General features: G+C 47.7%; 50 protein-coding genes and 1 tRNA gene (1 of these 51 running past the window's edge). 29 read left to right on the top strand and 22 right to left on the bottom strand.

All coding sequences use genetic code 11. The features are described 5' to 3' along the window. Positions 1 to 318, bottom strand: partial view of a DUF2237 domain-containing protein gene (locus NDI48_25785; protein MEP0834578.1) — the 5' portion only. Its footprint begins 54 nt before the window's first position; only the first 318 of its 372 coding nucleotides appear in the window; it begins with the start codon at positions 316 to 318; the stop codon falls past the left edge of the window. 44 nt (positions 319 to 362) lie between these two features. Beyond that, on the bottom strand, positions 363 to 728 hold the full coding sequence (locus NDI48_25780; protein ID MEP0834577.1) for a Spx/MgsR family RNA polymerase-binding regulatory protein: 366 nt from the start codon (positions 726 to 728) through the stop codon (positions 363 to 365). 109 nt (positions 729 to 837) lie between these two features. Between NDI48_25780 and NDI48_25775 the strand changes: the two genes are divergently transcribed. Next, on the top strand, positions 838 to 1863 hold the full coding sequence (locus NDI48_25775; GenBank protein ID MEP0834576.1) for an ABC transporter permease: 1026 nt from the start codon (positions 838 to 840) through the stop codon (positions 1861 to 1863). A 14-nt stretch (positions 1864 to 1877) separates the two neighbouring features. Here the strand turns inward: NDI48_25775 and NDI48_25770 are convergent, their stop codons facing one another. Beyond that, on the bottom strand, positions 1878 to 2639 hold the full coding sequence (locus NDI48_25770) for an SIMPL domain-containing protein (GenBank protein MEP0834575.1): 762 nt from the start codon (positions 2637 to 2639) through the stop codon (positions 1878 to 1880). Between the two features lie 233 nt (positions 2640 to 2872). On the opposite strand from NDI48_25770, the gene selD reads away from it, so the two are divergent. Both selD and NDI48_25760 read left to right on the top strand, forming a co-directional pair. Beyond that, positions 2873 to 5200 (top strand): selenide, water dikinase SelD, encoded by a 2328-nt coding sequence (gene selD, locus NDI48_25765; GenBank protein ID MEP0834574.1) that lies wholly within the window; start codon positions 2873 to 2875, stop codon positions 5198 to 5200. Further along, a complete protein-coding gene (locus NDI48_25760) occupies positions 5166 to 5342 on the top strand; it encodes a hypothetical protein (GenBank protein MEP0834573.1) in 177 nt (58 codons plus the stop codon). The genes selD and NDI48_25760 overlap by 35 nt, the downstream gene beginning before the upstream one ends. Before the next feature lie 51 nt (positions 5343 to 5393). Here the strand turns inward: NDI48_25760 and NDI48_25755 are convergent, their stop codons facing one another. Beyond that, positions 5394 to 5843 (bottom strand): pentapeptide repeat-containing protein, encoded by a 450-nt coding sequence (locus NDI48_25755; GenBank protein ID MEP0834572.1) that lies wholly within the window; start codon positions 5841 to 5843, stop codon positions 5394 to 5396. Between the two features lie 1475 nt (positions 5844 to 7318). On the opposite strand from NDI48_25755, the gene NDI48_25750 reads away from it, so the two are divergent. The 6 genes from NDI48_25750 (at position 7319) to NDI48_25725 (ending at position 18571) form a co-directional block, all read left to right on the top strand. After that, entirely contained in the window at positions 7319 to 8593 is a 1275-nt protein-coding gene (locus tag NDI48_25750) for a response regulator (protein MEP0834571.1), read from the top strand. Positions 8594 to 8685: 92 nt separating this feature from the next. Then, positions 8686 to 9054, top strand: a complete 369-nt coding sequence (locus tag NDI48_25745) for a response regulator (protein ID MEP0834570.1) — start codon at positions 8686 to 8688, stop codon at positions 9052 to 9054. 20 nt (positions 9055 to 9074) lie between these two features. Then, positions 9075 to 9623 carry a chemotaxis protein CheW gene (locus NDI48_25740; GenBank protein MEP0834569.1) on the top strand — a complete coding sequence of 183 codons (549 nt, stop codon included), beginning with the start codon at positions 9075 to 9077 and terminating at the stop codon, positions 9621 to 9623. Positions 9624 to 10092: 469 nt separating this feature from the next. Further along, positions 10093 to 14310, top strand: a complete 4218-nt coding sequence (locus tag NDI48_25735; protein MEP0834568.1) for a GAF domain-containing protein — start codon at positions 10093 to 10095, stop codon at positions 14308 to 14310. A 357-nt stretch (positions 14311 to 14667) separates the two neighbouring features. Then, positions 14668 to 18066, top strand: a complete 3399-nt coding sequence (locus tag NDI48_25730) for a hybrid sensor histidine kinase/response regulator (GenBank protein ID MEP0834567.1) — start codon at positions 14668 to 14670, stop codon at positions 18064 to 18066. 16 nt (positions 18067 to 18082) lie between these two features. Further along, the gene (locus tag NDI48_25725; protein ID MEP0834566.1) at positions 18083 to 18571 is read left to right on the top strand and encodes a chemotaxis protein CheW; all 489 of its coding nucleotides are present in this window, start codon (positions 18083 to 18085) and stop codon (positions 18569 to 18571) included. A gap of 152 nt (positions 18572 to 18723) precedes the next feature. Here the strand turns inward: NDI48_25725 and hemJ are convergent, their stop codons facing one another. Together hemJ and NDI48_25715 are read right to left on the bottom strand one after the other, a co-directional pair. After that, positions 18724 to 19323: a protoporphyrinogen oxidase HemJ gene (hemJ, locus tag NDI48_25720; protein MEP0834565.1), complete on the bottom strand. Its 600-nt coding sequence runs from the start codon at positions 19321 to 19323 to the stop codon at positions 18724 to 18726. A gap of 212 nt (positions 19324 to 19535) precedes the next feature. Then, complete coding sequence (locus tag NDI48_25715; GenBank protein MEP0834564.1) at positions 19536 to 20507, bottom strand: PleD family two-component system response regulator; 972 nt, start codon at positions 20505 to 20507, stop codon at positions 19536 to 19538. Positions 20508 to 21532: 1025 nt separating this feature from the next. On the opposite strand from NDI48_25715, the gene NDI48_25710 reads away from it, so the two are divergent. After that, positions 21533 to 22624 carry a class I SAM-dependent methyltransferase gene (locus tag NDI48_25710; GenBank protein MEP0834563.1) on the top strand — a complete coding sequence of 364 codons (1092 nt, stop codon included), beginning with the start codon at positions 21533 to 21535 and terminating at the stop codon, positions 22622 to 22624. Between the two features lie 884 nt (positions 22625 to 23508). Here NDI48_25710 and NDI48_25705 read toward each other — a convergent pair. Next, the gene (locus tag NDI48_25705) at positions 23509 to 24954 is read right to left on the bottom strand and encodes a glycosyltransferase family 1 protein (GenBank protein ID MEP0834562.1); all 1446 of its coding nucleotides are present in this window, start codon (positions 24952 to 24954) and stop codon (positions 23509 to 23511) included. A 751-nt stretch (positions 24955 to 25705) separates the two neighbouring features. Between NDI48_25705 and NDI48_25700 the strand changes: the two genes are divergently transcribed. Continuing rightward, positions 25706 to 26224 (top strand): cyclase, encoded by a 519-nt coding sequence (locus NDI48_25700; GenBank protein ID MEP0834561.1) that lies wholly within the window; start codon positions 25706 to 25708, stop codon positions 26222 to 26224. 129 nt (positions 26225 to 26353) lie between these two features. On the opposite strand, the gene NDI48_25695 is transcribed toward NDI48_25700, so the two are convergent. The 3 genes from NDI48_25695 to NDI48_25685 all read right to left on the bottom strand — a co-directional run bounded on the left by NDI48_25695 (position 26354) and on the right by NDI48_25685 (position 30643). Continuing rightward, positions 26354 to 27352, bottom strand: coding sequence for an AEC family transporter (locus tag NDI48_25695; protein ID MEP0834560.1), 999 nt, complete (start codon positions 27350 to 27352; stop codon positions 26354 to 26356). Positions 27353 to 27859: 507 nt separating this feature from the next. Then, positions 27860 to 30073, bottom strand: coding sequence for a pentapeptide repeat-containing protein (locus tag NDI48_25690; protein ID MEP0834559.1), 2214 nt, complete (start codon positions 30071 to 30073; stop codon positions 27860 to 27862). 228 nt (positions 30074 to 30301) lie between these two features. Then, the gene (locus NDI48_25685) at positions 30302 to 30643 is read right to left on the bottom strand and encodes a DUF760 domain-containing protein (GenBank protein MEP0834558.1); all 342 of its coding nucleotides are present in this window, start codon (positions 30641 to 30643) and stop codon (positions 30302 to 30304) included. Between NDI48_25685 and NDI48_25680 the strand changes: the two genes are divergently transcribed. The 3 genes from NDI48_25680 to NDI48_25670 all read left to right on the top strand — a co-directional run bounded on the left by NDI48_25680 (position 30635) and on the right by NDI48_25670 (position 31876). Continuing rightward, positions 30635 to 30844 carry a hypothetical protein gene (locus NDI48_25680; GenBank protein ID MEP0834557.1) on the top strand — a complete coding sequence of 70 codons (210 nt, stop codon included), beginning with the start codon at positions 30635 to 30637 and terminating at the stop codon, positions 30842 to 30844. The two genes, NDI48_25685 and NDI48_25680, sit on opposite strands and share 9 nt — an antisense overlap. Positions 30845 to 30928: 84 nt before the next feature. After that, entirely contained in the window at positions 30929 to 31708 is a 780-nt protein-coding gene (locus tag NDI48_25675) for a pentapeptide repeat-containing protein (GenBank protein ID MEP0834556.1), read from the top strand. Between the two features lie 24 nt (positions 31709 to 31732). Continuing rightward, a complete protein-coding gene (locus tag NDI48_25670) occupies positions 31733 to 31876 on the top strand; it encodes a hypothetical protein (protein ID MEP0834555.1) in 144 nt (47 codons plus the stop codon). A gap of 68 nt (positions 31877 to 31944) precedes the next feature. Here NDI48_25670 and cpdA read toward each other — a convergent pair whose 3' ends face one another. Further along, positions 31945 to 32742, bottom strand: coding sequence for a 3',5'-cyclic-AMP phosphodiesterase (gene cpdA / locus NDI48_25665; GenBank protein ID MEP0834554.1), 798 nt, complete (start codon positions 32740 to 32742; stop codon positions 31945 to 31947). Between the two features lie 489 nt (positions 32743 to 33231). On the opposite strand from cpdA, the gene NDI48_25660 reads away from it, so the two are divergent. The 5 genes from NDI48_25660 to NDI48_25640 all read left to right on the top strand — a co-directional run bounded on the left by NDI48_25660 (position 33232) and on the right by NDI48_25640 (position 39005). Beyond that, positions 33232 to 33303: transfer RNA gene (locus NDI48_25660), tRNA-Cys, on the top strand. A 633-nt stretch (positions 33304 to 33936) separates the two neighbouring features. Beyond that, the gene (locus NDI48_25655) at positions 33937 to 36513 is read left to right on the top strand and encodes an ATP-binding protein (protein MEP0834553.1); all 2577 of its coding nucleotides are present in this window, start codon (positions 33937 to 33939) and stop codon (positions 36511 to 36513) included. A 4-nt stretch (positions 36514 to 36517) separates the two neighbouring features. Continuing rightward, positions 36518 to 36811: a hypothetical protein gene (locus NDI48_25650; protein MEP0834552.1), complete on the top strand. Its 294-nt coding sequence runs from the start codon at positions 36518 to 36520 to the stop codon at positions 36809 to 36811. A 168-nt stretch (positions 36812 to 36979) separates the two neighbouring features. Next, positions 36980 to 38218 (top strand): argininosuccinate synthase, encoded by a 1239-nt coding sequence (argG, locus tag NDI48_25645; GenBank protein ID MEP0834551.1) that lies wholly within the window; start codon positions 36980 to 36982, stop codon positions 38216 to 38218. A 169-nt stretch (positions 38219 to 38387) separates the two neighbouring features. Next, positions 38388 to 39005 (top strand): hypothetical protein, encoded by a 618-nt coding sequence (locus NDI48_25640; GenBank protein MEP0834550.1) that lies wholly within the window; start codon positions 38388 to 38390, stop codon positions 39003 to 39005. Between the two features lie 119 nt (positions 39006 to 39124). Here the strand turns inward: NDI48_25640 and NDI48_25635 are convergent, their stop codons facing one another. After that, on the bottom strand, positions 39125 to 39643 hold the full coding sequence (locus tag NDI48_25635) for a hypothetical protein (protein ID MEP0834549.1): 519 nt from the start codon (positions 39641 to 39643) through the stop codon (positions 39125 to 39127). A gap of 92 nt (positions 39644 to 39735) precedes the next feature. Then, entirely contained in the window at positions 39736 to 40071 is a 336-nt protein-coding gene (locus NDI48_25630; protein MEP0834548.1) for a XisI protein, read from the bottom strand. A 202-nt stretch (positions 40072 to 40273) separates the two neighbouring features. Between NDI48_25630 and NDI48_25625 the strand changes: the two genes are divergently transcribed. Further along, positions 40274 to 40897 (top strand): Uma2 family endonuclease, encoded by a 624-nt coding sequence (locus NDI48_25625; protein MEP0834547.1) that lies wholly within the window; start codon positions 40274 to 40276, stop codon positions 40895 to 40897. A gap of 119 nt (positions 40898 to 41016) precedes the next feature. On the opposite strand, the gene NDI48_25620 is transcribed toward NDI48_25625, so the two are convergent. After that, entirely contained in the window at positions 41017 to 41619 is a 603-nt protein-coding gene (locus tag NDI48_25620) for a hypothetical protein (protein ID MEP0834546.1), read from the bottom strand. A gap of 31 nt (positions 41620 to 41650) precedes the next feature. On the opposite strand from NDI48_25620, the gene NDI48_25615 reads away from it, so the two are divergent. Beyond that, positions 41651 to 41800 carry a hypothetical protein gene (locus NDI48_25615; protein ID MEP0834545.1) on the top strand — a complete coding sequence of 50 codons (150 nt, stop codon included), beginning with the start codon at positions 41651 to 41653 and terminating at the stop codon, positions 41798 to 41800. A gap of 27 nt (positions 41801 to 41827) precedes the next feature. On the opposite strand, the gene NDI48_25610 is transcribed toward NDI48_25615, so the two are convergent. The 3 genes from NDI48_25610 to NDI48_25600 form a co-directional block, all read right to left on the bottom strand. After that, on the bottom strand, positions 41828 to 42481 hold the full coding sequence (locus NDI48_25610) for a DedA family protein (GenBank protein MEP0834544.1): 654 nt from the start codon (positions 42479 to 42481) through the stop codon (positions 41828 to 41830). 161 nt (positions 42482 to 42642) lie between these two features. After that, positions 42643 to 42891 carry a Ycf34 family protein gene (locus NDI48_25605; GenBank protein MEP0834543.1) on the bottom strand — a complete coding sequence of 83 codons (249 nt, stop codon included), beginning with the start codon at positions 42889 to 42891 and terminating at the stop codon, positions 42643 to 42645. 136 nt (positions 42892 to 43027) lie between these two features. Then, positions 43028 to 43486 (bottom strand): hypothetical protein, encoded by a 459-nt coding sequence (locus tag NDI48_25600; protein MEP0834542.1) that lies wholly within the window; start codon positions 43484 to 43486, stop codon positions 43028 to 43030. A 226-nt stretch (positions 43487 to 43712) separates the two neighbouring features. Between NDI48_25600 and NDI48_25595 the strand changes: the two genes are divergently transcribed. Then, positions 43713 to 44978 (top strand): CCA tRNA nucleotidyltransferase, encoded by a 1266-nt coding sequence (locus NDI48_25595; GenBank protein ID MEP0834541.1) that lies wholly within the window; start codon positions 43713 to 43715, stop codon positions 44976 to 44978. A gap of 163 nt (positions 44979 to 45141) precedes the next feature. Next, positions 45142 to 45501: a hypothetical protein gene (locus NDI48_25590; protein ID MEP0834540.1), complete on the top strand. Its 360-nt coding sequence runs from the start codon at positions 45142 to 45144 to the stop codon at positions 45499 to 45501. A gap of 73 nt (positions 45502 to 45574) precedes the next feature. Here NDI48_25590 and NDI48_25585 read toward each other — a convergent pair whose 3' ends face one another. After that, the gene (locus tag NDI48_25585) at positions 45575 to 46651 is read right to left on the bottom strand and encodes an FAD-dependent oxidoreductase (GenBank protein ID MEP0834539.1); all 1077 of its coding nucleotides are present in this window, start codon (positions 46649 to 46651) and stop codon (positions 45575 to 45577) included. Between the two features lie 73 nt (positions 46652 to 46724). On the opposite strand from NDI48_25585, the gene NDI48_25580 reads away from it, so the two are divergent. Continuing rightward, positions 46725 to 47567 carry a YaaW family protein gene (locus NDI48_25580; protein ID MEP0834538.1) on the top strand — a complete coding sequence of 281 codons (843 nt, stop codon included), beginning with the start codon at positions 46725 to 46727 and terminating at the stop codon, positions 47565 to 47567. A gap of 175 nt (positions 47568 to 47742) precedes the next feature. Next, complete coding sequence (locus NDI48_25575; GenBank protein ID MEP0834537.1) at positions 47743 to 49050, top strand: O-antigen ligase family protein; 1308 nt, start codon at positions 47743 to 47745, stop codon at positions 49048 to 49050. Between the two features lie 36 nt (positions 49051 to 49086). Here NDI48_25575 and NDI48_25570 read toward each other — a convergent pair whose 3' ends face one another. Next, the gene (locus NDI48_25570; GenBank protein ID MEP0834536.1) at positions 49087 to 49224 is read right to left on the bottom strand and encodes a hypothetical protein; all 138 of its coding nucleotides are present in this window, start codon (positions 49222 to 49224) and stop codon (positions 49087 to 49089) included. Positions 49225 to 49280: 56 nt separating this feature from the next. On the opposite strand from NDI48_25570, the gene NDI48_25565 reads away from it, so the two are divergent. Then, complete coding sequence (locus NDI48_25565; GenBank protein ID MEP0834535.1) at positions 49281 to 49919, top strand: J domain-containing protein; 639 nt, start codon at positions 49281 to 49283, stop codon at positions 49917 to 49919. Positions 49920 to 49995: 76 nt separating this feature from the next. Beyond that, positions 49996 to 50268 carry a DUF3143 domain-containing protein gene (locus NDI48_25560; protein ID MEP0834534.1) on the top strand — a complete coding sequence of 91 codons (273 nt, stop codon included), beginning with the start codon at positions 49996 to 49998 and terminating at the stop codon, positions 50266 to 50268. A gap of 76 nt (positions 50269 to 50344) precedes the next feature. On the opposite strand, the gene NDI48_25555 is transcribed toward NDI48_25560, so the two are convergent. From NDI48_25555 to lysA, 3 genes are all read right to left on the bottom strand, one after another. Continuing rightward, the gene (locus tag NDI48_25555) at positions 50345 to 51094 is read right to left on the bottom strand and encodes an isoprenyl transferase (GenBank protein ID MEP0834533.1); all 750 of its coding nucleotides are present in this window, start codon (positions 51092 to 51094) and stop codon (positions 50345 to 50347) included. Continuing rightward, positions 51091 to 52014 carry a diadenylate cyclase CdaA gene (gene cdaA / locus NDI48_25550; protein MEP0834532.1) on the bottom strand — a complete coding sequence of 308 codons (924 nt, stop codon included), beginning with the start codon at positions 52012 to 52014 and terminating at the stop codon, positions 51091 to 51093. The genes NDI48_25555 and cdaA overlap by 4 nt, the downstream gene beginning before the upstream one ends. 201 nt (positions 52015 to 52215) lie before the next feature. Continuing rightward, positions 52216 to 53670, bottom strand: coding sequence for a diaminopimelate decarboxylase (lysA, locus tag NDI48_25545; GenBank protein MEP0834531.1), 1455 nt, complete (start codon positions 53668 to 53670; stop codon positions 52216 to 52218). Between the two features lie 74 nt (positions 53671 to 53744). Between lysA and rimI the strand changes: the two genes are divergently transcribed. After that, positions 53745 to 54464 (top strand): ribosomal protein S18-alanine N-acetyltransferase, encoded by a 720-nt coding sequence (gene rimI / locus NDI48_25540; protein MEP0834530.1) that lies wholly within the window; start codon positions 53745 to 53747, stop codon positions 54462 to 54464. Positions 54465 to 54797: 333 nt separating this feature from the next. Further along, entirely contained in the window at positions 54798 to 57266 is a 2469-nt protein-coding gene (locus NDI48_25535) for an ATP-dependent Clp protease ATP-binding subunit (GenBank protein MEP0834529.1), read from the top strand. The last annotated feature ends 405 nt before the right edge of the window (positions 57267 to 57671 follow it).

Below are 57671 nucleotides of genomic sequence, written 5' to 3'. Positions count from 1 at the left end.
CGCTAATGCATGGGTGGCTGACAAAACGACGGGTGGAGCAACGCCAGCATCCAAAGCTTCCTTCCAGCGCGAGGCGCACAAACACCAGCGATCGCCGGGTTTCAATCCTGGGAAATTAAAGGCTGGCACTGGCGTACTCAAGTCATTCCCCCTCGATTGGGTAAAGGCTAGGAATTCTTGTGTCATTTGGGCACAGACGATGTGTGCGCCGATGTCACCCGCTCCAGTGCTACATTTTCCATCGCGGTAAAATCCGGTGATGGGCGATGTGCAGCAGGTTTCTAGTTCTCCCCCAAGGACGTTTCTAGCATTGGTCATGTCAACAATTTCTCTGCTAAAGGCTCTCAATCAAATGATGCCACCTAATATTGAGATAGCCCCAACTTTTCCCGGATCACGTCCTCCTTGGCCCTAAACCCAACCAACACCGCCGTTCCATCTTTAACAAAAAGCGGTCGCTTGAGCAGCATCGCATCCTGGGCAAACGCCTCAATCCACTGCTCATCTGTCCAATCCTGCTTTTTGTCACCTAATGCCCGGTAGGACTGTCCGGAGGTGTTCCGCATCGGTTTAGACCCCAAAACTTCCACCCAACGCTGAATCATCTCATGGGTTGGCGGATGTTCCTTCGTATTAATAAACTCATACGCAACAGAATTATCTTCGAGCCACGTAAACGCCTTCTTACAGGTTCCGCAGTTGGGTATTCCGTAGACTTGGATAGACATCAGGCTGGTTAATTAATCTCAACGGCTATGCTATGCACCAATATTTTCATACTATTTCACCATAATTTCTTATACTTCATACTTCAGACTTCACACTGCATCCTTGTTTATGTCTCGTGCCAAGGCCTTACAATATTACGTCCTGACGCGTCTACTCCTAGCTCCTTTGATGCTGTGGACGATTACAACCCTCGTGTTTCTCCTGCTTAGAGCTACGCCAGGAGACCCCGTTGATGCGATTCTTGGCGGTCGTGCTCCCGATGAGGAGAAGAACAAACTCCGACAACAGTTAGGGTTATCCGACCCCTTGTGGTTGCAATACCTTCGCTATCTGGGAAGCTTACTGCATTTCGACTTAGGCAGCTCCATATCCAGTCAGGGTCAAAAAGTTTGGGAAATTATTCAGCTCCATTTCCCAGCCACCATGGAATTGGCGGTATTTGGGATTATAGTGGCTTTTTTCGTGGGTGTTAGCATTGGGACTCTCGCCGCCTCCCGCAGCGGCACCCTTTTTGATATTGGAGGACGCCTATTTGGTATCATCACCTATTCCCTACCCCTCTTCTGGGTAGGGATGATTTTGCAGTTAATTTTTGCGGTGCAACTCAATTGGTTCCCTCTCGGAACACGCTTCCCGATTTCCATCCCGTCCCCTGTTGGCTTTACGGGTCTTTATACCATTGATAGCCTCCTGAGCGGCAACCTGAACCAGTTTTTTACCGCCCTCTATTATCTCGCGTTACCGAGTGTCACATTGGGAGTGCTGCTCAGTGGGATTTTTGAGCGGATTGTGCGGGTAAACCTGAAGCAAACCCTCAAAGCCGATTATGTGGAAGCTGCAAGAGCTAGGGGTATTCCCGAAGCTCGAATTGTCGTCGCTCACGCTCTGAAGAATGCAATGATTCCCGTGATTACCGTGTTGGGACTGACGCTGGCTTCTTTGCTGGGAGGAGCCGTGTTAACCGAAGTAACCTTCTCTTGGCCTGGTTTAGGCAATCGCTTGTATGCGGCTATTTCGGAACGAGATTACCCAACCGTGCAGGGAATTATGGTATTTTTTGGCTCAATCGTTGTCGTGGCTAGCATGGCGATCGATATTATCAATGCTTTGATTGACCCACGTATTCGGTATTAACGCGGACATAATATTTAGTAGCGAATTTGCAGCGTCACGGATTGTTGCACCTTCTGCTCACCCCCAACAACGGGTAAGTCAGCCCTTTGCTCTGCTGCGACTTTACCCTGATTGGCAACAGCGGGATAAATGATGGGTTGAGGTGGGTTGGCTCCATTAATTTGAATGCCCATCACTTCCCGTTGATCGAGATTGAGTGCTCTCAATGCCGCATCCGCTTGCTTTTTCGCATCGTCAGCCGCTTTCTGAATCGCTTGCTGTTGAGCTTGTGCGATCGCATTATCCGAAGCCACAAAACTCACACCATCAATCCGTGTTGCTCCGGCGTTGATCGCCTCATCTAACAGCCTCCCAGATTTATCGGTATCAATGCGAAAGCTGACGGTGTTAGTGCCAATATAACCATTAATGCTTTGCTTCCCATCTTTGTAGGTGTAGTTAGGCGTCAGGCTAATACCCGTAGTTTCCAGCTTTTCCACTTTGCGGGATTTCAGCAGTTCCACCACCATTTGCGATCGCTTGGCGATTTGCTGTTGTACGTCCTGAGCCGTTTTTCCCTGAATTTCAACACCCAAACGCACCTGAGTCAAGGTTGTGGGAATATTAACACTGCCGGTACCTGAAACTGTCAAGGTTCTAGCCGCAGAAGCCAAATTGGGCGTTTGGGCGTTACTCGAAACAGCTTGACAGGAGGTGAGAGTGAGCAAACTACCCACTAACAATAATGCCTTCAACCGATCCCAGGAATTCAACGGGGAGTAAAGGAAGCTGTTCATCTTTTGGCTGACTCAGTGGATTGGATGTCCCTAATCTGGCATCCAAATTGGTGTGAAGTCCGATGGGTTACAGTTTTAGAAACTAGGCTGCTGCTCCCATATTTGTGGTGGAAAACCCTATTTTTAGGCAATGGGTAATCGGTAATCGGTCATGGGAATTTATGACTCAGTAGGGAAAAATTAAGGACAATTATCATGGTGTCAGGGTTCTTTATTCCAGATACGGCGTCCCAATGCAGCCAGTAACCCATCCCATTGTGAAAGACTTAGTATTAATTGGTGGCGGTCATACCCATGCGATCGCACTTCGCATGTTGGGCATGAAGCCGTTGCCCGGATTACGCATTACTCTGATTACCGACACCTCCCACACCCCTTATTCTGGGATGTTGCCCGGTCATGTTGCGGGTTACTATGACTTTGACGAATGCCACATTGATCTGCGACACCTTGCTCAGTTTGCCCAAGCTCAACTTTATATTGATCGCGCAGTCGGTCTTGACTTAAAAAACAACAAAGTTCTCTGTGCCAATCATCCACCCGTCGCCTTCGATGTCTTATCCATCGATATTGGCAGCACTCCAGCCAAAGTGGATGTACCCGGTGCCGCCCAATATGCCATTCCCGCCAAGCCAGTTCCCCTATTTTTACAACACTGGAATCAGTTAATTGAGGAATTTACCCAAAATCCCCAACAACCCATGCATCTAGGTATTGTGGGGGGTGGTGCTGGCGGCGTGGAACTCGCGCTGACGATGCAACACCATCTGCATCAAATCCTTCAAGCCAAAGAACACCCACAACAACAGCAGCCACAAATTCATTTATTCCAGCGTGGTGCTGAATTAATGCCCAACCATAATGCTTGGGTACGCCGACACCTCTACCACCTGCTGATGAATCGGGGTGTTCAGGTACATTTAGAGGAAACCGTCAGTGAGGTTTTACCGGACAAAATTGACTGTGAGTCCGGTTTACAGGTAGAGTGCGATTATACATTCTGGGTGACAAACGCCTCAGCACCGGAATGGATTGAGGAATCTGGACTGAAAACCGATTCAGACGGCTTTATTTTGGTGGGAGACACCTTGCAATCCCTGTCTCATCCCCATATTTTTGCCGCTGGTGACATTGCCACGATGGTCAATCATCCCCGTCCCAAAGCTGGGGTTTTTGCCGTGCGTCAGGGAAAACCACTGTTTGAAAATTTGACGGCGTTCTTACGGGAAAAACCCTTAAAACCTTACAAACCGCAGCAGCAATTTTTAGGATTAATTGGTACAGGGGACGGAGAAGCGATCGCATCTTGGGGGGCTTTGTGCTGGCAATCGCCTTTACTGTGGCGCTGGAAAGATTACATCGATCGCAAATTCATGCAGCGCTTCAGTGACTTGTCACCCATGGGGAATGGGCAAGAGCCTAACATCCAAACTCCAAACTCCATCTTACCCTTACCCCCCAGTAGTCTTTTTAATAAAGAGGGAGTGAAGGGGGTTCAGGGAGGAAACCAAACTCCAGTAATGCGTTGTGCGGGTTGCGGGTCTAAAGTTGGCAGTTCTACCCTAGAACGAGTATTGCAACGGCTGCAACTGCAAACCCCAAATTGGATGCAACGAGAGGATATTCTCATCGGATTGGGAACGCCGGATGATGCAGCGGTAATACAAGTCCCCGCAGGTCAAGTGATCGTGCAGACTATTGATTATTTTCCCGCTTTGCTCAGTGACCCTTACATTTTTGGTCAAATTAGTACTCATCACTGCTTAAGTGATATTTTTGCCATGGGCGCAACCCCTCAGAGTGCCTTGGCAATGGTGAGTGTTCCTTATGCCAGCGAAGACAAAGTAGAAGAAACGCTCTATCAACTGCTATCAGGTGCGATGCATGTACTCTACCAAGCACAGGCGCAATTGATTGGGGGTCACACCACAGAAGGGGCAGCATTAGCTTTCGGACTGGCTTGCAATGGACTGGCAGCACCGGAGAAGTTGCTCAGGAAAGGGGGTATGCAGCCCGGTCAAGTGTTGATTGTCACGAAAGCGCTAGGCACGGGCACTTTATTTGCTGCTGATATGCGGTTGCAGGCGAAGGGGCGGTGGATTGATCAGGCGGTTCACTCCATGTTGCTATCCAATCAGGAAGCCGCTAAGGTATTTGTGCAACATGGGGCGACGGCCTGCACGGATATCACAGGGTTTGGTTTGTTGGGGCACCTGATGGAAATGGTGAAAGCTTCGGGTGTGGCTGTTGAGTTGGATTTAGAGGCCATTCCAGTTTTGGATGGGGCACTCGAAACAGTGGAAAAGGGAATTATGAGTTCTCTGCAACCCCAGAATCTAAGAGCCTCGTATTACATCAACAACTTATCTGAAGTCAGCACTTGTGCCAAATACCCACTTTTGTTTGACCCCCAAACCTCTGGTGGACTTCTGGCAGCGGTGCCGGCTGGGCAAGCCGATGTATGTTTAGCCACACTGCAAGCCAGAGGTTATGCCCAGAGTCGAATTGTGGGTTGTGTGATACCCCGTGTGGAAGGCATTAAGCCAGTTGCGATCGCGTAGCGCTGCTGCGATAGCGGAGCTAAGCCCTGTCTACCTTTCGGGAACGACTTCGTTGAACGAGCGTCAGCGCAGATCGCATCTACCGACGGGTTTTGACCACACCCCCAGTGTTTGGCGCTCGATGCTTCAGGTGTTTCACTGATGTTAATGAATGCAGCATCTCTCATTCCGCAGCGATCGCAACGATTGAATTTTACCGACAGCTTCGCAATGAGCGATAGCGTTCTGGTACAGTCGCACGACAAAAGTTGACTCCGTTGATTAAGGCACCTTCCAATGTCGCCCCCTGAAGGTTCGCCCCTTCCAGATTGGCACCACTCAAATTTGCCAACTCTAAGTTAGCTCCCTTGAGATTAGCCCCTCGGAGATCAGCATTCTCTAGATCCGCTCCTTTGAGATTGGCATCACTCAGGTTAGCATTCGCAAGTTGAGCCTTCTTCAGGGAAGCGGAACTGAGTTGAGTCCCTTTGAGATTGGCACCACTCAGGTTAGCCTGATTCAGGGGCGCACCTCTCAAATCACATTGAATACAATCGCCCGTCTGCTGCAATGTTTGAAAGTGTTCGTTGGATGCGGCGTAAACAACAGAGCTAAATCCAACGGTTGCCAGGAGAGTTATCGCTGTTATCCCTTGGAATTTCATATTAAATTGGAGAATTGCCGATACACTGGAATCACCTTACAATGGCTCAAAGCCAGTGCAATTCCTCTATTTAGGTGAACCGTTTGGGTGAAGCCAGACCCCGATAGTTGGTTTTATAATGCTACCTATTGCGGATAGAACAGCCCGTTGCGATCGCACTCATTCACCTCAATTAGCTACTATTCCCAAGCTTTCCACTTTCAGCATTAGTTGACTGTTTTTTTGTGATTTTTGATACAAAAAACGATTATTTCAACGTCGAGTAACACTTGATTCTGGCGTAGTGTAGATTTTGTCAAATCCACTTTGTGCCCCTTGTAAGATGCTACTCAGCCAAAAGAGGAGAGCTGAAGCGAAGATTCATTCATCGACACTTCATAAATTCTCCACTGGTTAATAGTTTCATGACTAGCCATTAATATTATAAATGCCTTGATTGCCAGTATCTCAAGATATATTTTATCGGTCTTTCATGTTCTGACCAGAGAAAAATCGAGTGGAATTCAAAAATTTAATTGCTGATTTACCTGATTTGATGCCGAGAGGAAGTAATAAATTGACAGAGCCTGTAATACAGGAGCGATCATGTCCTGTGTCAAGGTTCAACATAGATCGTCTAAAGACGGTCTGTGTAGCCAGACAAAGCCTATTTACATAAGTACATTCACAGGAATATAATGTTATACATGTAATACGGTGATCAATTTGTATTTTCAGACTTGCTCTCAAGCCGAACCCGGTTTCAACGTCTGAATTAAGGAACTTGGATGCTCCTAAGCTGAGTCAGGGTAAAGATCGAACAAGCGAGAAGAGAGTTCCAGGCGATTAAGGGTGTTCTTAAGTGTCAATAATCTCAGCCTAAGAATCCATAGAATTGGGTGCTGACCAGTCTGAGCAATCTACCAAGGCTTCATGGCCATCCAACTTACTCGCAACAGTGTTGCCTAAATATTGAATGAAAGCCAGATAAAGGGTGCTTTCAAGCCAAATTTCGCAATTTTAATCGTAAGTCATGGCTATTTTTACAGAAGAGTTAAAAGCCACGTATTTCACCTGAAATACACACGATGAACAGCTATTAAGAGAGTTCAACAACATGAGTGGGTTGCCTGGTACGAATATCTCTATTTTTCAATAAATGATGAAGTTAACCGATAAAATTTGACTTCAAATTTTAATAATGATGAGGTTCCCAAAGACCCGTCAAAGGTAGAAAACGCCTGTGTAATAGAGTTTTAACTCTTGACAAAAATCGAATAATGATTAGGCGATAGAACGCTGTATTAGAGCAAAATACCGTTTTCAGCACCTAGTATGGCTCGGAGGAGCGTCTTGTAACAGTAGACATTGAGCAGATAGTTCGTGTCTATGATTTGTTGAACCTTTTTTTAGTCTTTTAGACTTAGCCATTCTATCTAAGGTAGTGAGCAATGCTTACTTCTTCATTTGTTAGTTCATGTTTAAAGGAGTTTCCAATGGCAACTCAGGAGGTAGTTACCACCGCCGAACTGGCAAAGCAGATTCTGGTTTGCAGCGAACAGGGATTTACAGGTCAGTTGGATTTGGCGATTAAAGAACCCAAATCTCAGGGTTGGAGTCTGTATTTCCGCCAAGGTAGTTTGATTTGGGGTGCTGATGAAATACATCCCATTCGCCGATTGCTGCGGCAGTTATCTATGTACTGTCCGCAACTGGCGATCGATAGCAATGCCTTAGCCAGTCTATGTACACAGCGCAAGCTTCCCACGCGAGTGTCTACTATCTCTCAAAAAGCGGTTCAGCCTCAAGATGGAGACTACCGCTTTTTAGTCGAGTTGATGAAGCAGGGGAAACTTAGGCGATCGCAAATGTCGGCGATTGTTGAAGGTTACATTGCGGAGATACTCTTCGATATCCATCAACGATGGGATCGATTCCGCTATCGTTCAGCCTTGCAACTCACCTACCGCTCCATTCCTCCAGACACCTTAAATTCGAGCGATTCCACACTGGTTTCGATTCAAGTTGAGCCGATTTGGCAGCAAGCCTTGCAAACTTGGCAGGCTTGGCAGCAGGACGCCTTAGCCGAGGTTTCCCCCAACCTTGCTCCCGCCATCTCCAAAGCTGAGGAATTGCGTTGGCAAACTTCGCCCAAAGTCTACCAAAACCTGATCACCCTTGTGGATGGTCATCAGACATTCAGGGATTTAGCGGTCAAGTTAAAACAGAACCTGTTACCCCTAACCCTGTCCATCATGCCCTACATCCGTAAAGGATTGATTGAAGTACTCGAAGTTGGGGACTTGAACTATGCCATCAAGCCAACGACTCCTCCTCAGCCCCCAGCCTTCGGTTCACGGGTAAGGCCGGTTCAAGCCCAACAGACGAGTCCCTTGGTGGCTTATATCGATGACAGCCGACTTGATTGCCAGAGGATGAATCATATTCTCGCTCAGGTTGGCTATCGGTGCATCCTGATTCAAGACCCAGTGCAAGCACTGCCACTCTTGCTAGAGCATAAACCTCACCTAATCTTTTTGGATCTGATTATGCCCGTTACCAACGGGTATGAAATCTGCTCGCAAGTTCGCCGAATGTCAGTATTTCAAGATACGCCTGTGATTATTCTCACCAGTAATGACGGAATTGTAGACCGGGTACGAGCCAAGATGGTTGGCTCTACGGGCTTTTTAGCCAAGCCCATCGGGCGGGAAAAAGTGCTGAGTATTCTGCAAAAGTATCTAGTGCTAACAAAACCTGCTCCATCCTAGAGGTAGCAAAATTGGCAGGATGAGTCTCTTGCCCTTGGTTTAAAGCCCAAAGCCATGAATTTGACCCATTTTATCTGACAAAAGCTTGTTTTATGACTACAGTCCTGTTGGTTGAAGATAGTCTCACGGAAACCGAAGTGATTACCCGTCACCTCAGACAGGCGGGTTTAACCGTAATCAGTGTCACCAGTGGTGAAGAAGCCCGTGTTCAACTTCAGTCGCAAAAACCCGATTTGGTAATTCTCGATGTGATTTTGCCAGGGCAAAGCGGATTTGAACTGTGCCGCGAAATCAAGACCAATTCCCATACCCAAGCCATCCCAGTCGTGATTTGTTCAACCAAAGGAACCGAAGCCGATAAACTTTGGGGTTCGATGCTGGGAGCCGATGCCTACATCCCTAAGCCGATCGATCAAAAAGCACTCATGCAAACCATCCAGCAATTGACTTCCATTTATTAGGTGATGAGGAACAGGGATTCATGCTGAACTCGCTTGACTTTGGGCAAACAGTAAGCAGCCTTGACTTGCTGACATTAGACTTTCTGTCTGAAGCTGCCCTACCCCCAGAAACACGCCAACGCTTGCTTCGCTTTCCCTTGGGTGTTGAAGACAGTGCTCTGCTGCCCCTAGAACAAATTACAGAAATTTTTAGGCTGAATGTGGCAGAAATTCTCCCAGTACCTGAAATGCCCAGTCAGGTTTTAGGAATTTGCAATTGGCGAGGAGAAATGATTTGGCTGATAGACCTCAACCATCTGGTGGGATGTCCCCCCCTGTTTCGGCAACAATCCTTGTTGGTGCCTCCGACAGTAATGGTGGTTCAGGTTCAGGGTCAGTCCGTCGGTCTCGTGGTGCAACAAGTCAACGACATCGAGTTACACGACTTACAGCAACTCCAGCCCGTTGCCCCTGGTTTATTTCCGCCTAAACTCTTGCCTTTTGTCCTGGGGGCACTGCGCGGGGACAACGGTACGGTCTTAGATGTCATCGCCATTGCTCAGTATCCCTTGTGGCAGAGGCATTCCTGATATAGCAAAAGGCAGAAGGCAGAAGGCAGAAGGCAGACCGGAGCTTTAGTAAGGACAGAAGATAGAAAGCAGAGCGCTTTTTGGCTCCCACGTTTTTACTCCCTGCCCACTCGAAAATTACCTATCCCTTCCTCTGCGCTCTCTGCGCCTCTGTGGTTCGTTAATAGGTATTTTTGGGGCAGGACGGGAGTAAAACGTGGATGAAAAAGGCTCTTTTGATTCAAGACACGATAGTCGTCTGTTTTCCCAAACTTTTTTCTTTCAGGCGTGGGCAATAACACCCACAACTAAAGTTTTTCTTGCCTTCTGCCCTTCTGCCTTCTGCCTTCTGCCATCTGCCTTTCTTTGTAACAACCCACAGCTTTAACGTTGATATCCAAAAACAACAGCTAGCCGCAAAAAAACGCTGGGCTGCTGTTGGAGCTTGCTGTGCAAATTTCCACCCTTTGAATCCAGAAGCCAATAAACTATGACAGATCTCAGCCACAGCCACCCTTTTAATAGCAATAACCCGAACGGAATTCCTGGTAGCTCCGGTGCAGTTGACCCTTCAGAGGTTGCTAACCCTAGCGCCGATGTTTGTAATGTGGGGACTGAGCCGAATACCGCAGCTACGGGGCAGTCGAGATGGGTAATTGAGCCAGAGCTAACCCCAGAGCAGCTAGCGCTAATCTCGCCAGAACGCGATCGCTCCCTGGCGATGCCCCCTCTTGAATCCCAACTCGATTCCTCACCCACTCACCCTAAAAACGATCAAACACCTGTAGGATTCAAAGGCCATTTTGACGATCCACACCAAGCTCTCGCCTTAGTCAGTGCCATCAAAGCAGACCTGAAACACGCAGGATATCTCACCCAACCGGACGCTTATGAGAAAATTCTCCAGTTGGAAAAATTGGCTCAAAACTTGCCAACCGAATTGAAGCCTCACTTGAGTATGGCGACCGAGCAACAGTTAAAGCATGAACGGCAGTGGTTGTCAACCCTGGCGAATCAGATGCGCCAATCGACCGCTCAAGATGCTTTGCTCAGACTTACAGTGACTGAGGTTGGTCAACATTTACAGGTAGACCGAGCGTTAATCTACCAATTCCACACCGATACTCAGGGTACGGTGGTCGCCGAGTTGATGGCGGGTGGCTATACTCCGGCCTTGGGAGAAACTCTGCCGGCGATCGCATTTGGTGCCGACAACCGACAGGACTACCAACAACAGCAAGTCATCGTCCTAGAGCATGTCTACCAAAAAGCTCCAACGCCCTATCAACTCCAATTGCTGCAAAAGTTTCAAGTTAAAGCCAGCCTCAGTCTGCCCATTTTCATAGAAGGGCAAGTGTGGGGCTTACTCGTTGTGCAAGACTGCTCGACGCTTTCCCGACGCTGGCAGGAAGCCGAAATTCATCTGCTGTACCAAGTTGTCACCGAGCTGACGACATCCCTACAGCCCCTGGAATTTCAGGCTCAAATGCAAAAACAGGCTGAAGTCGGTGCTAAAGAGGCTCAAGCGGAGCGAGCCGTGAATCTGGTGATCGAAAAGATTCGCAAGAGCCTGGACATCAATACCATTTTGGCAACAACCGCGCAAGAAGTCCGCAAACTCTTAGATATCGAACGCATCACAATTTACAAATTCCGTCCCGACTATTTCGGCGATTTCCTGGTGGAGTCGGAGACAGGAGGCTGGCCTAAACTGGTCGGCAGCGGATGGGAAGACCCCTATTTACAAGAACACCAAGGGGGTCGCTTCCGCAACAACGAACCTCTGGTAGTCGATGATGTTTACAATGGCGGCCTCACGGATTGCCATGTGGAAGCGTTAGAAAACTTCGGCGTCAAATCCTGCATGGTGGTGTCCATCTTCCAAGGCAAGAAGTTGTGGGGATTGCTCAGTGCCTTTCAACACAGCGGCCCCAGGCATTGGCAAGACAGTGAAGTCAAATGGCTGTCTCAAATCGCAGCTCAACTGGGGTTAGCGCTACAGCAGGCGGAGTATTTAGAAAAACTGCAAGACCAAACCCAGCAAATGGGTAAAGAGGCAGAACGAGAGCGATCAATCGCCCGCGTAATTGATAAAATTCGCCAGTCATCGGATATGGATACCATTTTCCGAGTCGCGGCGCAAGAAGTCCGTCGGCTGCTCGATGTAGAGCGGATCACGATTTACAAATTCCGTCCCGACTATTTCGGCGATTTCCTGGTGGAGTCGGAGACGGGAGGCTGGCCCAAACTGGTGGGTAGTGGATGGGAAGACCCCTATTTGCAGGAAAACGAAGGCGGTCGCTTCCGCCACAACGAACCTCTGGTCGTCGATGATGTCTACAATGGCAGTCTCACGGATTGCCATGTGGAAGCCTTGGAATACTTTGGGGTGAAATCCTGCATGGTGGTGTCCATCTTCCAAGGCAAGAAGTTGTGGGGATTGCTCAGTGCCTTTCAACACAGCGGCCCCAGGCATTGGCAAGAAAGTGAAGTCAAGTTGCTGTTTCAAATTGCCGCTCAACTGGGCTTAGCAATCCAGCAGGCAGAATATGTAGCACAGCTCAAGGAGCAAGCCACCCAAATCGCCAAAGGCGCAGAACGGGAGAGAATTGTCGCTAGCATCCTGGAAAAGATTCTCAAATCCTCTGACCTTGACACCGTATTCAAGACGACGGTGCAGGAAGTGCGAAAAGTCCTGAATGTAGAGCGGGTGACGATTTACAAGTTTCGCCCGGACTATTTCGGCGATTTCCTGGTGGAGTCGGAGTCTGGAGGTTGGCCTAAACTCGTGGGCAGTGGTTGGGAAGACCCTTATTTACAAGAACACAAAGGGGGTCGCTTCCGCAACAATGAAGTCTTCGTCGTGGATGATATCTACAAAACGGACATGACGGATTGTCATGTGGAAGCCTTAGAATTCTTTGCAATCAAATCCTGCCTCGTGGCTCCTATCCTGCAAGGGCAAAAGCTTTGGGGATTAGTGTCGGCGTTTCAACACAGTGAATCTCGGCATTGGCAAGAGGGTGAGGTCAAGTTACTGGCTCAAATTGGGACTCAACTCGGCTTAGCTCTGCAACAGGCTGAGTATATTGAGGAACTGCGTGTGCAGTCCCAACAGTTAGCCAAGTCCGTGGATCGAGGAGCCGTTTATAGCCGACTGATTTACAGACTGGGAAGTGTTCTGATTCAGGAGAATTTTTCTCTGGATCATCTGTTACAACTGGCGCTGCTGGAATTACGCAAACAGTTGAAGTGCGATCGCGTCGGTATTTATCAATTTAATCCAGACTGGAGTGGTCAGTTTATCGTCGAGGATGTGGGCAGCAATTGGACGAAACTCGTAGGCACAGACCTAGCGATGGTTGAAGATACCCACCTCCAAGAGAACAAGGGGGGTCGCTATCGTCGGCGAGAAACGTTCAGCGTAGACGATATCTACACGATTGGGCATCAGGAATGCCACGTCCAATTGCTGGAACAATGGGACGCGAAAGCCTACATGATTGCCCCCATCTTCAAGGGTGACCAACTCTGGGGTCTATTAGGAGCCTATCAAAATGATGCACCCCGCCACTGGGAGCAGATGGACGTGAACTTGCTGGCTCAAGTGGGTGTGCAAATGGGTCTGGCTCTGCAACAAGCGGAATACTTAGAACAACTGAGAACGCAAGCGCAGCAATTGACCGAGTCAGCTGAACGGGAACGAGGGGCAAAAGAGCAACTGCAACGAGAGGTAATTCAATTACTGACGGCAGTGCGACCGGCACTCAAGGGTGACCTTACCGTTCGCGCCCCCGTGACGGAAGATGAAGTGGGTACGATCGCCGATGCTTACAACAATACTCTGCAAAGCCTGCGCGGTATCGTGAAGCAGGTGCAAGGCGCTTCCAGACAAGTGGCACAAACCTCCCAAGACAGTGAATCCTCGATCGCCGGTTTGGCGTCACAAGCTCAGCAGCAATTCCAGTTCCTAGAGCGCACCCTGGAGCAAATTCAGACGCTTGTCAATTCCACCAATGCTGTGAGTACCAACGCTCAACAGGTCAACTTTGCGGTGCAACAGGCGAACCAGACGGTTCGGGAAGGGGATGCAGCCATGAACCATACCGTGGATGGCATTCTAGCGATTCGCGAAACCGTGGCGGAAACAAGCAAACGCCTCAAGCGCTTGAGTGAATCGTCCCAGAAGGTGTCCAGGGTGGTGAACCTGATTAGCAATTTTACGACCCAAACCCAATTGTTAGCGCTGAACGCGGCAATTGAAGCCACCAGAGCGGGTCAATATGGACGGGGTTTTGTTGTGGTTGCGGATGAGGTGCGCTCTCTAGCACGTCAATCAGCTGAGGCGACGACTGAGATCGCGCAGCTAGTTCAGGAGATTCAGGAGGGTACGGCGGAGGTTTCCGTCGCGATGGAAACCGGCATTCAGCAGGTGGCTCAAGGGACTCATTTAGTTACCAATGCCCGCCAAAATCTGAATGCGATCGTTGAAGCCACCAGTCAAATTAGTCAGTTAGTGGAAGGTATTACCCAAGCAACCCAACTCCAAACCAATCAGTTTCAGTCAGTGACGCAAACCATGACCGATGTGGCGGCGATCGCTAACAAGACCTCAGAGGATTCTGTGGAGATTTCCACATCCTTTAAAGAACTGCTGGCAATGGCTCAAAACCTGCAAGCTAGTGCTGACCAGTTCAAGGTCGATTAAGGGTTGAAGGTTTTTTAGGGTTGAAGGTTGAAGGTTGGAAAGTTTAAAAGTTGGAATTTCTAAGCTTTTGTGCATTTAAGACAGGGAGTTAGGTTTCAACCTTTTTCTTCTGGGATGGGCATTCTGCCCATCCAAGCCATGCCAGGTTTTATGCAGATTGCTTAACCTGCAACTTGTAATCTCAAATCCGCCCTCAAAACCCCTTTTATCTATTGATTTCCTCTAATTCTCTCCTCAGCGAACTCTGCGCCTCTGTAGTTTGTTCCCATACAAGAGGAATTCATCTCGGATTTGGTAGAACCTGCAACCGGCTAACCTTCAACCTTTTATGGAATAAAGACTAAGGACGAATGACGCATGACAAATGACCCAACAATTCGCGAACAAAGCTACCGCTACTTTCTCCAGGAAGCGCCGGAACTTTTACAAGTTCTAGAGCAAGAATTGCTCAGTCTTCGAGAAGATTACAGTATCAACAAAGTCCACAATCTGATGCGGACAACCCATACCCTAAAAGGAGCCGCCGCGAGTATTGGGTTGGAAACTATCAAAACGGTGGCTCACTCTTTAGAGGATATTTTCAAAGCTCTGTTTAATCCCGAATTGTCCATTGATACAGAAGTTGAAGCCTTGCTTTTCGAGGGTTATGAGTGTCTACGCTTACCTCTCACGGCTGAACTGACAGGAGGACAAGTGAATGATGCAGAGATTCTTGATCGCACCACCGCTATTTTTACTCAACTCCAACAGAAGCTAGGAAACTGTTTTGGTGAGGACGCTCACATCCCCAACTCTGTCGAATTGGGTTTTGATGTAGCGCAGTCCATCTTTGAGGTGGGTGTCACCCAACGCTTAGACGAAATTGCTGCTGTTGTCGCCCTAGGCGACCATCAGGCCGTTGCCATCACGCTACGGACTCAGTGCGAAATTTTCCAAGGGTTGGCGCAATCTTTGAATTTATCGGGCTTTGAAGCTATTGCTCAGGCGGCGATCGCTGCTCTAGGCGCTCATCCCGATCAGGTGCTGCTGATTGCCCAGACGGCTCTAGCCGACTTTCAAGCTGGACAGGCAGCGGTGCTTGATGGCGATCGCACCCAAGGCGGTCAACCCTCCCTGGATTTGCAACAACTTGCGGGTTTCACCAGCGATGCGATCGCCCAAGGGGCGGTGCCAGAGGCGATCGGCCTTTCGACGGTGCCAGAGACGAGCGAACTTCAGCATACCCTTGACGGTGAGACTCAAGATTTAGGGACTCAACCGGAATTGGACTGGGTAACCCATACATCGGATTTAGACTTAAGCGTGACTGATTCACACAACGATGAATCAGTCAACCCTCTTTTGGAGTTAATCTGGGGTGGGGCAGGCATCCCAGAGTTCCAAACCTTTGAGCAAGATTCTTTAGCGTCAGCAGACCCTATCTCTGCAACTCCCCCTCCTGAGGAGAAAGTGAGCCTAACCGATCGCGAAGCGTCTACTCCTGCTGAGTCTGTAGGCGCAAAAGCGAGTCTGCAAACCTCATCTGCCGAGCCAGTTAGTGTATCCCGTTCTGGAGCTAACACTGATAGTGATAACGCTCCCATCGCGACAACCGAAGCCAGCGAACCAACAACCATCCCCCAGAAAGAACAGGTGTCTGTGTCTCAAACCGTGCGGATCGAAGTTGAACACTTAGATCACCTGAATTACTCGATTGGGGAATTGCTCACTAACCAAAACCACCAGTCACTCCAAAACGAACAGCTACAGACGGCAGTTCGTTCACTCCTCACCCGCCTTGAGCAACATCAACAACTGCTGGGTCAATTACAGGATTGGTCTGACCACCTATCCGTTGTGTCAGAAAAACAGCAAATTGAGCAATGGGGAATAAGTAAGGCTCCTTTCTATCCAAACCACCCGATCCAAAATCCAGCCTCTCCCTTAATCAGTGGCGCTGCCAAAATCCAAAATCGCTTTGATTCTCTGGAACTCGATCACTATAGTGAATCTCAAATCCTGGTTCAGTTGCTTCTGGAGGACGCTGTGCAATTATCAGAAGCTGCCGAGGCGGTTGACCTGTTTGCTCATCAGTCCAATCAGACTCTGGAAAAACAACGTCGGTTGTTGACCAGCACCCGTGATGCCCTGATGGAAGCCCGGATGTTGCCCTTGGGAGAGATCTTCAGTCGCTTCCCTCGTGTCCTACAGCAGTTGGAAGCGTTGCATAACAAGCCAGTCGGGTTGGAACTCGGTGGGACAGAAGTTCTAGTCGATAAAGTGGTAGCCGAGAAGCTGTATGCTCCTTTGCTGCACCTGGTTCGCAATGCTTTTGCCCACGGCATTGAGTCCCCTACAGTCCGGCAACAGCAGGGCAAGCCCAAAATCGGTCAGATTGAAATTTCTGCTTACCATCAAGGTAAGTTCCTAGTAATTGAAGTCCGGGATGATGGTCAAGGGTTAGATTTTGAGGCGATTCGCCAACGGGCGGTAGAATGCCAACTTGTCTCACCGGAACAGGCGGCGCGTCTCAATGAAGTGCAGTTAACGAATTTCCTATTTGAGGCGGGTTTTTCTACAACCTCTCAGGTGAACGACCTCTCCGGGCGAGGGATCGGTCTGGATCTGGTTCGTGCTCAGTTGCAAGCCCTCCAGGGTTCGGTCACGGTTGATTCTGAACCCAACGGGGGAACAAGGTTCGTACTGCAAATTCCCCTGAGCCTAACCATCGCTCAACTACTCCTCGCTCAAGCGGGCAACCGCAGCTATGCCTTGCTCACGGATGCGATTGAACAAATTCTAATTCCTCAATCTCACCAAATCCGGTGTTGGGAAGGTGGCAAAGTCATCCGCTGGGGCAAGGATGCTCACGAGCAACTCATTGCGGTATACCGACTCTCGGACGTTCTGAATTACTGCTCGTTGCTCCCTGATGCATTGCCCTCTCCATCTCAGTATCCCGTCGCGGCTGAGGGTCAACAGTTCCCCATCATTCTCATCCGTTGCCAGGAGAGGCTTTTGGGCTTGGAAGTAGACCAACTGCTTGGGGAACAGGAATTGGTCATCCGTCCTTTGGGGGAAATGATTGTGCCACCCGCCTATGTTTATGGGGGCAGCATTCTGGCCGATGGTCGGCTGACATTGGTGATCGATGGAGCCGTATTAATGCAATATGCGATCGCCCAAAGGGCAGTGCCAGAGGCAATCGCTCAACAAACGGATGACACCCTCGTTACCTTACCCTTCAGGAAACCAGATAGGAATGCTCTACCCCATGCCACAGCCCATCTCCTCCCATCCAGCCGAACACAACGGCAATTGCCAACGGGGGCGCGTGCGGCTTTACCAGGAACACCCGATCCAGATTTCCCGGCCAAACCGGGGAAAATGATTCTCCTGGTTGATGATTCCATTACCTTACGCCAAACTCTGGCTTTGACCCTACAGAAGGCTGGCTATCAAGTGCTTCAGGCCAAAGATGGTTACGAAGCCATTGAACAACTCCGGCACCAGGCTAACAACATTGGGTTAGTTATTTGTGATATCGAAATGCCTCGAATGAATGGGTTCGAGTTTCTCAAACACCGTCAACAAGACCCTACTCTGGTCAACATTCCTACCATCATTCTCACCTCTCGGAGTGGTGAAAAACATCGTTTAATTGCTTCAGAATTAGGAGCCACTGATTATATCACCAAACCCTTTATAGAACACAATCTGTTGACAAGGGTAACGGTTGTACTTGAGAAAAGTAGTCTAAATTCTAGTTCTCGATAGGAGGTTAAGAGAAATCATGCAAGACGAGCCTAACATAGAAAAATTCATCGTTTTTACAATTGCAGACTATCTCTTAGGTCTCCCGATTAGCGATGTCCTGAAGGTGGTCAGTTGTTCTCTTACAGATAACAGAAACCTGAGAACAATGGGCATCGTTCAGCTAGGTCAGTACATGGTCAAGGTTTTAGATTTTCATCAATCGCTAAGATCAGGAGATTTGACCGATTTACCTGGCGAGCAATCTTTTTTAGTCATTACGCGGGATGGCGAGGGGGAACTTTGCGGAATTTTAGTGGATGAGCCACCTAATTTGATGGAGTTACCCCAACAGAGCCTACGAAGTATACCGCAATCTCATCATCAATCAAGTCTCTCTCAGATGGTTAGTCATGCGGCTGTTGTATCTGCTAAAGAAGGTACAATGACGATTCTTTTGTTGGATATGAAGCGAACAGTGAGTAATGCTATTCAAGATAATAATCTACTGTCTTTAAGGCCGTCCTGAGGAAAATGCGGCTATTTTTATTGGTTTTATCAAGTACTAGAACACCACTTCATTAATTCCAAGATGAAAAACAAAGAAGTGATATTCTAGTACTCAGAAGCTCTTTTGTGAGCAACTTGACTAGTGCATGAAACGCAATCCCTGTTAGTTGTTTAAACAGGTAATTGTCCAGCTACTTCACCATCTTTACCTTGAGTGGCTGCCAGAAGTTTTTCTTTATCCCGCTTGCGTTTTTTAGCGTAGAGCTGAATCGTGACTGCCATTGTAATAATTAGGCCAAAGATGACCCAGGCGGTAATATCGGTCGGTAGATTATTCTTAAACACGGCGAGTAAGACAATCGCCACCAGCAGGATCGTTGGTGCTTCATTCAGCGCTCGAAATTGCTGTCCACTCCACTGGCATTCTCCTGCTGCCAGTTTCTTCATAATTCGACCGCAGTAATGATGATAAGCCAGCAAAACCGCAACGAACGCTAGCTTGACATGTAACCAACCGCTTTTGAGAACTTCCGGTTCAGTCGTCAGTAAACCAATCGCCATCGCGACTGTCACCAGCATTCCTGGTGTGGTAATAATGCGGTAAAGCCGCTTCTCCATCAACTCATACTGCTTTTTGAGAATCGTTTGAGCGGGTTCCGGTTCTTGGGAAGCCTCTGCATGATAGACAAAAAGACGCACCAGGTAGAACAACCCGGCGAACCAAACGACAACGCCAATCAGGTGAAATGCTTTAAACCAGTAATATGCCATAAATGATTTCCTCTAATGTTGAGGCGCTTGAGTAGGGTAAGTATTGTCGATCCTACTTGCTTTGGGGTAGCGCCTCTCAAGGGTGCCCCTTGATTAGGTTAATATCCTCACAAGGGCTTGTGTTAACGACTCGATTGAGATGCCATGGGCGAGAGTACACCCAGAAGCGATGAAAATCCCACTATGTATTTTCTTGAGCGTTTTTGCCTAAGTTAACAATTTGTTGATAAGATGATACAGTTCCGTCCTTGGGCTTTTGCCCGATAGAGGGCGCGATCGGCAGCCGCAATCAGTGTGTCAGGGATAGACTCAGATGTGGGAAAGAGGCTAGCAATTCCGATACTCACTGTGACATATTCACTCACGCGAGAATTAGCATGAGGAATTTTCAAAGCCTTAACCTTAGACTGAATGTTTTGAGCGATATGAGTAGCACCTATCGCTTCTGTGTTCGGCAGAATCACGGCAAATTCTTCTCCACCGTAACGTGCCACTAAATCGGCTGGACGCTTCACCGATTCGGAGATAGCACGCGCCACAGCTTTTAAACAGGTGTCTCCGCAAGGATGACCATAGGTATCGTTATAAGCTTTGAAAAAGTCAACGTCACACAAAATTAGCGACACAGGGGAGAACTCTCGTACCATGCGCTGCCACTCCCGGCTTAAGTACTCATCAAAAGAGCGACGGTTAGACACCTGGGTGAGACTATCGATGGTTGCTAAATGGAGTAACTTTTGATTCGCTTGTTCCAACTCTCGATAAAGCCGAGACTTTTCAATCAGAATTCGCACGCGTTGACGCAGCACAGCTAAGTTAATTGGCTTTGTGATGTAATCGCTAGCACCCACTTCAAAAGCGCGATCCACTGAGGCTTGATCTTCTAGTGCTGTAATCATTAACACTGGGATGTGTTCGCTGCCTGGGAAAGATTGCAGGGTTGTGCAACACTCAAAACCATCCATAACTGGCATCATGGCATCTAGAATAATCAGGCTAGGTTGGGTGTGTTTATACACCTCTAAGCACTCATCTCCTTGAGAGGCTTCTACAACCGAATATCCTTGTTTTTCTAAGATTTTGTGTAATATTAATCGCGTCAATTTGTCATCATCTGCCACCAAAATCAGAGGGGAAGCGTGTTGGGGAAGGGGACACTGATCTGTCGATATTTCACTAACCATTGATTTTTAGATACCGCTCTTTGCACTACAAGCGGTATTTCATAATAGGTCATGTGGTATACCACAGTCTCTAATAATCTTGAATATGGGTCTTAAATTTACAAAAAGCACATCTCCCTTACGGAATATTTAAAAAATACGTCAGTCGTTCCCAGCCGTAAGCGGAACATGCAGTATGGATATAACTCAAGTGCGATCGCCAAGCCGTCTAGGTAATCTTGCCTTGGCGTTGAGTTCCACTACTTAACAAAATTATTTTTGAGTACAACTTTAATTAATTTCAATAATTCTGATCAACTTAACCATCCTGATCGGTGTTGAGTACGGCTGATATAAGAATTAAGAGTATGACTCACTTGTTCCTCTGAAGAATCGGGATGTCCTTATGTCAGCGCTTGAAACTTTTGTGACCTTTGCTTTTGCTTGTACCTTTTCAGTCGGCTTACTGGCGACTTGGTTACGCTTCGTAAGCAAGCCTTCTCATGGAAGACGTGCCTAGAATTTACGTTCTACTTCACATCTGTCTTAAAAAGGGGTAATGGGTAATAGGTAGAGAATCTTCCTATTACCTATCAATTGCCTTTATACACAGCGAAAATAAGGTCTGTTACTATCAGCATCACGCCCCATTCTCCACAACTATCTGCGTGTGATTGAGCAATCGAATCTTATTCTAACTTTGAAGACCCGGACAGCGACACAATAATTGTCTAAGTTCCCTGAATGCTTGACTCAATGTCAAGGATGTAGAACAGGGAGATGTAAAACTCCTGCTTTTAAGCTGTGCTGTGCTATCTAGACGCATTGAAACGGGGAGTGAACCCCGTTCAAAGTCGTGCCAATTTTTTGGATACTTCTTGCATAAGTGATCAACAACAGGCTGATAAGTAAACAGCTAGGTAGTAAACCTTGACTTTGACCAGAGAGTCTATTCTCTTAAAACAGTTCTGCCTTTAAGAGGATTGACAGGGCTGTTTGTTGTCGTCAACATACCAACTAGTCTGTACAGAGAAGGAAACGAGATTATGCAGACCCTCGATCAAACAAAAGCCGAAGTGTTCGCTCAACGGATGTTGGACATTCTCAATAGCGGAGCGATCGCACTGATGACCTCCATCGGACACCGCACCGGATTATTTGATACTTTGGCTCAACTGCCACCCTCCACGAGTCAGCAAATTGCCGATGCCGCCGGATTGAACGAGCGCTACGTGCGAGAGTGGTTAGGATCGATGGTTACAGCTCGTTTTGTCGAATATGAGCCGATCGCGGGTGTTTACTCCCTGCCTCCGGAACATGCAGCCTTTCTGACGCGGGCTGCGAGTCCCAATAACATTGCTGTCACCGCCCAATTCCTGCCGCTACTAGCAACGGTAGAAGATCAGGTAATCGAATGCTTCTACAAAGGTGGGGGCGTGCCCTACTCCGCTTACAAGCGTTTCCATCAAGTTATGGCGGAAGATAGTGGGCAAACGGTGGTTGCAGCACTAGAAGAGCATATTCTTCCGCTGATTCCCGATTTAACGGAAGCGTTGGAAAGGGGAATTGATGTGCTTGATGTGGGTTGTGGAAGTGGTCGTGTTCTCAACAAAATGGCGAAGCAGTTTCCCAACAGTCGCTTCAAAGGGTACGACTTCTCTGAAGAGGCGATAGCGCAAGCGCGCCGAGAGTCGTTCGCAACAGCTCAATCCGAAGCCAATGAACAAGGACTCACCAACATTGAGTTTCAGGTCAAAGATGCTGCCAAACTCGACGAAGTGGAGCAATATGACTTGATTTGTACCTTTGATTCAATTCATGACCAAGCCAGACCCGATGTTGTATTGCGTGGGATTCAGCAGGCGTTGCGCCATGATGGCACCTACTTAATGCAAGATATTCGTGCATCCAGCAATGTTCAGGGCAATTTAGATCATCCAGTCGCACCCTTTCTTTACACCATTTCTTGCCTGCATTGCATGACAGTTTCACTCGCCGCAGACGGTATGGGGCTTGGTGCCGTGTGGGGTGAAGAAAAGGCTCTAGAAATGTTGAAAAATGCAGGATTTTCTCGTGTAAAAATCCAACAACTCGACCATGATTTATTGAATAATTTTTACATCGTCAAGAAAAACTAAGAAAAGAAAAAACATGTGCAAAATCTGTACATTGGCATTGCATCATCAGGGACAGAGTAACCGTGATTCACGACCTCTGAACACCAGAGATCTCTCAGTCTGGATTACTCTCAAGCCGCAAAGCCCTAAACTGAGCAAACCCTCGGCATCAAGCCATCAACCGTAGTTGAGAAAAAGCGCCATGTAGCGGGTTTGATCACGTCGTGTTCATGGAATGAGGAGAATATGGATAGTATCCGCTCAGGATTAAATCTATATTCATAGGAATCAGACTCAAATCGATACAAATTCCCGACTTATCGCATAAATCGGGAATCTCGTTGTCACTTGCGATCGCGCAAACTAAGATAAATATTTAAAGTTTTGTTAAAGATAACCCATAGGGGGTGACACCCCTCACCCCCAAAGACCATAATAAGACCAGTAGATGCACCCTGATGATCGGGAGAGTCGCCTTGGTGGCTCTCTTTTTTTTTATCTTCTCAGTTCATCTCATCCTTTGGAAGATGAATCTGGAGTCCAACTCGCCCAATTTTGAGGCTGCAAGAACGTTTCGTACAACGTAGAAATACTCATTGCATCAAGGTTCAAACGTCGAATGTATTTATCGCGATATCAAAGACGTATTGATGCAACTACCTGTGTTGAGTCTGTGCGTTGCTTTGCACGATGCTTGATTAGATTATGTTCCTTCAAGTGAGACAGCATCAAATCCAGCAACTTGTTCGATAAGTCATGCTGGCATAATCGTTCTCGGAATTCACTTAGTACAGTTGAATCAAATTCTGAATCACTGAAGTTTAGACTAAGTGCGTATTTCCAATCTATTGTTTTTCTGAGTGCATCTGCCGCTTGTCGCTCTGTTAAACCTCAAGCAAATTGCATTAAGGACTAAGCAGTTGCGCTGACCACAGCCGTTCGTCCAGAAGCGACTGTGCCAGTAAGCGGCGGTAAAGGTTACTCAGCTCAATGGCTACCCCACTCCAGGTAAAATTCTGACGAACTCGAACAGACGCTTGCTTTTTCAGTTGAGTCGCCCACAATTCATCGGTTAAGATGCGATCGATCGCAGCCGCAAAGGCCGCTGTATCCTGAGGAGGAACGAGCAAACCGGTTTCCTCCGGTATCACCGTAAACTTCAATCCTCCTACATCTGAGGCCACCACAGGCGTACCACAAGCCATCGCCTCGATCGCTACCAGTCCAAACGGCTCATAATGGCTGGGAATCACACAAACGTCGGCGGCGGCGTAGTAAAGTGGCAGCACATCGTGACCCAAACGCCCGGAAAAGAGCGTTTGTTGGGTCAGCCCAACCTCTTGTACAATTTGCTCAATTCGTTGGCGTTCTTGTGCGTCTTCCAGTTCGGCATCACTGCCACCAGCCATCACCAAGCGAACATTTCCCTTCGCTCTCGTCTCCGACATCGCCACGGCGCGCACCAGTGTCTCAATGCCTTTGCAAGGGTCAAATCGTCCCACATACAGAATAATCTGCTCCGTTGGATCGAGACCCAACTGCTCTCTGGCCTCCATTTTCGGGATGATGCGGAAATTCTCCAAGTCAGTTCCGCAAGGAACCACTTCGATGCAACCCTGCTCAGAAACCAGGGAGTGCAAGGTTTCTCGCTCTTGAGGACTGGTTGCGACTACACAACTGGCTTGCTCCAGAATCTGCCGTTCAACAGCCAAGCGTATCTGGTGCATGGGCGATGGCACAGAAACCGCTTTGTATTTGACGGCTCCCAGGGAGTGGTAGGTGTGAATCAGCTGAATATTGCTTGATGCTTGTAGTTGCAAGCCAACCCAAGCGGAAAGCCAGTAATTCGTATGAACTAGGGGATAATTCGTGCCTTCTTTGCTCTGAAATTTGTGGAATGCCTCCACAAATTGGGGCATGTATTCAAACAACTCCTGTCGCGGAATGAAGGCTTGAGGACCGGCAACCAGACGAATGGTGCGACAGTGGGGTGAATGCTGCACAATTGGCTCATCGTCTGGATGAGTTTTACGGGTGAACATATCCACCTGCCACCCTAATTTTGCCAGAGCCTCGCCCACTTGGCGCACGTAAACATTTTGACCTCCGGCTTCTTGTGCGCCGACTTCAGTGGCGGCGTCGCCATGAGCCGAAATCAGAGCAATAGGCTGCCTCCCAGGAATAGCTGGACGGGCAGAGTGGAAAGGTGAGGCGCTACTCTCAGCTTGATTTAAGCGAACAGGCGAATGAGAGTCCTGATTTTTTTTCAACATTAAGGAACTTTCCTCTTGGTGTGCGATCGCCTTCTGCTGTGCCCCTTGGGTAATCGGCTGCCCATCCAGATGTGACATACTTTTTATCTCCTACACGAGGAATTATTGATTCCAATGTTTTAACGCGCTTGCGCTCCACTCCGCCAGGGTGGGCAGAAGAAGGTGGATACTCCCTGCTCCAGCTTGAATGCGGAAAGGGCCCAAAAAACAGCCTTTAGAAGGAAATTAATCAAAGCTTTACACCTCTGAAACTTTTGAAACTTTCCTGGCTTTACGGAAAACCGAAAAGGTTGCTGTTCGGTAATCTACACCCAAAGAAAGACTTACTGTTGTGCCAATACCTTCGCTGCTGAACAAGCAGGATTATGTTACCGATAACAGCGCTTTCTACGCTTGCTCTTGCTCCAGTTAACATACATAGAGAATAAATTAATCAGACCGATTAAGAGCAATTGAACAAACACTTGAAATCCTAAAAAAGCAAAATTTAAGCTCCAAAACACGACCATATATACACAATATTTTTTAATGTATAACTTTAAAATATACAACTCAATTTTGACATTTAGCACCACCGCTTTGATTAGTCATTATTTTTGGGTACATACCCCGTTTCCAGTGGAGAAAAAATACCAGTAATGTGAATTTAAATTATTAGAAGCTTTCCAGTAAATTTATTCATTCTTTAAAAAATTTCTATAAGTTGGAAAAAGGAGACTTACCTAGTGTACTTAAGTGTGAAAATGTCCGAGTTAAGAGGTAGTCATATGGGTTAAGGAGTGGCTAAACTATTAGGGCTACACTTTATTGCTCAGATTTGAATAATCCAGTGCCAGATTTAGCGTGGAGTCAGCAAAAGGCGCTTTTGCAAGGGAATATTTTGGTGGAAACGCGACCGCACTCAGCTTGGGGTGGTGCTGTTACTGCACAAATGTACTTACCAATAGCGCGATCGCACGCTTGGCAGCAACTAACCGATTACCCCTGTTGGGTGCAATACTTCCCCGATCTCACCAAGAGCGAAGTCTTGCATAGAGGCGAGGTAAAACGTCTGTATCAAGTTGCCAAAAAAACCTTTCTGTTTCTCACTGTTCAAGTTGAAATTTACCTGAACGTCTTTGAGATACTTGGCCAGCACATTCAGTTCCGGCTAGAAAAAGGCACCTTTACCGATTTTACGGCAGACCTGAAACTGCAAGATTTCGGCAATGGTACTTTGCTCACCTATTCCGTGCAAGCAACGCCTAGCATTCCGATACCGACAGTTTTCATTCAACAGGCGATGCACATGGAATTGCCAGAAAATATGCGCCAAATGCGGCAAGTCCTGTGTGCGGCTTGCACCTAGATTTGTTTTAGCTTCCGCCGCAACGGAACTTGCTCAATGTCAGTAGACCGAAAAGTTTTGCAGCGCCCAAAAAAGTAGTTTATGATACCGTTTTTTGGGGAATGCTAACCCCTGAGTTCTAGGTTCAGATTAGCCAAAGCACACAAGCCACACAGGCAGCATCAGCAGCAATCCCATAAAACTCAATGCAATACTACTCGCTAGCAATTCCCGGTCTAGCTCATAAACTTCTGCTAATATCAGCACCGAAAGTCCAGTGGGCGTTCCAGACATGAGCACTAATGTTAGACGAGAGTCGCCAGTTAACCCGAAATAAGTAGCACCTAATCCTACTAGCATCGGCACGATCACAACTTTTAACAAGGTTGGCATCCAGGCTCGTTTCAAACTTCGCCATCCATGCACAGACCCCAATCGCAGACCAACCAACAACAAAGCAAAGGCAATCACGACCCAGACGGCTTGATCTAATCCTGTTTCGACCCTAGAAGGCAGTTCTATATTTCGAGTACTAAAGCCAATGATAAAAGCCCATAGGGTCGGGACACTCAGCACATCCCGCAACTGAATCCACCAATGATTTTTGGTTTCACTACGACCAAAATAACTCGCAATAAACACAGCAATGCCATAGTTGCCGACAACATTACTAGTAACGCTAAATAGCACAGGCCAGCTAATATTTTCCGTACCAAAGAGAACCTGTGTAAGCGCCAAGCCAATAAACCCTGTATTGCCTAACATGGAAGCCAGGATAAAACTTCCAAGACTTGCGCGCCCCAGGGTGTTAACACTGGAAAAAGAGAAATCAAGCAGGGAATTTTTTTGGCCTTCTTGAGATGAAGCGGTGGCGTTTCGACGGCTTAGCTTTTGCAATCCCCACCAGCTCAACAGCGCCAAGCTCATACTCAGTAGCAATACTCCGACGGCTACCACAGGAATCAATTCTCCCCCATGGGACAACTCTGTCTGACGCCCTAAAACAAGAAGTTGTAGTGGCACTCCCACCCAATAAAGCGCAAGACCGAGTAGCTTGGGAAAACGTTCTGGGATAAACCGAAACAGTACGAACCCTAACCCTGACCAGATGAGCAGAGGGGCGTAGGCGTGGAATAGAGAGTCAATCATAGACGCTAGAATGGCAATCTTGTCTAGGTGAAATCAGGCCGTAAACGCCATGTAGTTTACAAAAATTTCACGGAACAACCTTTGCCATTCGCCTAAATTCCAAGGGGGTGCAACTGTTTCCAGGGTAGCAAAGACACTAGAACTAGCTTTCTACCCACAGGGATTAGATGCACTTCGCGTTCCGCTAACCCTCATCTTGACTTGGAATAGGCTTTAGAGGCAAGTCTTTGATAGGGAGCAGTGTTGCTGGATGACTATTGCAACTTCTCAAAGAACTCCATTAATAGCGGGGCGGCACTGAGTAGGGCGAGTTGCAGAAGTGCGATCACGATCCAGCGAATTCGGCTGCTCATCATAGGGCAAGCATCTCCCGTGCAACGGATTAGTCTTGTCTAATCCACAACACGCATACTGCCCGCTCAAATCCGGGTACATCCGTTGATTCGATGGTAGCCTTCAGTTATTTCATGAAGCCTCCAACAAACAAAAAAGTTGCTATTTCCAAACTCAATCTAAAGTGATTCGTTCGAGTCGTTCGCAAACTGTATTTTTGCCAGCATCTACTCGCTCTTGGTTGAGCTCAAAGAATTCGGAATTCTCCCCAAACTGAGCATGGGTAATATCGGCGCAGTTAAGATGGGTACTAAACAAGTTAGCACCTTTGAGATTGGCATCTCTCAAGTCAGCGCCACTGAGGTTGACGTGACGTAGAAGAGCATCGCTCAGATTGGCACCTCTGAGATTGCCACAGCTCAACTCAGCATGGCTCAAGTCTGCACGGCTAAGATTAGCGCCGCTTAAATTACCATGACTCAGTTTTACATGACGCAGAAGAGCTCCTTGGAGATTGGCACCCCGCAGGTTCACCGACTCTAAATCGGCGCGGCTGAGATTGGCTTGAGGGAGTTTAGCGCTGTGGAGGTTGGCATGGGATAGATTGGCATTTTGCAGGTTGGCCCCGCTCAAATTGGCCCCACTCAAGCTAGCATTACTCAAGTCGGCATACTGGAGGTTAGCACCACTCAAATTAGCCTGGTTGAGATTGGCGTAGCTTAGGTCAGTATACTGAAGGTCTGCTTCTCGTAGGTCGGCACCACTTAAAGTAGAAGCATTTAGCGTTGCACGGTTGAGTGTCGCATGGCTCAAATTTGCCTGATGTAAGTCAGCATGACGTAATTTAGTGGCGATCAGCGTCGCACCACTCAAATCAGCATGATTCAAATCCGCCGCAATCAACTCCGCTTCATTGAGGATGGCACGGCTCATGTTGGCGTTACTCAATTTAGCAAGACTCAAGTCAGCCTGAGTGAGATCGGTACCGCACAGATTAGCCTCACGCATATCAGCCGCGCTCAGATCGCTGTGACGTAAGTCAGTATTGCTTAAATCATTTCCTCGTAAGTCAGCTCCTTTGAATTGAGAAAAAACTCGGTAGGTATCTAAATCCCCAAGAAGCTGATTCTCGGAATGATTGTCTTTTACTTGAACGAGGTTGTACTGAACATTTTCCGTATAAATGGCCATTACGAGGTTAAAAATTTCTAAGAAATTAATAAACCACTGACATTCCTTCTCTGGATATTTCTCATAATAGCGAATCAGTTTGGCAATGCAAACTTCTAGATAAGTCCGAACATATTGGCAGATCAAAATAACTTTGAGTAGGATGACCACCAGAGTCAGTGTGTTGCCTTGGGTCGTCAACACAATAAATAGGTAAGAAGGCTCTTGGCCATCTTCTGTTGTTAACCACTCAATAATTTGCCTAGAGGTTCTTAGCAAAAGGTCAACATTTAAGCTATCTTGATTATGAGTTTCATAAAGGTTATCAATTTTTTCATAGAACTTAGTTGGGAGAATTTCTAACCCTTTTTTATGCTGAATGCTAATGCCTAAATAGCTCTTTAATCGATGTTTAAATTTAAGATAATTGAGTTCTCTGGTTTGCTGTAAAAAAATATGAGCTTGGTTGGTGTAATCAAATAATGTCGTTCGAGTGATAACTTTTTTGATTAAACCAATCACCCCCTCTCCGAGTTTCGTCGGATTAGAATTAGAGACTTCTTTGTTTTGAGCTATGGAAGAATTACAGCGAGCCGTGTACATTGCCAAATCAAGTTTGAACTTTTCTTTCAACCGTTGAGACAGGTTTCGGGCAATTTCTCGCTGTTCTTTAGGGTTTCGAGAATCTAGATATTGGGGTACTAATAAATAAGAGGTATAACGATGACTCCAATAGCCTCGCTCTTGAGATAAGTGAGGTGCAGCAAATAATTTAAGTTCTTGATAATCCTCCTGATTAACAAAGTTAATAATCCAGCTTTTGAGGCGTTTTAGACTGGGTGATAGAGGGGTTGGCGTTTCCTTGGCAGCAGCCAAAATTTGAATCAGTTCTTGTATAAAACCAAATTTTCTTTGGGAAGCCCAGTTATTGATTAAGATGTAACACGAGCGTTTTAGAGTGTTTTTAAACTCTTGTTCGTCGTTATTCAAAATAATTTTATAAAGAGCCTGTAATCCCTCTGGATTAAGGCTACTATCCCCAGAAATGAATAAATTCTTAAATTCGAGGAGTACTGTTTCTGGGGGCTGGCTATTGACAAGGCTTTTCAGCGATTTGTAAATTAAGTCCTGAGATTGCTGGAGACTTGCTTGATGTGGCAGATTGGTATCTTTAGACCAATCCAGTTCATAAGCATTTGGAAAGATGCGCCCTGTCATATGAAAAATTCTTTCTACCCAGTGGTGGTCAATTTCTGTGATTTTCTCGGATTGGTAATTGAAGACGTCGTCTTAACTTTTATCCATGATCCAAGTACCAGTTTAGGGTTTAACTTCCATTATACCGATAAACACCTACCTAAAGATTACAGAAATTAAGCCGTAGAACCCGTTGGGTGAGCGGTACTCACCCTTAACATCTGAAGCCCCCTGTGCTTGATAGGCTTACTAATCTTCTTTTTCCTTATCTTCTGCTGCTTGTTGCCAAGACTTTTCAAATACCATTCGCTGTTGAGCATTGTGCAGAAAGTAGCCACTCATCATTGCAGAGGACAAAAGCCGACCAAGCTGTTCGCGACTCGTGGTGATTGTAACTCCAAAGTGTTCATGAGGTAAGTGTCCTAGCATACTGACAAGGTTGCGTTCCATCACCTGCGCCACTTCCAAAGGCGGTTTGGAGAGTTGAGCAACTATCTCTGGGTTCATAGATTGAACGTATTGCCACAGCAAGTTACTGCGTTCCCCTTCGCTGCCGAAGAGCTCGGAACCTGAATTTGACAGATGGTTCATGGTAGTAACCGCCAGTTTGTAGAGTTGTTACAATTTCTATTAACTAATTTAGTAAAAGCGGGCAAGCCCGCCAGTGAGTACAACCGAACTGTCAGAAGACGGATTCTTCTACAGTCCAGCGATACAACGCTGATCGCAACTTGGATCAAGGATGGAGCGCGATCGCAAATTAAGTCCAAAAAACCAGGCACACTTGGCTGATTAAGGCTGACACTAGCTGAATAGAGAGACTAGGATCGCGGAAACAGTGTTTATTTTTCCTGTTTATTTTATCGTGACTGCCTTATGAACCGCCCAGAATATCGAATTCCTTCAGAGTATCGCATTTCTGAAGATAAAGCTGAGGAAGTTTTTACGCTTGCGGCTCAATTGTACGCCCAGCACAATCAAAGCTATTCTGTTAAAGAGCTGATGGACGCTGGAACAGAGGCAAGAATTCCGCCAGAGTTTATTCAACAAGCGATCGATGAGCTTCAGATTCAGCATTCGCCCACTCAACAACCCGTACCAATGACTCAAAATAAAAAATACCTCATTGGTCTGGCGATCGGGTTACCACTCCTTGCCGCCATTGCTGGCATAGGATGGCTCCTTGCCAGGAATGCTGCCACCAATGCACAGGTTCAACCACCACCACCACCGGTACAACAACCGATTACGAGTCAACCTTCACTGACTAACCCCAATCCGGTTGTGACTAATTTCAAGTGTGCAAATTTAAATCTTTCGGGACAGAATTTTAGTAGCAAGAATCTGAGTCAAGCAGATTGTACCGAAGCGAATTTGGCTAAGACTAATTTGAGTAAGACCAATCTGCAAAGTTCTAACCTGAGTAAGGCTAATTTAAGCAATGCGAACCTGCAAGATGCCAATCTCAGGGGAGCCGATTTAACTGAGGCCGATTTAAGCAACGCCAATTTGAGTGGTGCGAACCTGGAAGGTGCTAACTTGAGCAAGACAGATTTGCGGGGGGCGAATCTGAACAAGGCGAAAATCAACAGAACCGATTTAACTGAAGCTAAGTTAGACGGTGCGAACGTCAACCTCAATGGCACTAAACAATAGAGTCAATTCAAAGTGTGGACAAGGGTGCAAGACTCGCTTCAAGTCCTGCGGACACATGGTGCTGATGAACAAGCCTTGAGTGGGGATGAATTTTGTCAAACACTTCAGGGAGCGATACAGGGCAAGAGCCATCCCCACATAGCCTATAAAGTAATTTTCCATCGGTAGGGTGTGTTAACGGAGTGTAATGCACCCTACTTTAAGTTAATGTTGACTTGATCAAAGATCCCTAACACTCAATAGCCGTTTGCGCCTGTATAGAGTTCGTAGACGTATTCCACCCGCTCAACTTGGGTGTGGAATGAGCCATCGGGATAGAGGCTGATTAAGCGAAATCCGGGGTTGGCGTTGTCCAAGGCAAAGTTGTCACTTTTAGGCATAAACTGAAAGCAAGTTGAGGGACAACCCAAGTAGCTAACGCCGTGACGCGATCGCTCAAATTCCTGATGAATATGACCAAAGACTACCAAACGCACCTGTGGATGGCGGTCAATCACGGCAAACAGCTCATCCGCATTCTGTAGGGAAATGCGATCGAGCCAATCTGAATGGACTGAAAACGGTGGATGATGGAAACTAATAAGAGTCGGTTGTTCACGGTTCTGTTGTAACTGTAGATCGAGCCAAGCTAAACTTTCTGGTGATAGCTGACCATAGACTTGGCCTGAAACGGCTGTGCTTAGTAGCAGAAACTGCCAGCCTCCGGCAGAGAAAGACTTTTTAGGGGAAATCGGAGCCTGATTGAACACCTGAGCGATTACTGAAGGTTGGTCATGGTTGCCGGGTAGCCAGTAGGTTGGGATTCCCAAGGGTTTAAGCCAGTCTTGCAGATACTGATAAGATTCCGGTGTCTCATCTTGAGATAAGTCTCCTGTGAGTAGCAGGAGATCGGGTTGGGGTAACAGTTTTTGCAATTGTTCTAGAACGGCATGGAAAGACTTCGCGGTTGGAAGCCCCAAGAGTTCTTGCGTTGGATTAGCAAACAGGTGAATATCTGTAACTTGAGCAATTAGCAGTGGAGAGGCTTGGATCATATCAGGCTCAATGTAAAAGGAATCCGACTCACGACCTGAACATAGATACTCAGGAAATCTCTAGCACCCAGATCGTACTTGTAACCCAATCGAACGGGGTGTTTTTCGTGGCACATCCACATAGATGTGACCAGTAGCAATAATTTTACGTATATAGGAATGCAACAGTATTTATAGGTAATTTTTTATTGACACCAGGTTGACACTCTCCGCCCTAGAAGTGCGGAGATTCTTGGTTCACGGACTCGTCGTTAGACAGCAGGATTGCTCCAACTGCTCTTATTGGGCAAATCTCCCCAAGCGTAAGTGACCGTATCCCTACCGTACACAGTGCTAATTTCAGGATGTTAAGCGCTTTCCGATAACCTTAGGAGTCCCAGTGAACTGCCAATGATAAACTAGACTGGATGTGATTCAGTTGGCACCGATGTCTTGCTACAGCGCTAGAAAAAACTAGCATTTGGTTATATAATAGGAAGCTGAGCTTACGGCGGCATAGCCAAGTGGTAAGGCAGAGGTCTGCAAAACCTCCACTCCCCAGTTCAAATCTGGGTGCCGCCTTAAGTAGAGGGACAAATTATTTGAGCGTTTCGACAAATTATTTGTCCCTCTACAATCAATTTGCATAGTGACTAAATAATTGTCATCAGTGACAGATTGTTGTCGCACTGACTAACTGCGTGTCGTTGTGACAGATAACTGTCGCTGAAGTAACAGTGACGAATTAGATGTCATGAGAGAAAATCAATTTTGTACACTATTACAGTGATCTGTGTCAAAACTACAGATTGAGACTTTCCTCTTGAGGTCAGCGCGGCACTTCTAAGGGCTTAGGAATTTATATTATATGGAACAAAATCTGTCTTTAGATAGAAGTTATAATCCTCCTAGATAGGAGTGAAATCTAACCTCCGGGAGATGACTTGTAGTTGAGCATCCTTTGCACGCTGTGTCTTAACGGTAGCAGGAGCTACGGAGTGAACAATCGCACTGCACAAAAGATAGAATCGGCAATTCCTTTTTTGATGGAACTTCGCCGCACACTACCGTTACCGATTCAACATCGCACTCAACCCAGATATGGCTGAGCCCTATCAATTGGCGCTCAAAATTCAGGATTGCTGTGGCGAGATTGAACCAGCAACAGCGGTCGTTGCCACATCATTTTCGTCCCGCTAATCCAGCTAGTATCTTATGCAAAGCCTCGATCGCTCCGAACACTTCCCGCTCGATATGGCATTGGCTGGTTTTCCCTCTTCAAACCTTTATACAAGCGCATCGAACTCTCTTGGGTTAGACGGAGAGGAACACAAAAGCCCGCAAGAGCTAGCACAATCCCTAAACGCAGAGGTATCGGCTTCATCTCAGGAGCAACCCCTCAATCCCTTCGCTCAGGTGCCGCCAAGCCCACAATTCATTGAGCAAGTCATCCGCAATTTACCGGGAGTCGTTTATCTATTTGATGCGATCGCTCAACGGTCTGTCTACCTTAGCCCGCAAGCAGCAGAATTACTGGGTTACTCAGTTGATGGAGTAATGGCAATGGGAGCCAACTTTGTTGCCACCATTATGCATCCAGAGGATTTTGCCCGATTCCCACGGCACCTAGAGCAACTTGAGCGCGCTCAATCCAGTGACTTAGTGGAATTCAAATACCGGATGCGTCATGCCAATGGCGAGTGGCGTTGGTTTGCCAGTCAAGATCGGGTATTTCACCGCAGCGCAGCCGGTCAGTTGCATCAAGTACTGGGATTTGCTCAAGACATTACAGAGTGCAAGTGCATCGAAGACGATCGCAAACAGGCAGAAGAAGCGCTGCGACAGAGTAGAGATTTACATGAAACTGTTTTCAACGCATCCAGTGACGCCCTGTTCCTGGTCGATCCCGAAATTCTGCGGACGGTAGACTGTAACCAGCGAGCAGTGGAGTTGTTTGAAGCAAGTGGCAAGGAAGAGTTAATTGGTATTGAAGGGCATACGCTGCAACGGCAACAATTTACACCCAATGAACTAGATGCCATTGTTGCTGATATGCACAAGGGGGTTTGGATTAAAGAAATTGAATATGTTACCCGTCAAGGCAATTACTTCTGGGGCAATCTAGCGGCTAAATCCATCCGCTTTGGGGAGCGGAACGTGCATTTGGTGCGAATCACTGATGTCACCGATGGCAAACAAGCAGAAGCCGCTTTGCTCCAGAGTCAGGCACAGCTTCAGCAGCAACTGGCTGAAATTGAAGCCATCTACCAATCAGCCCCAATAGGTTTAAACGTCTTAGATACCGACTTCCGCTTTGTGCGGATTAACCAGCGACTGGCAGAAATGAATGGGCTTCCCGTTGAAGCCCATATCGGTCGCACGTTGCGTGAGGTGCTACCCGATATGGCTGAGGCAGCCGAACAGATATTGCGCCCCATCTTGGAAACGGGGGAACCGATTCTGAATGTGGAAATTAGCGGGGAAACTCCGGCTCAACCGGGTGTGCAGCGAATCTGGTTAGAGCACTTTTTGCCGTTAAAGAATGGCGATCGCATTATTGGGATCAGTACGGTTTGCGAGGAAATTACTGAGCGCAAGCGCATCGAAGACGATCGCAAACAGGCAGAGGAAGCACTGCGCCAGAGCGAAGCTCAGCTACGACAACAGACTGAGCAGCTTGCTCACGCTAACCGAATCAAAGATGAATTTTTGGCAGTTCTTTCCCCTGAACTGCGAACACCCCTCAATCCGATTCTTGGCTGGGCCAAGCTCTTGCAAACCCGTAACTTTAGCCAGGAGCAAACCCGGCAGGCTCTCTCCACGATCGAACGCAATGCCAAGCTGCAAGTGCAACTGATTGACGACTTGCTGGATATCTCTCGCATCATCCGAGGGAAATTAAGCCTCAATTGTACTCCTGTATCGCTGCTGACCCCAATTACGGCGGCAATTGAAACTGTGCATCAAGTGGCTTGGGCTAAATCAATCGCGATCGAAACAAGGCTAGACCCTACCGTGAGAGAGGTTTCAGGCGATGCCGGAAGGCTACAACAAGTCGTATGGAACTTGCTGTTAAATGCGATCAAATTTACGCCAGAAGGTGGTCGCGTGACAGTGCGATTAGAACAAGTCGAGCGCTATGCCCAAATTCAAGTCAGTGATACGGGTAAAGGCATCCGTCCAGATTTTCTGCCCCACCTGTTTGAAATGTTCCGCCAGCAAGATAGTTCCACAACTCGCCAGTTTGGGGGTTTGGGGTTAGGTTTGGCTATCTCTCGGCAACTGGTTGAGGCGCATGGAGGCACAATTTCGGCAGCCAGTGCTGGAGAAGGAGAGGGGGCTACCTTTACCGTCAGACTGCCGCTGATTCCGGCATCCCAATCGGTCGTTCCTAAGCCGCCCTCGGTGAATCAGTCATCGAACTTACAAGGCATCCAGGTATTAGTCGTAGATGATGAGACGGATACGTTGCAGTTTCTCCAGGTGCTGCTGGAACAAAAAGGGGCGATCGTCACGACGGTTACATCAGCTCAAACGGCACTGGATGTCATGGCTCAATCTTCAATTAATGTGTTGGTGAGCGATATTCAGATGCCGCAGATGGATGGTTATGCATTGATTCATCAAGTGCGATCGCTGCCACAGTTGAGGAATCTTCCAGCGATTGCGCTCACCGCTTATGCCTATGAATCCGACCGAGAACGATTACTAGCAGCAGGCTACCAGCAGCATCTTGCCAAGCCGATTAATCCCCATGTGTTGATTGGGGCGATCGCTGAACTGGCAAGATGACTCGATGACTCAGGATAGGGGTAAACTTCCGATCCCTAGCGATCGCACCTTAGGTGCAAAATGCCGTCTTCCCACGCGTGTTTCTAAAGACTTTGTTCGTACTGACAATTTAGCGATTGCCCAACCGGATACAATAATTCCTCGGTCGTTTTCCAGGGTGGGACATCAATGGGTCGCGCTGAAAAAGTTGTATTGGCATACTCAGGCGGAATCGATGCCTGTGTATACATTCCTTATCTCAAACAGACGGACACTCCCGACGAGCCAGAATACAGAGCAACGCGAACAAGTGGACTAAGCCGTGAGCGTGCTCAGGGCACAGACAACGGTTACTGGAAAACCAGGCTAACCAAGCGATGTCGTTAACGCTCACTTTCCTTAAGTGCGTCAGTTCTAGTTACGACGGTTCGGCTCAACGAAGCAGCCTGGGGACTCCCACGATCACGTTGAAGAGGAAAATTACACGATGAAAGCTCAAGATTTGAAAGGAAAAACGATTGCATTTGCTGGATCTGGTGGTCTGGATAGCTGCACCATCACCCGTTGGCTGACCGATCAGGGGGTACGGGTTGTGTGTTTTACCGCCGACCTAGGGCAACCGGATGAAGACGATACAGAAGCAATTCGTCAGCGGATGCTCTTAGCGGGGGCAGCAGATTTTGTCTTGTTACCTGCACGAGAAGCGATCGCACAAGCGGGTCTTAGTGTGATTCAATCTCAAGCCTGCTATGAAGGACGCTACTGGAATACTACAGGAATCGCCCGGTGTGTCCTAGCCAAAGCCATGATTCAGGAGATGCAAAAGAAGGGGCTGACAATCTTCAGTCATGGCGCAACCGGACGAGGCAACGATCAAGTCCGTTTTCAACTGATCACCAATATGCTTGCTCCAGAGTTTGAGGTGTATGCGCCCTGGCGGGATGAGGAATTTTTAGCGCGTTTTCCGGGTCGCAGCGAGATGATTGACTTTTGTGAAGAAAAGGGACTCTCCGTCTCGGCGACGAAAGATAAGCCTTATTCCACCGATGCTAATTTGCTCGGTCTAACCCACGAATCGGGATTACTGGAATCTCTATCAACTCCGGCGCATTTTGTCAAGCCAATTATGGGTTGCTATCCTGCCGAGGCTCCCGATCAAGCGGAGGAGTTCACGGTACACTTTGAGCAAGGTCGTCCGGTTTCGATTAATGGCAGTTCGGTAGACTTAGTTGAGGCATTTGTTCAGACGAATGCGATCGGCGGGCGTCATGGTATCGGGATTGGCACTCATTTAGTCGAGAATCGCTTCGTGGGGATTAAGTCACGGGGTGTTTATGAAAGCCCAGGTGTAGAAATACTAGGAACTTGTTATGCCTTGTTGCTGCAACTGATTTTAGATCGCCGTTCTCGTGAATTCTTTGACCAATTATCTTTATTAATTGCCAAGCAAATCTATCAGGGGTATTGGTTTGACTTGGCTACTCAGATGGCATTGCAAGCGATTCAACCCACAGCAGAATTGGCGACAGGAACGATTACGGTTTCTCTTTATAAAGGGAATATCTCGTTTGTTTCGGCAACGAATACATCTCATTCCCTCTATTCAGAAGAGAATGCCTCGATGGAAGGGATTGGTAGTTATAATCATGCCGATTCGGAGGGATTGTTACGGGTGTTGGGTGTGAGTGCGCGTGTACTCGCTACAAGTGGTCAAATTAAGGATTGAAGTTCCCTTCCTTAGTTGAGAGGGTGCGTTACGCAGGAGTGACGCACCCTACATCGAGGAGCGATCGCTAGAATGTTAATCACAATCCATCAGGAGAAGTCTTCCGTCTTTCTGCCGGAATGATGGTTATATTTGGGAGTATTGATATAAGTTACAGTAGTTCTAGATTATGGCTTACAGTGATTTTACAACCCTAACTAAAGTTAGAGAAGCTTTTGGGTTAACGATTGAAGAATCTATCGACTTATTTACTGATATTCCAGAAGTATTGCCAAGTTCTCATCTCCAGACAACTTTAAATGAGAATGTATTTTTAGCAACTGCCATCAATACTGAAAAGTCTCGTTCGGAGTTAATTATTGCTCCAGTTTTATTAGAGGTTAGGCGAATATTCAATTTTCAAATTGGTTTCTTTTCGGGTTCAGAATTCAATGTAGATTTACAGGCGGGTTTGAGTGGATATTGCGATTATATCCTGACTGCATCAAAAGAATCTTATGAAATTCGGACTCCGATTGTAACCTTGGTAGAAGCTAAGAATGAAAGTATTAAATCTGGCTTAGGGCAGTGTATTGCTGAAATGGTTGCAGCGCAACTATTTAATCAACGGAATGGAGAGGCGATCGCAAGTATCTATGGAGCCGTAACGACGGGAACGGATTGGAAGTTTCTCAAGTTGATTGATAAGACTGTCTGGATTGATAAACGGGACTATTTTATCAATGAAGTGAGTCGAATTTTGGGGATTTTAACAATGCCGTTTAAAGAATTTCAGCTTGAGGAGTGAGGGACTGGCTCTATTTGGTGCGTTATGCTTGAGCTAACGTATCTGGTGATGTGCGATAGGACTGTCACTTTACTGAATACATGGATCATGAGAAAAACTAAAAATAATTTTGTTCAAAATTAAAGGAATTCTTTAAATATATCTTTGGTAACACAATCAGATAATAAAATATTTTCTAATTTTGACGTAACAATACCTCGATTGTTCTTTTCCAGGTCATTTAAAAAATTCTCACCAATATCTGACTTTGTAATGATTTCTTTTTTAGGTAACCCTGTATTTTTAACCAAGGAGTTAATCGCAGGTACAAAAATATCACTTTTATTCTGATTGAGAGGTGGATTATGCTTTTTCCTGGCTTCCTTTGCCAAGCTTTCCTGTTTTTCTTCTACCACCCAATAAGCAATAGAGGAAACACCATTTTCTTTGAATGCTTTTATCTTTGGATGACGGCTGGATAAAGAGTTACGAAGATTTCCTGCTTCTCCTACATACCACACCTTGTTAGTCTCATCTACGGCAAACCAGATAGCAGGAGACGCAGGAACCTCCTGAGCCGACTGAGTAATTGGCAATTGAGCAATTGGAATTCTGGGTAAAGAGGGAATAAAGTCTTTATCTTCAAATTCTGTAATCATATGAGGGTTCCTGTAGCATGGAGAAGGCTTTCTATGTCGATGATAAATTCCATTGAGCGATCGCCCAACTCAAACAAACCAAAACGCGATCACTACGCCACAGCGTATCCTGTATACTGCCTCACATCCGGTGGGTGAAACCCCAAAACAATTTTCTCTTTAGGAATTCCCGCAGCAACCAGTTCGTTCGTCACGCCATCTTCTGTATCATCTCGCTGCACCCAAACCTTGCCATCGATAATATCAAGATGAACAAGGCATCCATGAACCCGCGTTGCAGTATCCCAACCAAGAGTAATCAATAAATAGCTATCAGCTACTTCATCAAAAACGGCTTTACAAGTAAGTTCTCCATGAGCGTATGGAATTTTAGTGTAGGGTTCAAGAACGCTCTTGATAATCTTCCGATAGTTCTCTGAAGTATCCATTTGGCAGTAATTGTGTCACAGACATAGCAGGGACATCTAAGAGCTAACTTCAATTATAGAGATAGCCCAAATCTCAACCTCCTAGCCAGCGATCGCATAACTCAAACAGACCAACATGCGATCGCAACAGAGCGGCTGAAGCAACAAGTGAATCGTGTCCCAGCGCTACAATAAGGGACAAAAGTAGAAGGCAAGTACCTTTGTGTCTGTCTCCACTCAACCCAATGCACCAAACTCCAGGCAAACTCTGGTTGTGCCGACCGAACCAGTTTGGCGCTTCAGTGTTGCTCAGTACCACGAGATGATTCGCTTAGGCATTCTAACCGAAGATGATCCAGTGGAATTGCTTGAAGGGTGGATTATTCAAAAAATGCCAAAAAATCCACCACATCGCGCTTCAACCAAACTGACTCGCAATGCTTTGGAAGAGATTGTGCCAGAGGGATGGTATGTCGATGCCCAAGAACCCATTACTCTCTTAGATAGTGAGCCAGAGCCAGATGTCGTCGTTGTCCGAGGTAATACTCGTGATTATCTTGATCGCCATCCGGGTTCCCAAGATTTAGCTTTGGTTGTTGAAATTGCAGACTCTACGCTAGAGCGAGATAGAACTTCCAAAAAACGACTCTACGCCCGTGCAGGCATTCTGGTTTATTGGATCGTCAACCTTCCTGAACAAAAACTAGAAGTTTACACACAACCCATCGACTTAGCTCAAGAACCAACTTATCAGCAGCACCAAGATTACAGCCTGTCGGATGAAGTTTCTGTTGCAATTGAGGGACGTGAAGTTGGTCGCTTAAGAGTGCGGGATTTATTACCGTAACTGCTCCCGAAGCCAAACCCTAACGAGTTATATCGAGATAAGGGCGAGTACACGTACTGACTTGTTGGTTGAGCAGACCAAAACGCGATCGCTTCTTGGCTGAACCTGAGCAAGCTCACCTATCCCCCCTGTACCATCCACACCAGCATTCCCAAAATTTGCTCCACTGGAGGAAGTGGGTAATCTGTGAGATCGACTGTTACGGTTCGTCCCTCCAGTTGAAGAAATCTCCAGGCAGTTCCACTGCTTACACTGCCGTAGATAGTAGCAATAGGCTGACCGTTTGCCTCATTAAACTTCTGAGCTGCCACCATTTCAGCGATGCACTGTCCAATGCCGATATTCAAATCAGCCTTTTTTGCCTCCACAATCACCACCGCTGGCGCTTCAATCTCTAACTGCTCAGGGGATCGAGTGATGAGGAAATCGCATACTCCATTGAGTCCAGAGGCGGGTTCGACAGTAAACTCTGCACCTGAGAACAGGCTAACTTGGCGTTGCAGAATCTTTCGCACCTCAACGAGCACAGGACTGATAATCAATTCGGAGCGTGCCTTTTCGCTGCCAGTAGCGATCGCCAGTGGTAAAGTTTCCTCCAAAAAGGCGGCGAGGGTGATACTGGGTGCAATGGGGTTTATCTCTGGGAGAAATCGCTTACCCTCAACGGTGTTTAGAGCAAAGGCTTGTTTCACCTTTCGGAGGGTGAACTCACTGTAAGACATCGCAATCCCCCTCTTGTTGTCTCTAACCTCCATGTTCGCTCAATTGTGGAGTTTAAGTTTATGGTTGGGTAGAGCAGGGAGGCGCTTACATCTTCATCCAGCGCGATCGCTTCTTTGTGGATGCCAATTGAAAGCGATCGCTACACTCAAACACACTAAGACGCGATCGCACTCTAATTAACCTAAACCTATTAGCCGATTCTCACTCTTACTCTCCTGGTGCTGGAGGCTGATCGCTAACCGATGATTGTTTCAGCTTTCGTGACTCTAACCATCCAGGAACCACAAACCAAGCAACCACCAGGATAAGAGCAATGATCGCAAATTTAGCGACCCAAGAGATTAACTGTTCCAGTGGTACGATCCGTCCGAGAAAGAACGATAAAGTCACCATCACCGATGCCCAAACGGTAGCACCAGCTATATTGAACACCATGAATTGCGGGAAGGGCATTTCCACAATTCCTGCCATTGGACTCGCTAAAATCCGTAGAAATGCTACAAATCTGCCGAAAAATACAGCTCTGCCCGCATTTTCCCCAAACTCCCTTTTCACTTCTATCAGTTGCGCTTCACTGATGCGAAACAACCGCCCCGCTCGTTCCAACAAAGCCCAACCGCCCAGTTTGCCAATCCAATAGCCAATGCTACTGCCCAGAACAGCACCGATGCTTGCTGTACCTAGCACTAGCCAATAATCCAGTTCTCCACTACCTGCCAGAAAACCGCCCACTATGGTAATCGTTTCTCCCGGTATGGGAATTCCTAAACTTTCCAGGGCGATTCCTAGAAAAACAGCTAAGTAGCCATACTGCTTAGCGATTTCCTGGATCGTCTCCAGTGACAGAAACTCAAAAGACATCCAGTTTAGCCTTTACAAAAATTCATCACCGTTCTCATCTTGGCGCGATCGCAGGAACTGTGTCAATGAAGCAGGGTGCATTAGGGGCATACAATTCTGAGAGATCGCCGCTTAGGGGCTTTGGCTCACCGTAACACACCCTATACATTCCGTAATCCTCTTCAAGTCGGCACCAACTCACCCGGACGCAGCTTAGCCCATTTCCCGGTTTCTTGCTTAAAGCTCAGGCACCCCACCACATCCCATTCCATCTCCACATAATCTTGATGGGGACGGATATTAACATTAATTGTAGGTTCTGTCGCTTCAAAATCGGGGGTTTCCGTCAAGTGCGGCACCTCATGCTGAATTTCCACAGCATGATAAGTGGTACAGCGGTCTACATAGTGGCAGTTAACGCAAATACACATTGCACAAACTCCAAGTCCTTTTTGCCACTGTAGCTTAGGCAAGACCTTTGTTCACCAGCATTTGGATTGATTTTTATTACTTGTAAAGAAGTTTTTCGCTATGAGTTGCCGATAAAAAAAGTTCACACTGTATCCTTCATCCTTTTCGTCGCTGATGTAAAGTCCACCACCGCATCGGCAAGGCAGTTGTAAGTAACACGGGTAGCCAACTGGGCACACCGATCCAAAATTGCCACTGATTTAGCTCAGATTCTCTTTTCAACCAAAAGCCTACACGATTCCAGAATGAATGAGGTTGCGATCGCGGTGGAGGTTGAAAGAAAACACCTCCTAGATCGAAGGCTTGCAAAGGCTTTCCCTCATCAGGATGTCTATACGCACCACCTCCAATCCAGAAAGAGCCGTTTCCAGGCCAGCGAATGCGGTAATATCCAGTTATCACGTCGGAGCCATCGGCTCGATCTGTATCTACGCCAAGTGACGTATAGAACCTATAGCTAAACAACCACATCATTACAAAAGTCAGGCTCAGCAGAAAAGAAGCCCCGCACGAGATGAGGAAGAAGCGGTACGCGCTCGACGTTCGTTGCAGCATTGGCAGATTGATTGAGTAACATTAAAAGCCATTGGCAGGAAAGGCATTGGCTCTCCCCCAGCCACTAAGGCAATGTGGCAATTCTTGCCTCACCATGACTTCTACTGCTCAGCGCAGCTTAGGAAGCAGGCAGCGACTACTATAACCGCTTCTCCTACTTATATGCCAACCAACAGAGATTGGTAAATTAGACATTTCGGTAGTCTTACAATCTATTGATCTTGAGATGAACTGGCAAAATCTAGACATCGCCTCTTCTGTCCTCTCTCCCGAAACTTGGCCTTTTAGCCAAGAGTGGCTACCCCCAGAGGCTTGCTTAGTCGGTGGTGCCGTGCGAGATGCCTTACTCGGAAGACGAGGTGAGTACCTGGACTTAGACTTTGTTTTGCCCACGGATGCCGTACAGACAGCGCGACAGCTAGCTCAACAGTACAACGCTGGATTTGTGGTACTCGATCCCGATCGCCAGATTGCGAGAGTGGTGTTCGAGCAGGCAACCGTTGATTTGGCTCAGCAAGAAGGCGACAGTCTGGAAACTGATTTGCGGCGGCGAGATTTTACAATCAATGCGATCGCCTACAATCCCTACACCCAAGAACTCATCGACCCACTCCAAGGTTATGCCGATTTGCAACAGGGTATCATCCGGATGGTATCGCCCAAAAATCTCCAAGATGACCCCTTGCGGCTACTACGAGCCTATCGGCAAGCCGCCCAGCTCGGTTTTAAGACTGAACCAGCCACCCAGTCAGTTATTCGCCAGCTAGCGCCTTTAATCCAGCAGATAGCCGCAGAACGAGTGCAGGTAGAATTAGGTTATTTGCTGAAATCCCCCCAAGGAACTGCCTGCCTAAGAGCGGCATGGGAGGATAAGTTGCTACAAGGGTGGTTTCCCGATGCAACCGCTCAAGGCTTAGCACAAGTTGCAGCCGTTGACAAGGCAGCTATTCTTTTAGAACAAATTTGGCCTGAACTTGGGGTAGAACTTCGAGCCTCAGTTGGCGGCAAGTCAGCCTCTTTGGTGAGTCTGGCGAAGTTGGCGTGTTTGCTGCCATCAGTGCCAGAAGCTGCTGAGGAACAATTATTGAATTTAAAGTATAGTCGCGCTGAGGTTCGCACAGGGATTACAGCGGTCAAAAACTTACCCCAGCTTTTGTCTCACGCCGCCTCTCCAATGTCTATCAGGGAGCAGTATTTTTTCTTTCAGGATGTGGGAGCAGTCTTTCCGGCTTTGGCAGTTCTGGCTGTGGCGTCTGGAATCCGTGTGGAGCAGGTTACACCTTTGATTAAGCGATATCTTACCCCTGACGATCCAGTGGCTCACCCGACTCAACTGGTAACGGGCAAAGATTTGATGCGATCGCTTCATCTTCCAGCAGGGCGGCAAATTGGTCAACTGCTCACGACTATCGGAGTTGCACGCGCCGAGGGGCGAATTTCCACAGCAGCGCAAGCCTTAGACTTAGCAACTCAGATAATTGACACTCCTTAAAGGATGAACGATGAAGTATAAAGTATAAAAATACTTGCTCTAGGGTTGAGATAGGCCGAAGATTTAAAAGATTACCCAGCTTGAGCGGGAAGATTTATCTTAGGGCTGAAGCGTTCTCTTTTCTTATTTCAAGTTTTTAGCTAAAAAGAGGTCAAAGGATTTGATGAAATTAGCTAACTCGGCAGTCACAAAAATAGTAATAACAGGCATTTTAAGTGCTGCATCTCTTCCTCTCTCGATTACAGCCGTCATGGCTGAATCTCCGGCGATGAACATCACCGAATACGAGCTAAGCGGTAATACGGTGGAGGAGTGTGTCAGTAATGCTGAAAGGGTGATGAAAGAAGAAGGAGTTCAAGACTTTAATAGCAGTTCAAGAGATGTATTTGGATCTGCCGGGGACACCTCTATTGAAATGTACTGTGTGCGTGACGGTAAAACTCTGATTTTAGTGCTGGCTGGTTCTAATTCTGAAGAGTTACGAAAGCTACAGATCCGGATTGACAAAAGACTTTCTCAGTGATTTTAATCAACCACAGAGGGCAAAGAGGCACACAGGAAGAAAGAGAGGTTTTCAGGAATTTTTGAGGATGGCTCTAGAGGGTATGCCAAAAATTTTCTCCGGGTAGCGATCGCTGTTGCAGTTGTTGATTAATTTGGACAGCGGCGGCTAATCCAGAGTGTAAGGCACTTTCTATCCGCTTGCCCCCACACCAATCGCCACAACAAATGAGAGGTAAGGGTGTTGGGGTGTGGAGATAGTCTTGATTTAAAGGAGACTGGGGAAAGGCATAACGCCAGCGATGCACTTGAACCAAATTGGGAGTATCAAGCCAGGGAGCAAGTAATTGTGCGGCACGGGATAATAGCTGCTGTCCGGCTGGTTTTAGATCCTCGGTATCAAGGTATTTTTGGGCAAAGTCAGCGGTACTTTGTAAAACAAAAATCGGCATCTGAGGATTGGAGCGCTTGCTACTATCTAAGCCAATCCAGGCTAGATCAGAATCATTGGATACATGACAAGCTAGAGGGAAGTCTTGAATGGCAGCTTGTGGATAACCTGCGATCGCACTTAGGCAAGGCTCAAACTCGACAGATCTCAGGCGATCTAAAAATTCTGGTGACAGACCTTTTGCGGCTAGAGGTTCGAGTAGCATTAAAGCTTGGGGAGCTGGGATGGCAACAACAACGGCTCTAGCGGTTAGTTCGTCAGGTACCTCTGTTGAGTCGAGGGTGAGAAGCCAACTCTGTTCCTGGGTGGGTGTTATCGCTTGTACTCGTCGATTGAACTCAATGTCTAAACCAGTCGCTAAAAATTTGGCAACGGCTGTCATTCCGGCGGGTGCTGCGTAACAGGTAAGCGGTGAGGGGTGAGCGAAATTTTCACCCAATGACTCTGATGTCGTGGGTTGGAGTTCGTACAACGTATCAGTCCAAGTGTGGAGGATATCGCGCTGTACCAGAAGTTCAATCAGCGCTTTCAATAACCTTCCTTGCGCTTCCAGGTAACGTACTCCATGATCGGCGCAGGTATCATAGAGCCGTCGTGTCGCTAAACGTCCCCCCACACCGCGAGACTTCTCCACGACAACCACACGATATCCAGCTTGATGCAGTTGTTGGGCACAAGTGAGTCCTGCAAGTCCTGCACCAATAATGGCGACATCAAACACGACGGATGCTCTCCTTTGGTATACAAATAGAATAATTGACAACAAGGAAACTGGGGTTTTGGAGGGAAGGACGTTGGATGAACTGAGAAGCGCCTTAGATTTAGCAACGGAAGAAGAGTTAGTTCAACTGACGGACATTTTGTTCCGTCGTAAGTTTAATCCCTTAGATTATGTTCAGACACCTGACCCAATTGAGGTGCAAAGCCGCGATCGCGAGGCTTGGCTAGATGCCATAGAGGATCGATTTCGCTTTTTGGCGGCAGATGGCTTAACGGTACTCAGAGGACGCAGCCACGAAATTACCTACCGACAAGCGCTGATTCAAGTTTGTCATTACCTGAAGATCCCTTACTCTAAAAAGCTGACAACGACGGATATAGAGGCAGAGATATTTCTGAATTTAATGGGTCGAGCTTGGAAAAAGTTACCCGCCTCCGAAAAGAAATCACTCACCGTGCGAGTGCAGCGATCGCTGGCTCAGTCTAACTTTTCTGAACCCCTCCCCGTACATCTCCAGCACAATCCCATGAGTTTACTAGTCAAAGGGGGCAGCGCCTTGGCCGTTAGCTCAATTATTAAGCCAATTTTGTTGCAACAAATGGCGCGTCATCTTGCCCTTCATTTTGCTAAGTATCAAGTTGCCAAAGAAGCCGTTGTTCGTGGCGGTGTAGCAGCAGCGGCTCAGGTGGAAAGCTATCTGGTGCTACAAACAGCAGGACGGGGGATGGCGTTAAATGCCGCTCGTTATGGAGCGACTCGGAGTGTATTTGCGTTGTTGGGGCCAGTATTATGGGGTTATTTCTTTGCTGACTTGGGCTGGCGGGCGATCGCCACCAATTACGGTCGAATTATCCCCACCATCTTTGCTCTAGCACAAATTCGTCTCACTCGCACCGAATGCTGGGAACCCGTTTGATTGGACTGACGACTGTGCACTCAGCCGTGAACTTGTTAAATTTAGCGGCGAGGAGCCAGGAGTGAGGAGTCGATTCAAAATTCCCCCGACGTGCGATCGCGAAGCGCTGCTGCGAAGCGCAGTTCGCGTTTCTCAAATCTTCAAATCGCTTTTGAGCCAGCATCCAGAACCGCGTTTGCAGGCGGCGTGGACGGCTTTGCAAGGGGGGCTATTCTTGTTCCCGTGGATGCCAACACTGGGCAGCGTGGGACTCGTCTTGGCTGTGGCAGGAGCCTGGAAGCAAGAATACCGTACTATTATTCGACGCCCTTTGAATTGGGGACTGGCTATTCTGAGTGGATGGCTGGTGATTACCTGTTGCTTTGCCCATAACCGTCCAGAAGCGTTTCTGGGTTTAGCCAATTTATTACCGTATTTCCTGGTTTTTGCCGCTTACAGTAGTTTAATTCAGTATCCCTCTCAATTGCGACAGCTCGCGAAGCTTTTGGTTATAGGTTCATGGCCCGTTGTGATCATCGGGTTTGGGCAATTATTTTGGGGATGGGCAGGCAATGTGCCGTGGCAAATTGTGTTCGGTTGGATACTCGAAGCCAAGGGCAATCCTCCGGGACGAATGTCTTCGGTGTTCATGTACGCCAATATTCTCGCCGCTTATCTCCAGATCATGTTTATTTTGGGGTTAGGGCTGTGGATTGAGAGGTTTCAAGCTTGGCGAAACAGCGGGAATCGTTACCCCGTGGGGCAGCTAGTAATTTGGAGTGTAGCCGTCCTGGGGAATGCGATCGCTCTGCTTCTGACCAATTCTCGCAATGCTTGGGGGATCGTGGTTTTAGCTTGCCTTAGTTTTGCCCTATATCTGGGTTGGCGCTTGATTGTCCTAGGCGTCACGGCGGCAGCGAGTACCGTACTCTGGGCGTCGTTTGGCCCTCAGTTGGGTCGCCAATGGCTGCGTAGCACGATTGTCCCACCTTTCTTGTGGGCACGACTGACTGACCAATTGTATCCCAATCGTCCGCTGGCTCTGATGCGGAAAACCCAGTGGCAGTTTGCCTGGACGATGACTCAGGAACGTCCTTGGATGGGTTGGGGGCTAAGGAATTTTACGCCACTCTACCAAGCGACAATGCATCTTTGGCTGGGTCATCCCCACAATTTGCTACTCATGTTGATGGCTGAAACGGGTATTCCGGCGACGCTGTTATTGTGTGGCTTAATTGGCTGGGTTCTGGCTCAAGCTGTCTTAATTTTAAGAGTATGGTCAGATATAGAACCGCTCGAAAATAGACCTTCCTGGCATCAAGACAGATTAATTTTTTTCACTTATCTAATGGCTTTCGGGGGCTGCACTCTATTTAACTTGGTAGATGTAACGCTGTTTGATATGCGAATCAATACCTTCGGTTGGGTACTTTTATCCGCAATTTGTGGAGTTGTTTATCGATATCAAGGAATTTTGACTTCGCAACGCTTAGAAAGCCATTAACTGAAACAAGAGCTTGGGAATTGATGGGAAAAAGAATCAAGGACTCTTCTGGGCGAACTCTGTGTCTGGAGTGGTTCGTTCCACAAAAGGGGTAGTCAACTCGGATTCGGTGGGATGCCCAACCAAAGCGATGGTGTCGCCGTAGGATTCAATCACACGATAGCTGCACTTCATGCGCTTGGCTTAAAATAATGAGAAACATGTTGTAATCTCTGCCGGGTAAAACTGCCGTGGCGCAAGATCGGGTTAGACAAAAAGTCAGGAATGGTGTAACACAAAATCCAAATTATTATCTCCTAATGGGGTTACACCCTAGTGCATCACCCATAGAAATCCGGCGTGCCTATCGGGAACTTAGCAAGCGCTATCATCCGGATACCACTACCTTACCCACGGACACGGCAACTCAAAAATTTCAACAACTTAATGAAGCCTATGCCACTCTCAGCAATCCAGAGCGGCGAGTAGCGTATGATCAAACCATTGGCTACTCACGCTTCAATGTCATTCAGGCACCTGCAAATTTAAACATACCCGTTTCCCAAAAGCGACCAACCTACTCATCCTCAGCCTATCTCGACCCAACTGACCGCCCTCTCTCGGCGGGTGAGATTTTTGCTCTGTTCATTCTGGGCTTAACCTTTGTGGGTTGCATTCTGCTAGCGATCGCCATTGGGTTAACGCGAGGAGATTCGGCGTTCCACTCAGTTTCTGGGTCGAGCAGTAAGAACTCACCGACCCAACAACAGCCGATTCCTCATCGAGTCCTGACGCCGAGCAACTTTAAATCCGAACCGCCCTTAAAGCAAGCGTTGGTTAAGACTCAGACTCCAACCCTTCCTAAACCCCCATCCGCCGATAAGTTTTAATTTTCAGTCCATTCCCACCGTCTTTCAGATCCAGGGGCACTGCTCCAACATCATTCAAAACCATTCATTCTTTAATATGGCTCTTCCGTTAGCTGATACCCCTTTATACAACCATCCTCTCCCTGAAATTGAGCAGTGGCTAAAAGCCCAGGGATGCGAACAAGACCGCAATGACTTACACTGCTGGCACGTTGAGCGAGCCAGTTGGAAAGCACAACTGTGCTTAGAAATTGAGGAATTAACCGTGCGCTATTTAAATGCCAGTGAAGGGGGACGAGATATTCAACGCTCCTTTAAGTACTCCCTCAGCCGTAGGGATATAGAAGCGGCTGTCTTCTGCGGGCCATAATTGGATTTTATCCACGCTCACAGTTTGCTGGACTCAATAAGCGGCTTTTGAATCCAATATCCACAATCTAAAATCGTTATACCTTCCCAAATCGGCGATCGCGCTTTTGATAAGCAGACAAGGCCCGATGGAACTCCGCCCGATCAAAATCCGGCCAGAAGGCTTCTGTGATATAAATTTCGGCGTAAGCCATTTGCCAGAGCAGAAAATTGCTTAAGCGCATCTCTCCACTGGTACGGATGAGCAAATCTGGGTCACACAAATCAGCCGTGTAGAGGTGGCGTGAAAACATCGCCTCATCAATCTCCTCCGCTTGGATTTGACCTTGCTGCACCTTTTTGGCGAGCGCTCGGCAGGCTTGCAAAATCTCCTCTCGTCCTCCATAATTTGTAGCAACAGTAAATACAATGTCACAATTATTCTGAGTTTCGCTCATGGAGCGTTCGATTTGAGCTTGGAGCGATCGCGGCAGGACAGATAAATTGCCCACAAATTGAATCCGCACATTCTCCTGCATCATCTCTCTGATTTCTCGCATCAACACTCGCTCAAACAACGTCATCAAAAAATCCACTTCCTCCAGGGGCCGTCCCCAGTTCTCTGTAGAAAACGCGTAAGCGGTGAGCGCTTTGATTCCCCAATCCTTGCAGCAGCGCAGCAAATCCTTTAGGGCATCTACTCCTTGCCGATGCCCCATAATTCGCGGTAATCCTCGGCGTTTGGCCCAGCGACCATTTCCATCCATAATCACCGCTACATGCTGGGGTAGACGGTCGGGAGAGAGGTCACTTGGTAACTGTTTTAATAATGTTTGCTTAGCAGTCATTTCTTCTGTTGGGAAGTTGATGACGGAAGACGGAGGACACGCGAAACCACATCCTTTCCTCGAGACTTAATTCGACGACCAATACTGCGTAAACCTGGGGCGACAGCCTCGCGGTCAACAGCGGTCGAAAATCGAGCCTCTAGCAATTCTTTCAATTTACTACTTGTTAAGGGTCGGTTTAATTTTCCTCGTTCCGCCAAAGAAATTGAACCCGTCTCTTCAGATACAACTATACAAAGACAATTTTCGACGCGCTCGGTAATTCCCATTGCGGCTCGATGGCGTGTACCTAATTGCCGTGATGCTGTACGTTCAGAAAGCGGAAGAATTACACCAGCGGCAGCGACGCGGGAACCGCGAATCAGCACCGCTCCATCATGCAACAAAGTTGATGTTTGGAAGATGGTTTGCAGCAATTCTTTGGAGACTTCAGCATTGAGCTGAACGCCGGGTACAGATACATCCCGTTCATCAATCGGACCATTCGTTTCCATAATCATCAGAGCACCGATTCGATTTTGGGATAATTCTTTAACCGCGTCCACGATTTCATCGATCACACTGTCGGGTTTGGGGATTGGCCTTCGTTTCTCTTGAAACAATTGCACAATTTCTCCCCGCCCTACCTGTTCCAAAAACCGACGAAACTCTGACTGAAAAATCACAGCCATGGCTACAGCCGATCCAACCACCAACTTTTCTAACACAAAACTCAGCAGCGTCAAGCCCAAACGATTACTTAACGCGGCTGCCAGCATCAGAACAATCAACCCTCGAACCATCCACAGCGTTCGGCGCTCCCCAATAATGAGGAGCACCATATAAGTGAGTGCCAGAACCAATCCAACGTCGATGCTATGAAGCAACACGGACTGAGCCCAGCTAGGGTCAGGAAATGAACCCGACGACGAGGGGGGCATTGAACTTCTATAAACGATTAGCTATTGGGATGCTTAACTCTGGCTTGATTTTAACGGGAGAAGTTGTTTGTTGTTACGAACAGAGCGATTGCCTTTGGAAACTCTTGAGTCAGCCCTCCAGGATTTTGTTCCTAGTAAGACGCTAAATTAGATTAATTCGGTTGCTCACCGAGTCCAACCGGACTACCTATTAGCGAGAAACTAATTGCTGGTCGGCATGAGTCGTTCGGGTAAACAATCTTGCCGAATAATATCCTGATAGGTCTCGCGCTTCAAAATCAAGTTGGCTTCTCCCTGATTGACCAATACAGCAGCCGGTCGCGGCAGGCGATTGTAATTAGACGCCATGCTGTAATTGTATGCACCAGTACCCATAACGACCAAGATATCTCCGACCTCAGTTTTAGGCAGGGTGGCTTCTTTAATCAGGATATCTCCTGATTCGCAGTGTTTCCCAGCAAGGGTGACGGTTTCTGTGGCAGGAGCGGACATCCGGTTAGCCACAACGGCGCGATATAAGGACTGGTATGTGATGGGGCGAGGATTATCGGACATGCCGCCATCAACAGCGAGGTAAGTCCGGATTTCGGGAATTTCCTTTCGGCTCCCCACACGATAGGCGGTGACACAGGCTGAACCAATGAGCGATCGCCCCGGTTCCGAAAGTAGCTTGGGTAGGGGCAGTTGCTGCTGTTCACAAGCACTCATCACCGCCTCGGAAACGCCCTTCACCCAGTCGTCAATACTAGGGGGATCATCTGATTCTGTGTAACGAATCCCTAAGCCACCCCCGACATTCAGTTCTTGAATCGATAAACCGTAGCCAGAGGCTTTAGTCATAAAATCCACTAAAACACCCGCCAGGTCTTGGTGGGGTTGGCGCTCAAAAATTTGCGAACCAATGTGGGCGTGTAAACCGATGCAGTTGAGGTTGGGGTGTTGGCTGACAAAGGCAAAGAGTTGGTCTAAGGCGTTGGGATCAAAGCCAAACTTGCTATCGAGATGGCCAGTACGAATGTATTCGTGGGTATGACACTCAATGCCTGGAGTCAGCCGTAGCATCATCCGAATCGGATTTGATTTTGGATGAGTGGGCTCTTCGTCAGATGCGCCACTCAAGCCTAAAGTCGGTAATTTCCAATCGGCGAGAGTGCGTAGCTCCAGCCAGTTATCTACCACAATCGTGCAGCCACTGCTAATGGCTAGCTCCAATTCAGCTTGAGATTTGTTATTGCCGTGAAGATAAAGTTTTTCGGCTTTGACGCCAGCTTGTAAAGCGGTGTAGAGTTCACCCCCTGACACAACATCGATCCCCAAGCCTTCTGAGGCCACGATCGCACAAACAGCTAGACAATTCCAGGCTTTAGAGGCATAAAGAACCTGGGAATCCCCTTTGTAGTATCGAGCAAACCCATCTCTGTACTGGCGGCAGGCCGTTCGTAATGTCACCTCGTCCAAAATATAAAGCGGGGAACCCAATCGTTCCACCAACGTCATTACATCACAACCCCCTATTTCCAGACAGTCACGACTATTGACTGTTGCACTAAGAGGTAACAGTTCCTGATTGGGTGAGCGAGGAGTGTCCCAATTGCTGGGTGAGGGGAGATACTGAGCTCCAGAATTTTCAGCCCCAGCCGTGTCAGTTGAAAGCATAATGGAAATATTATCCTTGGTTGGCATTACAAGCCCAAGAGAGCGTCCCGTTAATCAGTGTACAATTGAGGGCTGTGACTTTCTTAAAACTTAAACCACTAACCCTAGAACAGCTGAGTGCCGTTATGGAGCTAGATCGGCTGTGCTTTGGGGGTCTGTGGACGCGATCGGGTTATGAGCGAGAGTTAGAAAGCCCCAACAGTCAATTGCTGATTTTAGAAGCGGCAAGTACTCAAGGGGAATCCGGACTTCAGACACCGTCGTCTGGTTTAGAGGAGGGTTTAATTGTTACCCCAGAGATTGAACTCGACGGGACTAATCCCAAACCCACCCCGACTCAAAACGCTCAAACAGCGGATTTTGAAACCGCACCGCTCCGGTCAAATGCCGTAATAGGGTTAGGTTGTTACTGGTCAATCTTGGAGGAGGCGCACATTACGATTCTTGCGGTGCATCCAGACTACCAACATCAAGGGCTGGGTCAATTACTCCTGTATGCTTTACTACGGGATGCCAAAAGGCGTCAGTTGGAGTGGGCAACCTTGGAGGTGAAGCCATCAAATCAAGCCGCGCTATCTCTTTATCAAAAGTTTGGCTTCACGCTCGCAGGGCGACGCCGACGCTATTACAAAGATACGGGTGAAGATGCCCTGATTCTCTGGCGTGGTGGGCTGCAACAACAGGACTTTGAGGAAACGCTTGCCCACTGTTATCGGCAAGCCAAACAGCGCCTGCACGGTGGCGGCTGGCAGCATCTCACCTGGAGGGAATTAGAGAATGGGCATAACAGTTGAAAGGGAGAAAGTCTTTTAGGTTGAACTTTGGAAAGCTGAACCGTTGAAAGTTCAAACCTCCAGCCTTCAACCTTTAAGCTCTAAGCTTCAACTCACTCTTCGAGATCACCCATCAAGAAAGGCTCAAATCTTTGTCAGTAAACCGTTTAAGCAATATCCAAATGATTCATTATTTATCCCCAAAAAAGGTTCAATCCTAATTTCCTCACCTAAATAGTAGGGAAATCTAGACCAAAACTAGCCCTTCCGGTTGTCTCGAAATAGACAGTCGGTGGAATTCCCTATGCTAGAATCAGCGTACACGGGCACGCAACAGGTGATGGAAGTACGCCAATGTTTGAACGCTTTACAGAAAAAGCCATTAAGGTGATCATGCTGGCCCAGGAAGAGGCACGTCGCCTGGGGCACAACTTTGTAGGCACGGAGCAAATCCTTCTGGGTCTTATCGGAGAAGGTACAGGCGTCGCTGCTAAGGTTCTCAAATCGATGGGTGTCAATCTCAAAGACGCTCGTATCGAAGTAGAGAAAATCATTGGCAGGGGTTCCGGCTTCGTTGCGGTAGAAATTCCGTTTACCCCCAGAGCAAAGCGGGTTCTGGAGCTATCGCTCGAAGAAGCTCGCCAACTGGGACATAACTATATTGGTACTGAGCATTTGCTGCTTGGGTTAATCCGGGAAGGCGAAGGGGTCGCGGCTAGGGTTTTGGAAAACCTAGGTGTAGACCTGACCAAGGTGAGGACACAAGTGATTCGGATGCTGGGTGAGACGGCAGAAGTCACGAGTGGAGCCTCTCAGGGTCGTACCAAGACGCCAACCCTGGATGAATTTGGCTCAAACTTGACCCAGATGGCAGGTGAAGGGAAGCTTGACCCCGTGGTGGGACGAGCGAAGGAAATTGAGCGGGTGATCCAAATTTTGGGTCGCCGCACGAAGAATAACCCAGTGTTAATTGGGGAACCAGGGGTTGGGAAAACCGCGATCGCAGAAGGGTTAGCCCAACGAATTGCCAATAATGATGTGCCCGACATCCTCGAAGAAAAGCGGGTTGTAACTTTAGATATCGGCCTGTTGGTCGCGGGTACCAAGTATAGGGGTGAATTTGAAGAGCGCCTCAAGAAGATTATGGATGAAATTCGTCAGGCCGGGAATGTCATCCTGGTGATTGACGAAGTCCATACTTTGATTGGGGCGGGTGCTGCCGAAGGGGCGATTGATGCCGCCAACATCCTCAAACCAGCGCTGGCACGGGGTGAATTGCAGTGCATCGGCGCGACAACCCTGGATGAGTACCGCAAGCATATTGAACGAGATGCGGCATTAGAGCGTCGTTTCCAACCGGTCATGGTCGGTGAACCAACGGTGGAAGAAACGATTGAAATTCTTTATGGATTGCGCGAACGCTATGAGCAACACCATAAGCTGAAAATCTTGGACAGCGCTTTGGAAGCGGCAGCGAAGCTTTCGGATCGGTATATTTCTGACCGTTACCTGCCAGATAAGGCGATTGACTTGGTGGATGAGGCAGGCTCGCGGGTGCGCTTGATTAACTCCCAACTACCACCCGCCGCGAAAGAGTTGGATAAGGAACTGCGTCAGGTTCTCAAGGAGAAGGATGATGCAGTGCGCTCCCAGGACTTTGATCGGGCTGGAGAACTGCGCGATCGCGAAATGGAAATTAAGGCGGAAATTCGCGCGATCGCTCAAAGCAAAAAGACAGACTCCGGTAGTGACGAACCAGGGCCTGTGGTGGATGAAGAAGATATCGCCCAAATCGTAGCGTCCTGGACAGGGGTTCCGGTGAATAAGCTCACCGAATCCGAATCCGAGAAGCTGCTGCATATGGAAGACACCCTACACCAGCGTCTGATTGGTCAAGAGGAGGCCGTGAAGGCGGTAAGCCGTGCAATTCGTCGGGCACGGGTAGGATTAAAGAACCCCAACCGTCCGATTGCCAGCTTCATCTTCTCTGGACCGACCGGTGTTGGTAAGACCGAATTGGCCAAGTCGTTGGCGTCTTACTTCTTCGGTTCTGAAGATGCCATGATCCGCCTGGATATGTCGGAGTATATGGAGCGCCATACAGTTTCTAAGCTAATTGGTTCGCCTCCAGGCTATGTCGGCTACAACGAAGGCGGTCAGCTAACTGAAGCCGTTCGCCGTCGTCCTTACACAGTAGTGCTGTTCGATGAAATCGAAAAAGCGCACCCCGATGTCTTCAACATGCTGTTGCAAATTTTGGAAGACGGGCGTTTGACCGATGCCAAGGGTCGGACGGTAGACTTCAAGAACACGCTGTTGATCATGACCTCGAACATCGGTTCTAAGGTGATTGAGAAAGGTGGCGGTGGTATTGGCTTTGAGTTTAGCGAGAATCAAGCCGAGTCTCAGTACAACCGCATCCGTTCGCTGGTGAACGAAGAACTCAAGCAATACTTCCGTCCAGAGTTCCTCAACCGTCTCGATGAGATTATCGTCTTCCGTCAGCTCAACAGAGAAGAGGTGAAGGAAATTGCCGACATTATGCTCAAAGAGGTGTTCGGTCGCTTGAACGAGCAAGGCATCACCCTGGAAGTCACCGAACGGTTCAAAGACCGCTTGGTGGAAGAAGGGTACAATCCCGCTTATGGTGCAAGACCGCTGCGTCGGGCTATCATGCGCCTACTTGAAGATGTGTTAGCGGAGCAAATCCTCGGTGGACACATCAAAGATGGCGATATCGCTACGGTGGATGTTGATGACAGTGGCACCGTGAAAGTGTTGCCAGGGGAGAAGCGAGAGCTTTTGCCTCAAGCGGTTGAGTAATTAATTAGCCATTAATTGGAATAGAGGCGTAGAGCAATACGCCCGTGCTTAAATCAAGCGGTAGAGAGGCTCAATCTTCTCTACCGCTTTTTTTGTCCTAGGGAAATAGGAAGTTGTACTGGAGTTGGGTTTGTGATTACACCAAATCCGGGATGACTACCCTTTTTTTGTACTCAGATCTTGCACCAAGCCCTGGCGATTAGAAATCGCGGCTATACAAACCAAGTCCGCCTGCGCGGACTAACTGAAAATTAAGGGTTTTGAAGCCTGCGTTAGCGAAGCGTGCCGAAGGCTAGTGCAGCGCGGCAGAAATAACCCACCAGTCTAGAGTGGGGTGACAACTAGGGGTAAACTTTAGAATAGCCTGTGTCATCAGGCTTGGTGTGAGTCACGATAACTTAAGCC

The organism is Microcoleus sp. AS-A8, assembly GCA_039962225.1.
Classification (GTDB): domain Bacteria; phylum Cyanobacteriota; class Cyanobacteriia; order Cyanobacteriales; family Coleofasciculaceae; genus Allocoleopsis.
This window is presented reverse-complemented; position numbering and strand designations above follow the sequence as displayed.

Bases quoted from the DNA above. Each gene is read 5' to 3' on its own strand.
- NDI48_25780 (MEP0834577.1), bottom strand. From the start codon at position 728: ATGTCTATCCAAGTCTACGGAATACCCAACTGCGGAACCTGTAAGAAG.
- NDI48_25775 (MEP0834576.1), top strand. From the start codon at position 838: ATGTCTCGTGCCAAGGCCTTACAATATTACGTCCTGACGCGTCTACTC.
- NDI48_25770 (MEP0834575.1), bottom strand. From the start codon at position 2,639: ATGAACAGCTTCCTTTACTCCCCGTTGAATTCCTGGGATCGGTTGAAG.
- selD (MEP0834574.1), top strand. From the start codon at position 2,873: ATGCAGCCAGTAACCCATCCCATTGTGAAAGACTTAGTATTAATTGGT.
- NDI48_25755 (MEP0834572.1), bottom strand. From the start codon at position 5,843: ATGAAATTCCAAGGGATAACAGCGATAACTCTCCTGGCAACCGTTGGA.
- NDI48_25750 (MEP0834571.1), top strand. From the start codon at position 7,319: ATGGCAACTCAGGAGGTAGTTACCACCGCCGAACTGGCAAAGCAGATT.
- NDI48_25745 (MEP0834570.1), top strand. From the start codon at position 8,686: ATGACTACAGTCCTGTTGGTTGAAGATAGTCTCACGGAAACCGAAGTG.
- NDI48_25740 (MEP0834569.1), top strand. From the start codon at position 9,075: ATGCTGAACTCGCTTGACTTTGGGCAAACAGTAAGCAGCCTTGACTTG.
- NDI48_25735 (MEP0834568.1), top strand. From the start codon at position 10,093: ATGACAGATCTCAGCCACAGCCACCCTTTTAATAGCAATAACCCGAAC.
- NDI48_25730 (MEP0834567.1), top strand. From the start codon at position 14,668: ATGACAAATGACCCAACAATTCGCGAACAAAGCTACCGCTACTTTCTC.
- NDI48_25725 (MEP0834566.1), top strand. From the start codon at position 18,083: ATGCAAGACGAGCCTAACATAGAAAAATTCATCGTTTTTACAATTGCA.
- hemJ (MEP0834565.1), bottom strand. From the start codon at position 19,323: ATGGCATATTACTGGTTTAAAGCATTTCACCTGATTGGCGTTGTCGTT.
- NDI48_25715 (MEP0834564.1), bottom strand. From the start codon at position 20,507: ATGGTTAGTGAAATATCGACAGATCAGTGTCCCCTTCCCCAACACGCT.
- NDI48_25710 (MEP0834563.1), top strand. From the start codon at position 21,533: ATGCAGACCCTCGATCAAACAAAAGCCGAAGTGTTCGCTCAACGGATG.
- NDI48_25705 (MEP0834562.1), bottom strand. From the start codon at position 24,954: ATGTCACATCTGGATGGGCAGCCGATTACCCAAGGGGCACAGCAGAAG.
- NDI48_25695 (MEP0834560.1), bottom strand. From the start codon at position 27,352: ATGATTGACTCTCTATTCCACGCCTACGCCCCTCTGCTCATCTGGTCA.
- NDI48_25690 (MEP0834559.1), bottom strand. From the start codon at position 30,073: ATGACAGGGCGCATCTTTCCAAATGCTTATGAACTGGATTGGTCTAAA.
- NDI48_25680 (MEP0834557.1), top strand. From the start codon at position 30,635: ATGGTTCATGGTAGTAACCGCCAGTTTGTAGAGTTGTTACAATTTCTA.
- NDI48_25685 (MEP0834558.1), bottom strand. From the start codon at position 30,643: ATGAACCATCTGTCAAATTCAGGTTCCGAGCTCTTCGGCAGCGAAGGG.
- NDI48_25675 (MEP0834556.1), top strand. From the start codon at position 30,929: ATGAACCGCCCAGAATATCGAATTCCTTCAGAGTATCGCATTTCTGAA.
- cpdA (MEP0834554.1), bottom strand. From the start codon at position 32,742: ATGATCCAAGCCTCTCCACTGCTAATTGCTCAAGTTACAGATATTCAC.
- NDI48_25655 (MEP0834553.1), top strand. From the start codon at position 33,937: ATGCAAAGCCTCGATCGCTCCGAACACTTCCCGCTCGATATGGCATTG.
- NDI48_25650 (MEP0834552.1), top strand. From the start codon at position 36,518: ATGACTCAGGATAGGGGTAAACTTCCGATCCCTAGCGATCGCACCTTA.
- argG (MEP0834551.1), top strand. From the start codon at position 36,980: ATGAAAGCTCAAGATTTGAAAGGAAAAACGATTGCATTTGCTGGATCT.
- NDI48_25640 (MEP0834550.1), top strand. From the start codon at position 38,388: ATGGCTTACAGTGATTTTACAACCCTAACTAAAGTTAGAGAAGCTTTT.
- NDI48_25635 (MEP0834549.1), bottom strand. From the start codon at position 39,643: ATGATTACAGAATTTGAAGATAAAGACTTTATTCCCTCTTTACCCAGA.
- NDI48_25630 (MEP0834548.1), bottom strand. From the start codon at position 40,071: ATGGATACTTCAGAGAACTATCGGAAGATTATCAAGAGCGTTCTTGAA.
- NDI48_25620 (MEP0834546.1), bottom strand. From the start codon at position 41,619: ATGTCTTACAGTGAGTTCACCCTCCGAAAGGTGAAACAAGCCTTTGCT.
- NDI48_25615 (MEP0834545.1), top strand. From the start codon at position 41,651: ATGTTCGCTCAATTGTGGAGTTTAAGTTTATGGTTGGGTAGAGCAGGG.
- NDI48_25610 (MEP0834544.1), bottom strand. From the start codon at position 42,481: ATGTCTTTTGAGTTTCTGTCACTGGAGACGATCCAGGAAATCGCTAAG.
- NDI48_25605 (MEP0834543.1), bottom strand. From the start codon at position 42,891: ATGTGTATTTGCGTTAACTGCCACTATGTAGACCGCTGTACCACTTAT.
- NDI48_25600 (MEP0834542.1), bottom strand. From the start codon at position 43,486: ATGCTGCAACGAACGTCGAGCGCGTACCGCTTCTTCCTCATCTCGTGC.
- NDI48_25595 (MEP0834541.1), top strand. From the start codon at position 43,713: ATGAACTGGCAAAATCTAGACATCGCCTCTTCTGTCCTCTCTCCCGAA.
- NDI48_25590 (MEP0834540.1), top strand. From the start codon at position 45,142: ATGAAATTAGCTAACTCGGCAGTCACAAAAATAGTAATAACAGGCATT.
- NDI48_25570 (MEP0834536.1), bottom strand. From the start codon at position 49,224: ATGAAGTGCAGCTATCGTGTGATTGAATCCTACGGCGACACCATCGCT.
- NDI48_25560 (MEP0834534.1), top strand. From the start codon at position 49,996: ATGGCTCTTCCGTTAGCTGATACCCCTTTATACAACCATCCTCTCCCT.
- NDI48_25555 (MEP0834533.1), bottom strand. From the start codon at position 51,094: ATGACTGCTAAGCAAACATTATTAAAACAGTTACCAAGTGACCTCTCT.
- cdaA (MEP0834532.1), bottom strand. From the start codon at position 52,014: ATGCCCCCCTCGTCGTCGGGTTCATTTCCTGACCCTAGCTGGGCTCAG.
- lysA (MEP0834531.1), bottom strand. From the start codon at position 53,670: ATGCTTTCAACTGACACGGCTGGGGCTGAAAATTCTGGAGCTCAGTAT.
- NDI48_25535 (MEP0834529.1), top strand. From the start codon at position 54,798: ATGTTTGAACGCTTTACAGAAAAAGCCATTAAGGTGATCATGCTGGCC.